We start from the raw sequence: 54,215 nt of genomic DNA, 5'->3' as shown, positions 1-54,215 counted from the left end.
GACCATCGCGCCGGCGTGCTGCGCTACTTCGCGCTCGCGGGCGAATTCGCGGAGGTGGTGGAGGCCGTGCCGCTGGACCCGCACGCAGAACCGGCCGTCCACTTCTCGCCGGTCGTACCCCCGGAGCCCGGCGCATGACACCCGCCGCCCTGCTGCTGCAGGATGCCGCCGTGATGGCGCAGGCGGTGCGCTCGGGCGCGGTGAGCGCGGTCGCGCTGGCGCAGGCCAGCCTGGACCGCATCGCCGCGACCGATGGCCGCGTCAACGCCTTCACCGAGGTGGTCCGCGAGCGCGCGCTGCGCCGCGCCGGCCAGGTCGATGCCTCGCTGGCCTCCGCGCACGGCGTGCGCACGCGCGAGCTGCCGCTGCTCGGCGTGCCGTTCGCGGTCAAGAACCTGTTCGACGTCGCCGGCCTGCCGACACTGGCCGGCTCGAAGATCGAGCGCGACCGCATGCCCGCTCGCAGCGACGCGACGCTGGTGCGCCGCCTCGAAAGCGCCGGCGCGGTGCTGGTCGGCGCGCTCAACATGGACGAGTACGCCTACGGCTTCACGACCGAGAACAGCCATGTCGGCGCGACCCACAACCCGCATGACCTCGACCGCATCGCCGGCGGCTCCTCTGGCGGCTCCGGCGCCGCGGTGGCCGCCGGCCAGGTGGCGCTCGCGCTCGGCTCCGACACCAACGGCTCGATCCGCGTGCCCGCTTCGCTCAACGGCGTGTTCGGGCTCAAGCCCACATTCGGCCGGCTGCCGCGCACCGGCAGCTATCCCTTCGTCTCGAGCCTGGACCACCTCGGGCCCTTTGCACGTTCGGTGCGCGACCTGGCACTGGCCTACGACGCCATGCAGGGACCGGAACGACTGGCGCCGCGCGACCCCGGCTGCGCCCAGCGCGCCGTGGAGCCGGTCGCCAACCTGCTGTCGCGCGGCGTGCAGGGCCTGCGCGTCGGTGTGCTCGGCGGCTGGTTCCGGCAGCGCGCACAGCCCGAGGCGCTCGCCGCGGTCGACGCCGTGGCCCAGGCACTGGGCGCGAGCCGCACCGTCGAGCTGCCGATGGTCGAGGCCGGGCGCGCCGCCGCTTTCCTGATCACCAACTCGGAAGGCGCAGCGCTGCACCTGAGCGATCTGCGCACGCGCGCGCAGGACTTCGAGCCGCTCTCGCGCGACCGTTTCCTGGCCGGCGCGCTGCTGCCGGCCGCCTGGGTGGCGCGCGCGCAGCGCGTGCGGCGCCTCTATGCCGAGCAGGCAGCGCGGGTCTTCGAGCGCTTCGACATCCTGCTCGCCGCGGCCACGCCCTGCGCCGCCACGCCCATCGGCGCCGAATGGTTCGAGCTCAACGGCCAGCGCGCGCAGGTGCGGCCCAACATGGGCGTGCTGACCCAGCCCATCTCGTGCATCGGCCTGCCGGTGTGCGCCGTGCCGGTGTGGGGCGCACATGCGAGCCTGCCGATCGGCGTACAGGTGATCGCCGCGCCCTGGCGCGAAGACCTGGTGCTGCGCGTGGCCGCCGCGCTCGAATCGGCCGGCGTGGTGCAGTCGCCCGTCGCCACCCTCTCGTGAAGAACGACACGATGACGCCCGAGATCAACCTCCCCGACGTGCTGGCCGAAGTGACGACCGCCTTCGCGCGCTACGAAGACGCGCTGGTCCACAACAAGGTCGAGGTGCTCGACGAACTGTTCTGGAACAGCCCGCACACGCTGCGCTACGGCGCGACCGAGAACCTCTACGGCTACGAAGAAATCCAGGCCTTCCGCGCCGCGCGGCCCTCGCAGGGCCTGGCACGCGACGTGCTGCGCACCGCGATCACCACCTATGGCCGCGACTTCGCCACCGCCAACATCGAGTTCCGCCGCGAAGGCAGCGCGAAGACGGGACGCCAGAGCCAGACCTGGATGCGCACCGACCAGGGCTGGCGCGTGGTGGCCGCGCACGTGAGCCTGCTTGCCTGATCAATCCCTCCCAGTCCCCACCTACTTCCAGGAGCAACCATGAGCCAGTTCAACCGCCGCGATTCCCTCAAGTCCCTCGCCGCACTTGCCTCCGCCACCACGCTCGGCGGCTGGAGCGCGCTGGCGAGCGCGCAGAAGCCGCTGACCGTGGGCGTGATCTACGTCGGCCCGCGCGACGACTACGGCTACAACCAGGCGCATGCGCAGGCCGCGGCCGAGCTCAAGAAGATGCCCGGCATCAAGCTGGTGGAAGAAGAGAACGTGCCCGAGACCGCGGCCGTGCAGAAGACCATGACCGGCATGATCGCGCAGGACGGCGCCAAGCTGCTGTTCCCCACCTCCTTCGGCTACTTCGATCCGCACATCCTGGCCGTGGCACCGAAGAACCCCGACGTGCGCTTCTCGCACTGCGGCGGCCTCTGGTCCGAAGGCAAGCATCCGAAGAACGCCGGCAGCTTCTTCGGCTACATCGACGAGTGCCAGTACTTGAACGGCGTGATCGCCGGCCACATGACCAAGAGCAACAAGATCGCCTTCGTCGCGGCCAAGCCCATTCCGCAGGTGCTGCGCAACATCAATGCCTTCACCATGGGCGCGCGCTCGGTCAAGCCCGGCATCACCTGCAGCGTGATCTTCACCGGCGACTGGTCGATGGCCGTCAAGGAAGCCGAGGCCACCAACAGCCTGGCCGACCAGGGCTGCGATGTCTTCACGATGCACGTCGACGGCCCCAAGGTGGTGGTCGAGACCGCGGCCAAGCGCGGCAAGATGGTCTGCGGCTACCACGCGAGCCAGGCCAAGCTGGCGCCCAACGCCTACCTCACCGGCGCCGAGTGGAACTGGCTCACGGCCTACAAGACCATCATCGAAGCGGCGCAGGCCGGCAAGCCGCATCCCAACTTCCTGCGCGGCGGCTTGAAGGAGGGCTACGTGAAAACCTCGACCTACGGACCGATGGTGAGCGACGCGGCCAAGAAGAACGCCGACGAGATCAAGGCCAAGATGATCGCCGGGACTTTCGACATCTTCCAGGGCGGGTTGAAGGACAACAAGGGCGTGGTCGTCATCCCCGCCGGCAAGGCGCTCAAGCAGACCGACCTCGAGCTCGAGAAGATGAACTACCTCGTGGAAGGCGTCGTCGGCTCGATCGGCTGAAATGTTTGCCCCCCGGCTTTCCACTCGCTGCGCTCGTGTAACTCCACCCCCCGAGGGGGAGGCCCGGCCGCCCTGGGGCGGCCCGGCGGCGGCCGGCAACCTGCATCAATGATCATGCCCAACGCCTTGAAAGAAGCCGCCCTCCCGGTGTTCGCCATCGCGGCGGCGCTGCTGCTGTTCGGCGTTTTCGTCTGGTTCGCCGGCGTGAGTCCGCTGGAGGTCTGGGTCATCCTCTTCAAGGGCGCCTTCGGCGACTGGTTCTCGTGGCAGAACACCTTGCAGCGCGCCGCGCCGCTGATGCTCACCGCGCTGTGCGTCGCGATCCCCGCGCGCGCCGGCCTGGTCGTGATCGGCGGCGAGGGCGCGCTGGTGCTGGGCGGCCTGGCCTGCGCGGCCTTGCCTTATGCGCTGCCGCTGCCGGGCAATGCGATCGGCACCGTAGCCCTGTGCCTCGCCGGCGCGCTGGCCGGTGCGCTGTGGATCGCGCTGGCCGGCTGGTTGCGCCAGTACCGCGGCATCAACGAAACCATCAGCAGCCTGCTCTTGGCCTATGTCGCCATCGGGCTTTTCAAGCATTGGGTCGAGGGCGCGCTGCGCGATCCTGCCAGCCTCAACAAGCCGGCCACGCGCTCGCTCGCGGAGGGGCTGGCCATCGGCGGCATCGGCGGCTCGGACGTGCATTGGGGGCTCGCGATCGGCATCGTGGCCTGCGTGGCCTCGGGGCTGTGGCTGCGCGCCACGGCCTCGGGCTTTGCGGTGCGGGTGGTGGGCGGCAATCCGCGCACCGCGCAGCTGGTCGGGCTGCCCGCGAACCGGCTGATCCTCGCCGCTTGCGGCCTCGGCGGCGCCTGTGCCGGCGTGGCCGGCGCGGTCGAAGTCGCGGCGGTTCACACCAACGCCAACGCCTCGCTGATCGCGGGCTACGGCTATGCCGGCATCCTGGTGTCCTTCATTGCGCGCCACAACCCGGTGGCCGTGATTCCGGTGGCGATCTTGTTCGGCGGCTTCGGCGCCGCGGGCAGCCTGCTGCAGCGGCGGCTCGGCCTGCCCGATGCGTCGGTGCTGGTGCTGCAGGGCATCGCCTTCGTGCTGATTCTTGCGAGCGAGGGGCTGCGCATGGTCGACTGGAAGACGCTGCTCAAGAACCGCATGCCGCGTCCCGCCGAGCCGCAGATGCGCAAGGAGCCGGTATGACCGCCGACCAATGGATCGCACTTGTGGCCGGCATCGTCGGCGGCGCCTTGCGCGTCGGCGCACCTTTTCTCTTCGTGAGCCTCGGCGAATGCCTGACCGAGAAATCGGGCCGCATCAACCTCGGCCTCGAAGGCGTGCTCGTGCTGTCGGCCATGGCCTCCTTCGGCGGCGCCTGGCTCACCGGCTCGGCCTGGCTCGGCGTGCTGATCGGCGCCGCGGCCGGTGCGCTGCTGGCGCTGCTGCATGGCCTCTTGTGCTCGCTCGACCGCGTCAACGACGTTGCGACCGGCATTGCGCTGATGCTGCTCGGCACCGGGCTCGCGTTCTACCTCGGCAAGCCGCTGATCCAGCCGCAGGCGCCGCAGCTGCCGGCGATTCCGCTCGGCGACTGGAGCGACAACCCGGTGGTGCGCTCGGCGCTGCAGGTCAACGCTCTGGTGCCGATCGGCATCGCGCTCGCGCTGCTGCTGTGGTGGGCTTTTGCGCGCACGCGCATCGGCTTGCTGGTGCGCATGGCGGGCGACTCGGCCAATGCAACGCGTGCGCTCGGCTATTCGGTCGCGGGGCTGCGCATCGCGGCCACCACGGCGGGCGGCTTTATCGCCGGGCTCGGTGGAGCCTCGCTCACGCTCTTCTATCCGGGCAGCTGGAACGAGGGCATCTCGAGCGGGCAGGGGCTGATCGCAGTGGCGCTGGTCATCTTCGCTCGCTGGAGTCCGCTGCGCTGCATCGGCGCGGCGCTGCTCTTCGGCGGTGCCGGCGCCATCGGGCCGGCGCTGCAATCGATCGGCGTGGGCTGGGGCTACCACCTCTTCAACACGGTGCCCTATGTGCTGACGCTGGTGATCCTGGTGCTGACCTGCAAGCCGGGCAGCGTGGCGGCAGGCAGTCCCGGCGAGCTGTCGTCGACCCGCTGAGAAAGGAACCAAGCGATGAGCGGTCTGGGTGGTCTCAACAAATCGGAGAACGGCGTCGTGCTCGGGCTGGTGCAGCTGCAGCTGCCGGTCGTCAAGACCAAGGCCGATCTCGCGGCGCAGACGCAGCGCATCTGCGAGCTGGTGGCCAAGGCGCGGCGCAACCAGGGGACCATGGACCTGGTGGTGTTCCCGGAATACGCGCTGCACGGCCTTTCGATGGACACCGCGCCCGAGATCATGTGTTCGCTCGACGGGCCCGAGGTGGCGGCCTTCAAGAAGGCCTGCATCGACAACAGGATCTGGGGCTGCTTCTCGATCATGGAAGCCAACCCCGGCGGCAATCCCTACAACAGCGGCCTGATCATCGACGACCAGGGCGCCCTGCGCCTCTACTACCGCAAGATGCATCCGTGGGTGCCGGTCGAACCCTGGGAGCCCGGCAACATCGGCGTGCCAGTGTGCGACGGGCCCAAGGGCAGCAAGCTGGCCCTGATCATCTGCCACGACGGCATGCTGCCTGAGATGGCGCGCGAGGCCGCGTACAAGGGCGCCGAGATCATCGTCCGCACAGCGGGCTACACGGCGCCGATCCGCCACGCCTGGCGCATCACCAACCAGGCCAACGCCTTTTGCAATCTCGCGTACACCGCGAGCGTCTGCATGTGCGGCAGCGACGGCACCTTCGACTCGATGGGCGAGGGCATGTTCTGCAACTTCGACGGCACCGTGCTGGTGGAGGGCGGCGGCCGGCCCGACGAGATCATCACCGCCGAGCTCCGGCCCGACCTGGCGCGCGAGGCCCGCACCGGCTGGGGCGTGGAGAACAACATCTACCAGCTCTACCACCGCGGCTACGTCGCGGTGAAAGGCGGCGCACAGGACTGCCCCTACACCTACATGCAGGACATGGCGGCCGGCCGCTACAAGCTGCCGTGGAGCGATGAGGTGAAAGTGAAGGACGGCAGCGGCTTCGGCTTCGAGCCGCCGGAGCGCAGCTACAAGGGACCGGAGGCCTTATGAACGAACGCTACGTCGCGGCCGAGCCCTATCGCTGGCCCTACAACGGCGCACTGCGGCCCGACAACACCGCGCTGATCGTGATCGACATGCAGACCGATTTCTGCGGCAAGGGCGGATACGTCGACGTGATGGGCTACGACCTGTCGCTCGTGCAGGTGCCGATCGCGCCGATCGCGCGCACGCTGGCGCGCCTGCGGCCACTCGGCTTCCACATCATCCACACGCGCGAGGGCCATCGCCGCGACCTGGCCGACCTGCCGGCCAACAAGCGCTGGCGCTCGCGCCAGATCGGCGCCGGCGGCGTGGGCATCGGCGACGACGGCCCCTGCGGCCGCATCCTGGTGCGCGGCGAGCCGGGCTGGGAGATCATTCCCGCGCTTGCGCCGATCGAGGGCGAGGTGGTGATCGACAAGCCCGGCAAGGGCTCCTTCTACGCCACCGATCTCGAGCTGGTGCTGCGCACGCGCGACATCGAGAACCTGATCCTGGCCGGCATCACGACCGACGTGTGCGTGCACACGACGATGCGCGACGCCAACGACCGCGGCTTCGAATGCCTGCTGCTGTCGGACTGCACGGCCGCGACTGACCACGGCAACCATCTCGCAGCCTTGAAAATGATCACGATGCAGGGCGGCGTGTTCGGCGCGCATGCGCATTCGGGCGCGCTGCTCGATGCGTTGGCTTCGATGTGAGGCAGAGCATGGCCGATGCCTCACTTCAACCCATCGGCGCGCTGCCGGCCGCCACCGGCGCGCTCGCGCTCGACACCTACCAGCTGACCAAGCGCTTCGGCAGCTTCACCGCGATGGACAGCGTCACGATGCGGGTCGAGCCCGGCACGGTGCATGCGCTGCTGGGCGAGAACGGCGCCGGCAAGAGCACGCTGGTCAAGTGCGTGGCGGGCTACCAGCGCGCAGAGGAGGGCAGCATCCTGATCGATGGGCGCGAGCAGGAGATCGCCAACCCGGTGGTGGCGCGCGCGCTCGGCATCGGCATGGTCTACCAGCACTTCACGCTGGCGCCCGGCATGACGGTGGCCGAGAACCTGTTGCTGGCCGGCGGCAAGACGCCGGCCTTGATCGACTGGAAACGCAAGCGCGCAGAGCTCGAGGCCTTTCTGGCCACCACGCCCTTTAGCCTCGACCTCGACCGGCGGCCCTCCGAGCTCGCGGCCGGCGAGAAGCAGAAGCTGGAGCTCCTGAAGCAGCTCTACCTGAAGCCGCGCCTCCTGATCCTCGACGAGCCGACCTCGGTACTGACCCCGCAGGAGGCCGACGAGGTGCTGGGCCATGTGCGCGATTTCGCGCAGAGCGGCCTGTGCACCGTGCTCATCATCACGCACAAGTTCCGCGAGGTGATGGCCTATGCCGACAGCGTGACGGTGCTGCGGCGCGGGAAAGCCGTGCATCACTGCCGCGTGGCCGACACCGACCCCCGCCGGCTGGCCGCCGCGATGATGGGCGAAGGCGAGGCTCCGCCGCCCGAGAGCGACACCGCAGCGCCGGTCGGCCGGGCGCTGCATGCGATGAAGGAGACGGCGGCGGACGCGCCCATCGCCTTGCAGGTCGAGGGCCTGCAGGCGCAGGGCGACCGCGGCACGCTGGCCGTGCACGACCTGAGCCTCGCCGTGCGCGCGGGCGAGATCCTCGGCGTGGCCGGCGTCTCGGGCAACGGCCAGCGCGAGCTGGTCGAGGCGCTGGTCGGCCAGCGCCCGCGGCTCGCAGGCCGCGTGACCGTGATGGGCGAGCCATACGCTGCACGGCGCGAGGAGAACCGGCGCCTGAAGCTGCGCAGCCTGCCCGAGGAGCCCTTGCGCAACGCCTGCGTCGGCGATCTCAGCGTGGCGGAGAACATGGCGCTGCGCGACTTCGACCAGCCGCCGCTGGCGCGCGGCGGCGTGTTGAATTTTCCGGCCTGGCGCAGCCGGGCGCGCGAGTGGATTGCCGAGTACGGTGTGAAGACCCAGGGCGAGGGCGCGCCGATCCGCAGTCTCTCGGGCGGCAATGTGCAGCGCGCCGTACTGGCCCGCGAGCTGGCCGGCGACATCAACGTGCTGATTGCCGCCAATCCCGTGTTCGGGCTGGACTTCGCCGCCGTGCGGGAGATCCACGGCCGCATCGTGCAGGTGCGGCAGAAGGGCGGCGGCGTGCTGCTCATCAGCGAAGACCTCGACGAGCTGCTGGAACTGGCAGACCGGATCGTCGTGATGAGCGAAGGACGGATCGTGTTCGAAACCTCCGCGGCTTCTGCGGAGCGGCATGTGTTGGGAGCGCATATGGGTGGGGGGCATCACGCATGAGTGCGGTCTTGCTCTTGCTCCCTCCCCCTTTGGGGGAGGGTTGGGGTCGGGGCCCTTGGGCCTTTGAACCGTCGCTGTTCCTTGCTGGGGCCTGGAGCCGGGTCTCGCCCCGGCGGGCGACTTACTTTCTTTTGCTTCGCCAAAAGAAAGTAAGCAAAGAAAAGGCGACCCCACTGTGCGTGTCCCCTGCGCTTCGCTCCGGGGCAACCTGCGGTGCTCGCTTCAGGCGGCCGAGCGAAGCGAATGCCTCAGGCTCTGGTGCCCAACCAAGCGCAACGCTCAAACAAGGGCCCAGCGCCCCCACCCCAACCCTCCCCCGGAGGGGGAGGGAGTAAAGCCAAGTCCATGCAGATACACGCCAACCCCTTCGCCTATGAGTTCGAGCTGGACAGGACAGCCCTCGTCATCATCGACATGCAACGCGACTTCGTCGAACCCGGCGGCTTCGGCGAGACCCTGGGCAACGATGTCTCGCTGCTCCAGGCCATCGTCCCTGCGACACAGTCGGTCCTCCATGCATGGCGAAAAAAGGGCGGCCTCGTCATTCACACGCGCGAAGCCCACCGCCGCGACCTCGCCGACTGCCCGCCGGCCAAGCGCAACCGCGGCAACCCGGTGCTCCGCATCGGCGACACGGGCCCCATGGGCCGCATCCTGGTCGCCGGCGAACCCGGTAACCAGATCATCGATGCGCTCGCACCCGTCGATGGCGAGATCGTGATCGACAAGCCCGGCAAGGGCGCCTTCTATGCCACCGGCCTGCAGTCCATGCTGCAGCAGCGCAGCATCCGCAAACTGATCTTCATGGGCGTCACCACCGAAGTCTGCGTGCAGACCAGCATGCGCGAGGCCAACGACCGCGGCTACGACTGCCTGCTGCTGGAAGACTGCACCGAGAGCTACTTCCCCGCCTTCAAGACGGCGGCCATCGAGATGATCCGCGCCCAGGGTGCGATCGTCGGCTGGACCGCGCCGAGCACCGCGTTGCTCGGTGCGCTCGGCAACCACTAACATCCCTGCGTGTCCACCGTTCGATCCCGCTCCCTTCCTTCCCAGCCTGCAGCCGAGGGCACGGCCGCGTTCCGCACCCGCGCCGACGAGGTCTACGCGCAGCTCAAGCGCGACGTGGCCGAGTTCAGCCTGGTGCCGGGCGACCGCTTCACCGAGAACGAGATCAGCGAGCGCCTCGGCGTCTCGCGCACGCCGGTGCGCCAGGCGCTCTTCAGGCTGCAGCAGGAGGGCTTCGTCGAGGTGCTGTTCAGGAGCGGCTGGCGCGTGCTGCCCTTCGACTTCGACCAGTTCGAACAGCTCTACGACCTGCGCATGGTGCTGGAGACCACCGCGGCGCACCGGCTCTGCGAAACCGACCGGCGCGTGGATCGCAGCCTGCTCGATGCGCTGGCCGACATCTGGCTGGTGCCGGTGGCGCAGCGCAGCGCGGACGGCGTGCAGGTCGCGCAATGGGACGAGGCCTTTCACTGTGCGCTGGTCGCGGCCGCGGGCAATGCGGAGATGGCGCGCGTGCATCGCGACGTGACCGACCGCATCCGCATCATTCGCCGGCTCGACTTCACCAAGCAGCCGCGCATCGACGCCACTTACGAGGAACACGGCAAGATTCTCAAGGCGATCCGCGCCAACCGCGGCGACCAGGCCGCGATGCTGCTGCGCGCCCACATCGAGACCAGCCAGGCCGAGGCGCGCAAGATTACGCTGCACCAGGTCTATATGGCAAAGAACGCCGGACGCCGATAGGCATGCCTCATTCCAGGGATACCGCGGAACCGGCTTCGCCGGGCTGCTGGTATCGCCCCCGGCGAGGGGGGTGGCCTGGGGGAGAGCCTTTACAGAGTGAACTCGTAGTCCACGGTGATCGGCGCGTGGTCGCTGAACTTGATGGTCTTGAAAATCTGCTCGCTGCGCGCGAGCTGGGCGGTCTTCGGCGTCGCCAGGTGGTAGTCCAACCGCCAGCCCACGTTCTTGGCATAGGCCTGGCCGCGGTTGCTCCACCAGGTGTAGGCCTCGTCGGTGGTGTCGGGCTTGAGCATCCGGTAGACGTCGACCAGGCCGGCGCCCTCCGCGCCGGCGTCGAGCAGCTTCGTCATCCAGGCGCGCTCCTCGGGCAGGAAGCCGCTGTTCTTCTGGTTGCCGCGCCAGTTCTTGAGGTCGATCTCCTTGTGCGCGATGTTGATGTCGCCGCAGAGGACGAACTCGCGCTCGGCCTTGAGCGCGATCAGGTGCGGGAAGAAGCCCTTGAGAAAACGGTACTTCGCCGCCTGCCGCTCCTCCCCCGAGGAGCCGCTCGGAAAGTAGCAGCTGATGACCGAGAACTTGCGCTTGGGCGTATCGAAGCGCAGTTCGAGGTAGCGGCCTTCGGCATCGAACTCCTTGTCGCCCCAGCCCACCACGACCTCGCTGGGCTCGTGCTTGGTGTAAACCGCAGTGCCGGCGTAGCCCTTCCTCTCCGCAAAATGGAAGTGGCCCTTGAGACCGGCCATGGCCTCGAACCGGCCTTCGATATCGCTGGCCTGGACGCGGATTTCCTGCATGCAAATACAATCCGGCGCCAGTTCGGCAACCCAGTCGGCGACGCCTTTGGTCGCGGCCGAGCGCAGGCCATTGAGGTTGAGGCTGGTCAGTTTGAACACAAGGACGTTCCCGATGGCTGAAGAGGTGACAGAGGTGGGAGAGGGCGGTGCGCTGGCGCAGGCCTTCGTGCAGTTCGCGCTCGAATCGGGGGTGCTGCGCTTCGGCCAGTTCAAGACCAAGGCCGGCCGCATGAGCCCCTACTTCTTCAACGCGGGCCTGTTCGACGACGGCGCCAAGCTCGCGCGGCTCGCTGGATTCTATGCAGACCGGCTGATCGCGAGCGGCCTGGACTTCGACATGATCTTCGGCCCGGCCTACAAGGGCATCCCGCTCGGCGCCACGGTGGCCGCCGAACTCGCCCGGCGCGGCCGCAACGTGCCCTTTGCCTACAACCGCAAGGAAGCCAAGGACCACGGCGAGGGCGGCACGCTGGTCGGCGCGCCGCTCAAGGGCCGCGTGCTGATCGTCGACGACGTGATGTCGGCCGGCACTGCGGTGCGCGAGTCCATCGCCGCCATCCAGAGCGCCGGCGCCACCCCGCACGCGGTGGCCATCGCGCTGGACCGGCAGGAGAAGGCGACCGAGAACGGCATCGATGTGGCGCACAGCGCCGTGCAATATGTCCGCAACCAGCTCGGGCTGCAGGTGGTGGCGATCGCGACGCTTGACGACTTGTTACATTACCTCTCGGGCCGCGCGGACGACGAGCTGCGCGCCCACCGGGAGGGAGTGCTGGCATACAGGGCGCGCTACGGCGCGGGTTGATTCCACTGTTTGAAGGACCGACGTTGGCGCGCATCCTCACTCGCATCGCTTCTCTGGCCCTCTTGCTGGCGGGGGCCGGTGTGGTCCCTGCGCAACCGGCGCCGGCCGCGAGCTCCGGCATCTACAGCTGCGTCGACGCCCGGGGGCGCACCCTCACCTCCGACCGCCCGATCGCCGACTGCAGCGATCGCGAACAACGCGAACTGAGCCCGAGCGGCTCCGTGCGGCGCAAGATCGAGCCCACCTACACGGCACGCGAGCTGGCCGAGCGCGAGGACCGCGAGCGCCAGGCGCAGCTGCAGGCGGCGCGTCTGATCGAAGAGCGCCGCCGCGAACGCGCGCTCCTGATCCGCTATCCCAATGCCACCGCGCACGACCGCGAACGCGCCGAGGCGCTGGTCCAGATCGATGCAGTGATCAACGCCGCCAAGAAGCGCCTGGGCGAGCTGGCCGAGGAGCGCAAGAAGATCGACGACGAGCTGGAGTTCTACAAGAAGGATGTCAGCAAGGCGCCGGATTCCCTGCGCCGCAAGCTCGACGACAACGGCAAGAGCGTCGCGGTACAGAACCGCTTCATCGGCGACCAGGAAGACGAGAAGAGGCGCGTCAACGCGCGCTTCGACGAGGAGCGCGGGCGCCTCAAGCCGCTGTGGGCGGGCAATGCGCCTGCGACCACGGCGCGCTGAGCCGGTGCGCAACCGAACGGGCACGATGACTGCGCATTGACCTTCGTCACCGCGCACAAGCAGTGATACCTGTTGTTCACCTCGTTGGCCCCGGGGGCGCCGGGAAGACGTCCGTTGGGATCTCCCTGGCAGGGCGGCTGGGCTGGCACTTTGTCGACCTCGACCAGCGCTTCATGGCATGTGAAGGCGACATCACTGCCTGCATCGAGGCACACGGCTACGCGGGCTATGCCAGGCGGAACGTATCTACCTACCTCCAGACGAAGAGCGCCCTCGCAGCACCCGCTGTGTGTGCGCTTTCATCTGGTTTCATGACGTATCCAGCGGATGTCGATACGCGATACCCGGCGCTTCGCAGTTCCATCGAATCCGACGCGCTGACCGCGCTTCCGCTACCAGCGTTCGACTTGGAGACGTGTGTCGACATCATCGTGAAGAAACAGCTGTCGAGGCCGTATTTGTCCGGCAGCAGGGCGAATGAAGAGTCGCGCATCCGCGCGCGGTTTCCAAGATTCATGGCATTGCAATGCACGCGTTTTCGCAGTGATGCGGAGCCGGACCATACTGCGTCGTAAATCGAACGGTTCGTGCGGGCGCGCAGGCCGATCGTGTCGCACGCCACCCATCACTCAAGTCACTTCGAGCGCAATTCACAATCATGGAACCCACCAGACTCAAAGTAGGCCAGCCCATCACGCCAGAACAATTCGAAGAACTGTCCGACGAGCAACTGGAGCGCCTGGTCCCGCGCGCATACCGGGAGTTCTTCCCGGGCAAAGACTTCTGCACGGACGGCCACTTCTACCTGCACGACGGTACTGCATGGAGCTTCTACCGAGCAGGCTTCCTCGATGAGTAGCGGGGCCGCAGGCGACCGTCGAGCCCGCCCGGCAACGGCTTCCTGGTTCAGCCCAGCTTCGCCTTCAACAGCGCATTGACCTGCGCCGGATTGGCCTTGCCCTGGCTGGCCTTCATGACCTGGCCGACCAGCGCGTTGAAAGCCTTGTCCTTGCCGGCGCGGTATTCGTCGATGTTCTTCTGGTTGGTGGCCAGCACGCCGTCGATGATCTTCTCGAGTTCGCCGGTGTCGCTCATCTGCTTCAGGCCCTTGGCCTCGATGATCCGGTCTGCGTCATCGCCTTCGCCGGTCCAGAGCGCATCGAAGACCTGGCGCGCGGCGTTGTTCGACACCGTGCCGTCGCTGATGCGCTCGATCAGCTTCGCGAGTTGCGCGGCCGTCACCGGTGCTTCGCCGATCGCGATGTCCTGCAGGTTGAGGCGGCGCGCGATCTCGCCGGTGATCCAGTTGCTCGCCAGCTTGGCGTTGGCGCCGGCGGCCACCGCGCTCTGGAAGTAGCGGGCCAGCGCGGGGCTCTGGGTGAGCTGCGTGGCGTCGTAGTCCGACAGGCCGTGCTCGCGCACGTAGCGCTCGGCCATCGCGCGCGGCAGCTCCGGCATGTCGGCGCGCACGCGCTCGATCCATTCGGCCGCGATCGCCAGCGGCGGCAGGTCCGGGTCGGGGAAGTAGCGGTAATCGGCCGCGTCTTCCTTGGTGCGCATGGCGCGTGTCTCGCCGGTGTCGGGATCGAACAGCACCGTGGCCTGCTGGATCGCGCGGCCGTCATCGATCTCGCCGATCTGCCAGCGGATCTCGTAGTCGATCGCCTGCTGCATGAACTTGAAGCTGTTCAGGTTCTTGATCTCGCGCCGCGTGCCCAGCGGCTGGCCGGGCCGGCGCACCGAGACATTGGCATCGCAGCGGAAGCTGCCTTCCTGCATGTTGCCGTCGCAGATGCCGATCCAGGTCACGATCTTGTGCAGCTCGCGCGCATAGGCCACGGCCTCGGCGGTGGAGCGCATGTCGGGCTCGGTCACGATCTCCAGCAGAGGTGTACCGGCGCGGTTCAGGTCGATGCCCGACTGGCCGACGAAGTCCTCGTGCAGCGACTTGCCGGCGTCCTCTTCGAGATGGGCGCGCACCAGGCGCACGGTTTTCTTCTCGTCGCCGAGAAAAAACGACACCGATCCGCCCTGCACGACCGGAATCTCGTACTGGCTGATCTGGTAGCCCTTGGGCAGGTCGGGATAGAAGTAGTTCTTGCGCGCGAACACGCTGCGCGGTGCGATGTGCGAGCCGAGCGCGAGCCCGAGCTTGATGGCGCGCTCGACCGCGCCCTTGTTCATCACCGGCAGCGTGCCGGGCAGCGCGAGGTCCACCGCCGAGGCCTGGGTGTTGGGCTCGGCGCCGAAGGCGGTGGAGGCGCGGCTGAAGATCTTGCTCGCGGTCGAGAGCTGGGCATGGGTCTCGAAGCCAATGATGACTTCGTAGCCTTGCACCAGCGGGCCGGTCGGGCGGCCTTCCTGCATCTGTTCGAAGGAGTTCATGTCAAAAGCCCTCCGGCGTGCGGCGGTGCCAGTCGGTCGCCTGCTGGAAACGGTGCGCCGCGTTCAGCAGCTTCGCCTCGCCGAAATAGTTGCCGATCAATTGCAGGCCGACCGGCATGCCGCCGTCGAAGCCCACCGGCAGGCTCATGCCGGGCAGGCCGGCGAGCGAGCCCGGCAGCGTGAAGATGTCGGCCAGGTAGTCGGCCACCGGGTCGCCGCCGTGTTCGCCCAGCTTCCAGGCGACCGTGGGCGCGGCCGGGCCGGCGATCACATCGCACTGCGCGAAAGCCTGCTGGAAATCGTCGGCGATCATGCGGCGCACCTTCTGCGCCTGCAGGTAGTAGGCGTCGTAGTAGCCGTGCGAGAGCACGTAGGTGCCGATCATGATGCGGCGCTTGACCTCGTCGCCGAAGCCTTCCTCGCGCGTCTTGGCGTACATGTCGGCCAGATCGCGGTAGTTCTTGGCCCGATGGCCGAACTTGACGCCGTCGAAGCGGCTCAGGTTGCTCGACGCTTCGGCCGCCGCAATGATGTAGTAGACCGGGATCGACAGCTCGGTGCGCGGCAGCGTGACCTCGACGCGGCGGGCGCCGAGCTTTTCGTATTCCGCCAGCGCGGCGTCGATGGCCGCGCGCACGCCGGGGGCGACGCCTTCGCCCAGGAACTCCTTCGGCACGCCGATGCGCAGGCCGTCGAGCGAATCGGTGAGGGTGCGCGAAAAATCCTCGGCTGGCTTGTCCAGTGAGGTCGAATCGCGCTCGGGGTCGGGTCCGCACAGGGCCGACAGCAGCAGCGCGCAGTCTTCGGCCGAGCGCGCCAGCGGCCCGGCCTGGTCGAGGCTGGAGGCGAAGGCGACCATGCCGTAGCGCGAGGCGCGGCCGTAGGTCGGCTTGATGCCGGTCACGCCGCAGAAGGAGGCCGGCTGGCGGATTGAGCCGCCGGTGTCGGTGCCGGTCGCGGCCGGCGCCAGGCGCGCGGCCACCGCTGCAGCGCTGCCGCCCGAGGAGCCGCCGGGAATGCGCGTCGTGTCCCACGGGTTGCGCACAGGCACCGCGCGGTCGAAGCCGACGGCCGGCACCGCGACGTTCTCGTTGGCCGAACCCATCGCGAATTCGTCGCAGCTCAGCTTGCCGAGCGTGACGGCGCCGGCTTCGGCCAGCTTGCGCACCACGGTGGCATCGAAGGGCGAGCGGTAGCCGGCCAGGATGCGCGAGCCCGCGGTGGTCGGGAAATCGGCGGTGACGAAGATGTCCTTGTGCGCGATCGGCACGCCGGCCAGGGCCGGGGCCTTGCCGGCGGCGAGCAGGGCGTCGGCGGCGCGGGCCTGGGCCAGCGTCACGTCCTCGTCGAGGGCGACGAAGCTGCCAAGATCCTGGTGCTGCTTGATGCGCGCCAAGTGGTGTTCGGCGGCCTCGACCGCCGACACCTTGCGCTCGCGCAGGGCCGCGGCCAATTCGGCCACCCCCATCTGGTGCAGGTCGGCGGCGCTCATTCGATCACCTTCGGCACCAGGAACAGGCCGTTCTCGACCGCCGGCGCGCTGCGCTGGTTGGCCTCGCGCCGGTTCGGTTCGCTCGCCACGTCCTCGGCCAGCCGGAGCGTCACATCCTCGAAGGCGGCCACGGGGTGGGCCAGCGGCTCCAGGCCGGCGGTGTCGACCGCGCGCATCCGCTCCACCAGTTCGAAGAAGCCGTTGATCTGGCCCAGCATGCGCTCGCTCTCGTCGGGGGCAAGCTCCAGCCTGGCGAGCGATGCGATGCGCGCAATATCGGAGGAAGTGAGTGACATCGAAAAAAGAAGGCCGCCACACGTCGGAAGGGTGCGCCAGCGCTGGGATACAGAGGGGATTCGGGTATTATCCCGCCTTTGCCGCAACCCCCGCGAACGCGACGGCATTTGCTGCAAAAACGATCCAACCACCCCGTCAAAAAACGACCCAGCAAGAGGGCGACGACATGCCGACGCGCATGCCGTGCTCCAGAGGATTCCACAATGTTTGGAGCTTTTCGTCGGTACTTTTCTACCGACCTCGCGATCGACCTCGGCACCGCGAACACCCTGATCTTTGCGCGCAACAAGGGCATCGTGCTCGATGAGCCCTCGGTCGTGGCCATCCGTCACGAAGGCGGCCCGCACGGCAAGAAGGTGATCCAGGCCGTGGGCCGCGAAGCCAAGGCCATGCTCGGCAAGGTGCCCGGCAACATCGAGGCCATCCGCCCGATGAAGGACGGCGTGATCGCCGATTTCGTGATCACCGAGCAGATGATCAAGCAGTTCATCAAGATGGTGCACCCGCGCTCGCTGCTCACGCCCAGCCCGCGCATCATCATCTGCGTGCCCTGCGGCTCGACCCAGGTCGAGCGCCGCGCCATCAAGGACGCCGCCGAAGCCGCCGGCGCCACCTCGGTCTACCTGATCGAGGAACCCATGGCCGCCGCGATCGGCGCCGGTCTGCCGGTGTCCGAAGCCAGCGGCTCGATGGTGGTCGACATCGGCGGCGGCACCACCGAGGTCGGCGTGATCTCGCTCGGCGGCATGGTCTACAAGGGCAGCGTGCGCGTCGGCGGCGACCGCTTCGACGAGGCCATCATCAACTACATCCGCCGCAACTACGGCATGCTGATCGGCGAGCCGACGGCCGAAGTCATCAAGAAGAGCATCGGCTCGGCCTTCCCCGGTTCCGAAGTCAAGGAAATGGAAGTCAAGGGCCGCAACCTCAGCGAAGGCGTGCCGCGCAGCTTCACCATCAGCAGCAACGAAGTGCTGGAGGCGCTGACCGATCCGCTCAACAACATCGTTTCGGCGGTCAAGAACGCGCTGGAGCAGACCCCGCCCGAGCTGGGCGCCGACATCGCCGAGCGCGGCATGATGCTGACCGGCGGCGGCGCGCTGCTGCGCGACCTCGACCGCCTGCTGGCCGAGGAAACCGGCCTGCCGGTGCTGGTGGCCGAAGACCCTCTGACCTGCGTGGTGCGCGGCTGCGGCATCGCCCTGGAGCGCATGGACAGGTTGGGAAGCATCTTCACCAGCGAGTGATGCACACTTTGCACATTTGGCCGGCCCGTGTCAGCATCGGCCGGCTTTTTTCCATCTAACGCGCAGCTCACACCATGCCCCTGGGCACGCTGGATCGCACCGCGCCACCCCTGTTCAACCAGGGGCCTTCGGCGCTCAGCAAGCTGATCTTCTTCAGCGCGCTCGCGCTGTTCCTGATGGTGGCCGACGCGCGCTTCAACATCGTGCAGCCGCTGCGCGCGGGCATCGGCGCGGTGCTCTATCCCATCCAGTGGCTGGCGCTCAAGCCGGTGCAGCTCGCGATGGGCGGCGGCCGCTACCTGGAAGACCTGCAGACTGCGCAAAGCAAGGAGGCGGAGGCCCGCAAGGCGCTCGCGCTGCAGTCCGAACGCGCGAGCCAGGCCGACACCCTGGCGCAGGAGAACGCGCGGCTGCGCTCTCTGCTCGAACTGCGCCAGGCCACGCAGACGCCGGGCCGCGCGGCCGAGGTGCTCTACGACGCCGCCGATCCCTACACCCGCAAGCTGGTCATCGACCAGGGGCTCACCAACGGCATCGCGGCCGGCTCGCCGGTGATCGACGAGCACGGCGTGGTCGGGCAGGTCACGCAGGTCCAGCCTTTCAGCAGCGAGATCACGCTGGTGATCGACCGCGACCTGTCGATTCCCGTGCAGAACGTGCGCACCGGCGCGCGCAGCGTGGCCTTCGGCGATGCCAGCGCCCACGGCGGCGGGCTCGAGCTGCGCTTCATGGCGGCCAATGCCGACTTGCAGGAAGGCGACCTGCTCACCACCAGCGGCGTCGACGGCGTCTACCCGCCGGGCCTGCCGGTCGCCAAGATCGACCGCATCGAGCGCCGCGCCGACACCGCTTTCGCGCGCATCCACTGCGTGCCGCTGGCCCATGTGACGGCCGCGCGCTACGTGCTGGTGCTGGCGCCCACGGGCGTGCAGGCGCCGAAGCCGGTGCCGGCCGCACCGGCGGATGCCGCGGCGGGCAAGAAGAAGGGCGACAAGTCCGCCGCCAAGCCTGACAAGAAGGAGGGCCGAACCCGATGATCATGCGTCCCGGCCAGCAGCAGCTCCTGCTGCCCGTCAGTCCCCTCTTCATGTGGGCGAGCCTCATTGCGGCCCTGCTCGTCAACATGATTCCGATCGGTCGCGCCGCCTGGACGCCCGACCTGCTGGCGCTGGTGATCGTGTTCTGGAGCGTGCACCAGCCCGCGCGCATCGGCATCGGCGCGGCCTTCATGTTCGGTCTCCTGATGGACGTGCATCAGACGGCCATGCTGGGCCAGCATGCGCTGTCCTACACCACGCTCGGTTTCTTCGCGATCATGATCCACCGGCGCCTGCTCTGGTACCCGGTGGTCTCGCAGGCCTTGCAGGTGCTGCCGCTGTTCGCGCTCTCGCACCTGATCGAAGTCGCGATCCGGATGATCGGCGGCGGCATCTTCCCGGGCTGGACGATCCTGATCTCGCCGGCCATCGAGACCGCCCTGTGGCCGCTGGTGAGCCTGGCGCTCCTTGCGCCGCAGCGCCGCACCCCCGAGCCCGATGCCAACCGCCCCCTGTGAAGACATGCTGATCCGGCTTGTCCTGCAGCTCCGGCGAGCGTAGGCTCGCGCGCGCCATGACCGAACTCCGCAACGTCGCCGCCGACCTCGCGCGCTTCAAGCGCCGGGTGATCGTGATCGGCCTCGTGGTGCTCACCGCCTTCAGCCTCCTGTGCACGCGCCTGTTCTTCCTGCAGGTGGTGCGCCACGACGATCTCGCGGAGCAGGCCGAGAGCAACCGCACGGCCGTCGTGCCGGTGGTGCCGAACCGCGGCCTGATCCTCGACCGCAACGGCATCGTGCTGGCCTCCAACTACTCGGCCTACACCCTCGAGATCACGCCCTCGAAGGTCGGCAGCCTGGAAGACACCATGGACAGCCTCGGCGAGGTGGTGGAAGTCTCGCAGCGCGACCGCCGGCGCTTCAAGCGCCTGCGCGAGGACTCGCGCAGCTTCGATTCGATCCCGATCCGCACCCGCCTGAGCGACGAGGAGGTCGCGCGCTTCGCGGCGCAGCGCTACCGCTTCCCGGGTGTCGAGATCAAGGCCCGGCTGTTCCGCAACTACCCCAACGGCGAACTCGCCTCCCATGTGCTGGGCTACATCGGCCGCATCAACCAGCGCGAGAAGACCGCGATGGAGGACTGGAGCGAGGAAGACCAGGCCAACTACAAGGGCACCGACTACATCGGCAAGCTGGGCATCGAGCAGAGCTACGAGAAGACGCTGCACGGCCACACCGGCGTCGAGCAGATGGAAACCTCGGCCGGCGGCCGCGCGGTGCGCCGGCTCTCGAGCCACCCGGCGACGCCCGGCAACACGGTGAAGCTCTCGCTGGACATCAAGCTGCAGAAGCTGGTGGAAGACATGTTCGGCGAGCGCCGCGGCGCGCTGGTGGCGATCGATCCCAACAGCGGCGAGGTGCTGGCCTTCGTGAGCAAGCCCACCTTCGATCCGAACCTGTTCGTCGAGGGCATCGACAACGAAAGCTGGCAGGCGCTCAACGAGTCGCTGGACAAGCCGCTTCTGAACCGCGCGCTGCGCGGCACCTACCCGCCGGGCTCGACCTACAAGCCCTTCATGGCGATGGCCGCGCTGCAGCTCGGCAAGCGCGCGCCGAGCGTGGTGATCAACGACCCGGGCTTCTACACCTTCGGCGGCCACACGTTCAAGAGCCACGAGGGCGGCCTGGGCGGGATGGACATGCACCGCGCCATCCAGTTCTCGAGCAACACCTACTTCTATTCGCTCGCGGTCGACATGGGAGTGGACGCCATCCACGACTTCATGAAGCCGCTGGGCTTCGGCCAGATCACCGGCATCGACGTCCAGGGCGAAGTGCGCGGCCTCTTGCCCAGCACGACCTGGAAGCGCGACGCCTACAAGCGTCCCGAGATGAAGAAGTGGTACCCCGGCGAAACCGTCTCGCTCGGCATCGGCCAGGGCTACAACAACTTCACGATGCTGCAGCTCGCGGCGGCCGAAGCCACGCTGGCCAACGGCGGCATCAAGCACCAGCCGCACCTGGTGCTCGGCATCAAGAACACGGTGAGCGGCGAGACCGTCCCGATGCCGCAGCCGCCGGGCGTGGACCTGGGCTACGCGCCGAAGAACGTGGAGATCGTGCGCAACGCGCTGGTCGCGGTGAACAAGGGCGGCACCGGTACGCGCGTGTTCGCCGGGGCGCCCTACAGCTCGGCCGGCAAGACCGGCACGGCGCAGGCCGTGAGCATGGGCCAGAACGTGAAGTACAACGCCAAGGCGCTCGAGGAGCACCAGCGTGACCACTCGCTGTTCGCGGCCTACGCGCCGGCGGAGGCGCCCAGGATCGCGGTCGCGATCATCGTCGAGAACGCCGGCTTTGGTGCGGCGGCAGCGGCCCCGATCGTGCGCCGCGTGTTCGACTACTGGCTGGCCGACCAGTATCCCAACGAGCAGGACCTGGTCGCGGTGCAGGCCGGCAAGGCCGGCCCACCGATGGGCAAGCCGCGCGTGGCGAGCGAGATGGCCTGGCCCATCGTCTCTGGTCCGGCCGCGGCAACGGCCCCCTGACGGCTCCGATCGATTTGAGGGTTAACCCTGGGTTTTCGGGGGTGATTCGCCCCTCCTGTACGCTCTAGGCCTTTGTAAATAATCGTTACTAAACGGTATCGGCGGCTACGCCGGAAAGGTCTCATGAGCATCGGGAATCAGGGCGGGCGCCGTTTCGCGCGTTGGCGCAATGCCTGCACGGCCGTACTTTTGTTGGCGAGCGCTCACTGGAGTGCTGCTGCCCCTGGTGAGCCTATCGTCGTCGGCCAGGTTGCGCCGTTCACCGGTCCGCAGGCGGTCACCGGCCGAGCCATCCATGCCGGCGCCAAGCTGTATTTCGACGCCGTCAACGCCAAGGGCGGGGTGCGTGGCCGGCCGATCAAGCTCGTGACGCGCGACGACGCACAAAAAGCGGAGGAAAGCGTGCGCCTGACCCGGGAGATCATCGCGGCCGAATCGCCGGTGGCCTTGATGGGAACGGTGGGCACGACCAATCTCGAGGCCATCGCCAAGGACGGCGTGCTGGCGCAAAAGGGGGTCGCGATGATCGGCGCCGTCTCGGGCGCGAGCAGCGTGGCGCAGGCGCCGGGCATTTATGTGGTCAAGGCCAGCTACCACGACGAGGTCGCGCGGCTGTTCAGCCAGCTGGCCACCGTCGGCGTGCAACGCGTGGGTCTGCTCTACCAGGACGACGGCTTGGGTCAGGATGTGCTGGCCGGCGCCGAGGCGGCTGCCAAGGCCCACGGCATCCAGCTCGTGGTGCGCGCCGGCTACCCGCGCAACACGGTGGCCGTGGAGAAGGCCGTGGCAGAGATCGCCAAGGCCAAGGTGCAGGTCGTCTTTCTAGGCGCGACCACGGCCGCAGGGATCGAGTTCGTCAAGCAGTATGCGGCCGCCGGCGGCGCCGGCAGCATGCTCTACGGCATGTCGATCATCGACACCGACGCGCTGCTCAAGGCGCTCGGGCCGCAGCGTGCGCGCGGCTACGCCTTCTCGGTCGTTCTGCCGCAGCAGGGCGACCGAGCCGTGGTGCGCGAGTACCTGCAGCTGCGCCAGGCATCGAAGGATCCGGATATTTCGGCGCGCTCGATGGAAGGCTTCATCGCCGCCAAGGCGCTGGTCAAGGTGATGGAGAGCGCCAGCATCCTCAACGCGGCCGGTGTGGGCGCCGCGCTGGCCTCAGCGAAGGCGATCGACGTCGGCGGCTATACGCTCGACTTCAGTGCAAGAGGCCAGACCGCATCGCGCTACGTGGATTTCGCGATGTTCGGCGCCGGCGGCAAGTTGGTCCAGTAACGAGCGCCCAAAGAAAAGGCGCCGACCAGCGGCGCCTTGTTCAAAAAAACGGCATCTCGTACGGATGCCTTGTGTAGCAAGCATGTTTTGATTCTTCGAAATGTCTCCTCGGTCCCCCGCGCTGCGGGCAGGCCCGTTTGCGAGTGGCGAGACTTTAGGGTGCGCACCGTGCCAGTGCATCGGGGATTACCCGTCACCCTGAAACAAAAGGAAACATTCGCGGAATTCGATCACGCCCGGGCCCAGGCTCTCAGCCTTCGATGTCGAAGGTCACGCCCTGGGCCAGCGGCAGGGTGGTGGAGTAGTTGATGGTGTTGGTCGCTCGGCGCATGTAGGCCTTCCAGCTGTCGGAGCCGGCCTCGCGCCCGCCGCCGGTCTCCTTCTCGCCGCCGAAGGCGCCGCCGATCTCGGCGCCGCTCGGGCCGATGTTGACGTTGGCGATGCCGCAGTCCGAGCCCGCGCTCGAGATGAAGCGCTCGGCCTCGCGCACGTTCAGGGTGAAGATGGAGGACGACAGGCCGGCGCCGACTTCGTTGTGCCAGCGGATCGCTTGGTCGAGCGCCTCGTAACGCAGCACGTACAGGATGGGCGCGAAGGTCTCGCGCAGCACCGGGCCGGCGTGCGCGGCCAGTTCCACCAGGGCCGGACGCACGTAGAAGGCGCCGTCGCCGGCGATCCCGTCGACGCGACCGCCGCCGTGCACCGTGGCGCCCGCGGCGCGGCTTTCATGCAGCGCCTTCTGCATGCCCTCGAAGGCGGCGCCGTCGATCAGCGGTCCCACCAGCGTGCCCGGCGTGCGCGGGTCGCCTACCTGCACGCCGGCGTAGACCTTGGCCAGCCGCGGCACCAGCGCGTCGTACACGCTGGCGTGCACGAAAAGGCGGCGCAGCGTGGTGCAGCGCTGTCCGGCCGTGCCCATCGCGGCGAAGGCGATGGCGCGCAGCGTCAGGTCGAGGTCGGCCGAGGGGGCGACGATGGCGGCGTTGTTGCCGCCCAGCTCCAGGATCGCGCGCGCGAAACGCGCCGCCAGCCGCGGCGCCACCTGGCGCCCCATGGCGGTGGATCCGGTGGCCGACAGCACCGCCACGCGGTGGTCGTCCACCAGCACCTCGCCGACGGCGCGCTGACCGATCAGCAGTTCCAGCAGGCCCTCGGGCGCGTCGCCGAAGCGCGCCAGCGCGCGCTGGGCGATCGCATGCGTGGCCAGCGCGGTGAGCGGGGTCTTCTCGGACGGCTTCCACACCACCGCATCGCCGCAGACCAGGGCCAGCGCGGCGTTCCAGGACCACACGGCCACCGGAAAGTTGAAGGCCGAGATCACGCCGCAGACGCCCAGCGGATGCCAGCTTTCCATCATGCGGTGCTCGGCGCGCTCGGTGGCCAGCGTCAGGCCGTAGAGCTGGCGCGACAGGCCGACCGCGAAGTCGCAGATGTCGATCATCTCCTGCACCTCGCCCGCGCCTTCGGACGGGATCTTGCCGGCCTCCAGCGTGACCAGCCGGCCCAGGTCGGCCTTGGCCGCGCGCAGCTCCTCGCCCAGGAGGCGCACCAGCTCACCGCGGCGCGGCGCCGGCACGCTGCGCCAGGCCAGATAGGCCTCATGCGCGCGACCGATGGCCTGCGTGGCTTCGGCCGGCGCGGTCTGCGGCACGGTGCCGATCGATTCGCCGGTGATCGGGGAGCGCACCGGCAGATCGCCGCCGGTGTAGGCGCTGCGCGGCACACCCAGGCGCTGCAGCAGCTGATCGACTTCGGTGGCGACGGGGGAGGGGGCGGGGGCTTGCGGCATGGGTTGCAGGTTCGAAGACAGGAGGGGCATCAATATCCGCCACGCAGGGCCGGTTGCATAGCAAAAAAACGGAAAGACTTGATGCGCAACTGGAATGGCATGCGGTCCAGGGTATGGCGTTCAGGGGGCGTCAGGTCATCCCTCCGGTGCATGACCGATCCGCTGCGCCGCGGGCGAGCTCGCCAGGCTTTGCAAAGGCCGGCGCAGTGTCGCGTCGAAGGGATTGATCTTCGGGCCGATGGCCGCGGCTTCGCGCTTGAGCAGCTCCACCACCGTGGGCATGCGGTCGGCGTTGAGCCGGTCGGCGATGGTGCCCACGCTCAGCGCGGCCACGGCGCGGCCCTCGCGGTCGCAGATGGGCACGGCCACGCCGGCCATGCCTTCGAGCAGGCCGGTGCTGCGGCCCGCATAGCCGGCCTGGCGCACGCGTTCGATCTCGGTTCGCAGATAGACCTCGTCGTAGACGCCGTACTCGCGCACGCGCGACAGGTTGAAGCGGATCACCTCTTCGCGCTCGGCCTCTGGCAGGAAGGCCAGGATCGCGAGCGCGCCCTGGCCCACGCCCAGCGCGATGCGCCCGCCGACGTCGCCGGTGAAAGAGCGGATCGGAAAAGGCCCCTCGCTGCGGTCGAGGCACACCGCATCGAAGCCGCTGCGCGCCAGCAGAAAAATGCTGTCGCCCAGGCTGGCACACAGGCGCAGCAGCACCGGGCGGCACAGGGAGCGCAGGTCTCCCGGGTTGCCGGCGTGCGCCGCCAGCGCAAAGAAGTCGATGCCGAGGCGGTACAGCTTGCTGCGCGCGTCCTGTTCGACCATGCCTTCGGCCAGCAGCGACTGCAGCAAACGGTGCGTGGTGGCCTGGGTCAGGCCCACGGCGCGGGCAATCTCTGTCACGCGGCCGCCTTCGGCCTGCACCGCGGCGAGGGCCCGGATCACGGCGAAGACGCGCGGCACGCCGCTGGTGGATGGGGAAGGGGTGCTCATGCCGCGTGCCGGGTGGAATGCTGTCCGGCCAGTCTACGCCATAAATTCCATTGAACGGAATAAATAAGAAAAAGATTCTGATTAGTGAAATACCCTGTGTGGTCTGGCGCGTTCGTTGCAATAGAGTGAATCGACTCCGACGAAAGACTTCAGTTGCTGCCCCATCGGGGTGCGCCCCACGAAAGGCCTGTTCATGTCATTTCTCAAGCTCACCGAACTGACCAAGTTCTACGGCGGCACCTGCGCGGTGTCGGCCATGAGCCTCTCGGTGGAGAAAGGCGAATTCGTTTCGCTGCTGGGGCCTTCGGGCTGCGGCAAGACCACCACCCTGCAGATGGTGGCGGGCTTCGAGGCGGTGAGCAGCGGCCGCATCGAGCTGGCCGGGCGCGACATCACGCACGTCAAGGCCAACACGCGCGGCCTGGGCATCGTGTTCCAGACCTATGCGCTGTTTCCGCACATGACGGTGGCCGACAACGTGAGCTTCGGCCTCGAAATGCGCAAGATGCCGAAGGCCGAGCGGCGCGAGCGCGTGGCGCAGGCGCTGGCCCTGGTGCACCTGGAGGCACATGCCAACCGCTACCCGCGCGAGCTTTCGGGCGGCCAGCGCCAGCGCGTGGCATTGGCGCGCGCCCTGGTGATCGAGCCGCCGGTGCTGCTCTTGGACGAGCCGCTGTCCAACCTCGACGCCAAGCTGCGCGAGGAGATGCAGTTCGAGCTGCGCCAGATCCAGCGCAAGGTGGGCACCACCACGGTGATGGTCACGCACGACCAGAGCGAGGCCATGTCGATCAGCGACCGCGTGGTCGTGATGGAAGGCGGCTGCGCGACGCAGATCGACCATCCGCACCGGGTCTACGAACATCCGCGCACCCGCTTCATCTCCACCTTCGTGGGCAAGGCCAACCTGCTCGCCGGGCGCGTGGTGGCGAACGGGACCCGCAGCCGCGTTGACCTGGGGCCGCTCGCGGTCGACGTGGACGACGTCGGCTTCCAGGCCGGCGCACAGGTGCTGCTCAGCGTGCGACCGGAAAAGCTGCAACTGGTGGACGCGGGCCGCGGCCGCTTCGACGGCACGGTGCGCGAGCGCTTCTTCCTCGGCAGCCAGTGGCTCTACGCGATGACGACGCCGGTCGGCGAACTGATGGTGCTGTCGCCCAACGACGGCCGGCCCGCGCTGGACGAAGGCCACGCGGCCGGCATCGCCTGGCCCGACCACTGCACGCGCCTGCTGCCCGCCGAAGAGGGCGCAGCTGCCGAACGGGTGGCCGCATGAAGAAGGCATCGCCCTGGTGGCTGTCCGGGCCGGCGCTGCTGCTGTTCGCCGCGCTGCTGCTGGTGCCGCTGGTGCTGACCGCGGTGCTGTCCTTCAACGTCTACGACCCGGCCACCGGGCCCCGGGCCGGCGAGTTCACGCTGGAGCACTACACCCACGTGTTCACCGACGCCTACTACCACGGCATCTTCTGGCGCACCTTCTGGATCTCCGGCCTGGTGGCACTGATCTGCGTGCTCGTCGGCACCCCCGAGGCCTATGTGCTGAGCCGCATGCGCAACCCATGGCGCTCGGTGCTGCTGCTGGTGGTGCTGGCGCCGCTCTTGGTATCGGTGGTGGTACGGGCCTTCGGCTGGAGCATGCTGCTCGGGCCGGAAGGGCTGGTCAACGGCACGCTGCGAATGATCGGCCTCGGCCCGGTGAAGATGCTCTACACCGAGACCGCGGTGGTGATCGCGCTGGTGCACGTGATGCTGCCCTTCATGGTGATCCCGGTCTGGACCTCGCTGCAGAAGCTGGACCCGGGCGTCGAGAACGCTGCGCTCTCGCTCAAGGCCTCGCACTTCACCACGCTGCGCCGCGTCGTGCTGCCGCAGGTGATGCCGGGCGTGTTGTCGGGCAGCCTGATCGTGTTCGGCCTCTCGGCCAGTTCCTTCGCCATTCCGGGCCTGCTCGGCGGGCGGCGCCTCAAGATGGTGGCGACGGTGGTCTACGACGAGTACCTGCACGAGCTCAACTGGCCGCTCGGCGCGGCGATCGCGCTGACGCTGCTGGCGGCCAACCTGGTGGTGATGCTGAGCTACAACCGGCTGGTCGAAGGCCGCTACAAGAAGGCGCTGGGGTAGGGCCATGAGCAAGAACGGCCCCCTCGCCCTCGCGTTCAACGCGCTCGTCATCGCCTTCATGCTGGCGCCGCTGCTGGTGGTGTGCATCGTCGCCTTCACGCCCGAGAACACGCTCACCATCCCGACCACGCGCTTCTCGCTGCGCTGGTTCGAGGCGGTGTTCGCGCATCCCGACTTCATGCAGTCGTTCTGGAACAGCCTGTGGTTGGCGCTCGCCTCGGCGACGCTGGCCACGCTGCTGGCGGTGCCGGCCGGCATGGCGATCACGCGCTACGACTTCGCGGGGCGCGACTTCCTGAACGGCCTGTTCCTCTCGCCGCTGATCATTCCGCACCTGGTGCTCGGCGTGGCGCTGCTGCGGCTGTTCGCGCTGGTCGGCGGCACCGGCAGCTTCGGCTGGCTGGTGCTGGCGCATGCGCTGATCGTCACGCCCTACACGCTGCGCCTGGTGATCGCCGCGCTGGTCGGCTTTGACCGCAGCGCCGAGCAGGCCGCGTTGTCGCTCGGCGCGAGCCAGGCCACCATGTTCCGGCGCATCACCTTGCCGATGATCCTGCCGGGCGTGACCGGCGGCTGGATGCTGGCCTTCATCAACAGCTTCGACGAGGTGACGATGTCGATCTTCGTGACCGCGCCCAGCACCGTGACGCTGCCGGTGCGCATGTACATGTACGCCACCGAATCCATCGATCCGCTGATGGCCGCGGTGTCGGCGCTGATGGTGGCGGTGACGGCCTGCGCCATGGTGCTGCTCGACCGCGTCTACGGGCTGGACCGTGTGCTGGTGGGGCGCCGATGAGCAGCACCAGCAAAGCACTTCTGCACCGCGTGGCCGAGGCTGGCCGCGCTGCCGTGGCCTTCACGCTCGACGGCCAGCCGGCCCGGGCCCTGGCCGGCGACACCGTGCTCACCGCGGTGCTGACCCAGTGCGGCCAGCTGCGCCGCAACGAGTTCAGCGGCACGCCGCGCGCCGGCTTCTGCATGATGGGCGCCTGCCAGGACTGCTGGATCCTGACGGCGGATGGCGGTCGGCTGCGCGCCTGCTCTACCTTCATCGAGGCCGGCATGGCATTGCTCACCGGCGGGGAGCCTGCATGACGGCAGAGGCCTTGCTGCAACCCGTGATCGCCGGCGCCGGCCCGGCCGGCGTGCGCGCGGCCCAGGCCCTGGTCGCGCACGGCCTGCGGCCGGTGCTGATCGACGAAGCCGGCCGTGCCGGCGGCCAGATCTACCGCCGGCCCCCGGCGAACTTTCAGCGTTCCCCCGAGACCCTGTACGGTTTCGAAGCAGCGCGCGCCACCGCCGTGCACGCTGCGCTGGACGGGCTGCAGGACCGCATCGACTACCGGCCCGACAGCCTGGTGTGGAACGCCCAGGGCGGCCTGCTCGACGTGCTGCACGGCCCGAGCCGCACGACGCGCAGCGTGCCCTACCGCCAGCTCATCGTGGCGACCGGCGCGACCGACCGCGTGCTGCCCGTGCCCGGCTGGACGCTGCCCGGCGTGTACACCTTGGGCGGCGCGCAGGTGGCGCTCAAGTTCCAGGGCTGCGCGATCGGCCGGCGCGTGGTCTTCATGGGCACCGGCCCGCTGCTCTACCTGGTGGCCTACCAATACGCGAAGGCCGGCGTCGAGGTCGCGGCCGTGCTCGACACCGCCCGCTTCGCCGACCAGTTCGCGGCCGTGCCCGCGATGCTTTCGCAGCCGGCCGTGTTTCTCAAGGGCCTCTATTACGTCGCCTGGTTGCGCGCCCGCGGCGTGGCGCTGCATGGGGGCGTCCGGCCGCTGCGGGTGCTGGGCGATGCGCGCGTGAGCACCGTCTCCTGGCACGACGGCAGGCGCGAACAAACGCTCGAATGCGACGCCGTCGGCTTCGGCTATGCCTTGCGCTCCGAAACGCAGCTGGCCGACCTGCTGGGCTGCCGCTTCGCCTTTGCGCCGATGCAGCGCGCGCATCTGCCCGAGCGCGATACGGCCGGCCGTTCCAGCGTGGCCGGCGTCTACCTGGCCGGCGATGGCGCCGGCATCATGGGCGCCGATGCGGCCGAATGGGCCGGCGAGCGCGCTGCGCTGGCCCTCCTGGCCGACCGCGGTGTGAAGGTGGATGCCGCGCGTGCGCAAGTGTTGGAGCGCAAGCTCGACAAGCTCAAGAGTTTCCGCGCCGGTTTGGAACGCGCCTTTCCCTTTCCGCAGGACTGGGCCTCCCATGCGCCCGACGCGCTGGTGGTGTGCCGCTGCGAGAACATCACGGCCGGCGAGCTGCGCGATACCGTGCGGACCTGCGGCGCCGACGAGATGAACCGCCTCAAGGCCTTGTCCCGCGTCGGCATGGGCCGCTGCCAGGGCCGCATGTGCGGCGCGGCGGCGGCCGAAATCCTCGCGCACGCGAGCGGCCGGCCGCTCGCGCAGGTGGGCCGGCTGCGCGGACAGGCGCCGATCAAGCCGATCCCGATCCAGCTGGCGAGCGCGCCGGCCGAAGGAGCGGCCGCATGAAGCAAACGCTGAAGACCGACGTGGCCATCGTCGGCGGCGGCATCGTCGGCGCTTCCGCCGCATTGGCGCTGCGGCGCATGGGGCTGCAGGTGGCGCTGCTGGAGCGCGACTTCTGCGGCTCGCGTTCCAGCGGCGTGAACTATGGCGGCGTGCGGCGCCAGGGCCGGCCGCTCTCCCAGTTGCCGCTGGCGCAGCGGGCCCATCGCATCTGGGGCCGGCTGCCGGAACTGATCGGCACCGATGGCGATTACCTGCGCTCCGGCCATTTCAAGATCGCCCGCAGCGAGGCCGACCTGGCCGCGCTCGAGCATTACCGCGACGCGAGCCGCGATTTCGACCTCGGCATCGAGCTGCTGTCGGGTGCGCGCATGCGCGAGCGCTGCCCGTGGCTGGGCGACAGGGCGCTCGGCGGCTCGCTGTGTGTGGAAGACGGGCAGGCCAATCCCCGCCTGGTGTCACCGGCCTTCGCACGTGCGGCGCAGCGCGCGGGCGCGCAGATCTTCGAGCGCACCCCGCTCGACGAAGCGGTGCACGACGGCGAACTCTTCACGCTGCGTTCGGGCAACGCGCTGGAAGTGCGCGCGCCCGTGATGCTCAACTGCGCCGGCGCCTGGGCGGGTGCCGTCGCCAGCCGCTTCGGCGAGACGATGCCGCTGCGTTCCGGCCATCCGACGATGGTGGTGACCGAGCCGCTGCCTTACTTCATGGACTGGAGCCTTGGCGTGGAAGGTGGCGGCGTCTATTGCCGCCAGGTGAAGCGCGGCAACCTGGTGCTGGGCGGCGGCGCCGGCTTGGCCCTGGATGCGGACCGCGCGCGCGCCGGCCGCGATGCCATCGCCGCGCTGGCGGTGCAGGCGATCGAGCTGCTGCCCGTGCTGCGCCACGCCAGCTTCATCCGCACCTGGAGCGGCACCGAAGGGTATCTACCCGACCGCCAGCCGGTGCTGGGCTTGAGCGCGACGACGCCGGGTCTGATCCACGGCTTCGGCTTTTCCGGCGCCGGCTTCCAGATCGGCCCGGCCGTGGGCGAGGTGCTGGCCGAACTGGCGCGCGACGGGCACAGCAGCACGCCCATCGAAGCCTTTGCCATCGAACGTTTTCTTTCCGTCGAAGCCGCCGTGCCCGCAACGGCTCATTGAAGTCTCCCTGACCCCACTCTCAAAGGAACCCACCATGTCCCGTTCTCGCCAACCCCAATCGATCCGCCGTGCACTCCTCGCCGTGGCTGCCGCCGCGGCGCTGGCCGGCGGCGGCGCGGCCAGCGCCCAGACCAAGACGCTGTACATCGGCATGAACGGCGGCACCATGGAGAAGGCGTACACGCAGTACGTGTTCCCGGCCTTCGAGAAGGCGAACAACGTGAAGGTGGTGGTGGTGCCCGGCACCTCGTCGGACATCCTGGCCAAGGCGCAGGCCAACAAGGACCGGCCGCAGATGCACGTGATGTTCCTCGACGACGGCATCATGGTGCGCGCCATCGGCATGGGCTTGTGCCAGAAGCAGCGCCCGAGCGCGGCGCTCAACGACATCTATCCGGCGGCCCGTTTCAAGGACGACATGGCGAGCGGCGTCAGCCTGGGCATGACCGGGCTGGCCTACAACAAGAAGATGTTCGCGGAGAAGGGCTGGGCCGCGCCCACCTCGTGGATGGACCTGGCCGACCCGAAGTTCAAGGGCAAGGTGGTGTTCCAGTCGATGTCCTCCTCGTCCTTCGGCCTGCACGGCTTTTTGATGTTCAACCGCATCCAGGGCGGCAACGACAAGAACGTCGAGCCCGGCTTCAAGGCCTGGCCCACCACCATCGGCCCCAACGTGCTCGAGTACATCCCCAGCTCGGCCAAGATTTCCGAGATGGTGCAGACCGGCGAGGCCGCGCTGTTCCCGCTCACGCCCACCGCGGTGGCCGCGTTGAAGACCAAGGGCATCCCGGTGGAGTACGCGCAGCCCAAGGAGGGCTCGGTGGTACTGATGGTGGGGCAGTGCGTGATCGCCAACAACAGCGAACCCGAGCTGGCGCAAAAGCTGGCCGAGTTCCTGCTGAGCCCGCTGGCGCAGGCCAACGTGCTTCAGTTTGGCAGCCAGATCCCGACCAACCCCAAGGCGCCGGCGGTGGGCGAGGGCGCGGCGCAGGTGGCCGAGATCAACAAGTGGATGAAGAACGCCGTGACCATCGACTGGGACAGCATCAACGCCAACCGGCCCGCCTGGAACGCGCGCTGGAACAAGACCATCGAGAAATAGGCGCTCCCCCAGGCTTCGCGCACTTCGTGTCGCTTCGCCAACCCCCTTCACCGGGGGCAACACCAGCGGCCCGGCAAAGCCGGTTCCGCGGTGTTTCCCGAACAGGCCGCGCTGCGCGTATCTCCAGTGTTCAGGGCTGATCCCGAATCCAGCCGGCCGCCTTCTCCGCCATCATCAAGGTCGGGCTGTTGGTGTTACCGCTCGTGATGGTGGGCATCGCGCCGGCATCGACCACGCGCAGGCCGTCGATGCCGCGCACGCGGAGCTTCGAATCGAGCACCGCCATCGGGTCGCCGTCGGCGCCCATCTTCGTGGTGCCGACCGGATGGAAGATGGTGGTCGCGATGTCGCCGGCCAGGCGCGCGAGCTCCTCGTCGCTCTGGTACTGAAGGCCCGGCTTCCATTCTTCAGGCGCGTACTTGGCGAGTGCCGGCTGGGCCGCGATGCGGCGCGTGACGCGCAGCGAATCGGCCGCCACCTTGCGGTCTTCGTCGGTGCTCAGGTAGTGCGGCGCGATCGCGGGCGCGTCCTGGAAGCGGTGGCTCTTGATGTGCACCGTGCCGCGGCTGGTCGGGTTCAGGTTGCACACGCTGGCGGTGAAGGCCGGAAAGGCGTGCAGCGGCTCGCCGAAGGCGTCGAGCGAGAGCGGCTGCACGTGGTATTCGAGGTTCGGCCATTCGTGCTCGGGCGAGCTGCGCGTGAAGGCGCCGAGCTGCGAGGGCGCCATGCTCATCGGGCCGCTGCGCTTCCACAGGTATTCGAGGCCGATCTTCGCCTTGCCGTAATAGGAGGAGGCGAGCACGTTGAGCGTGGGCGCATCCTTGATCTTGTAGACCGCGCGGATCTGCAGATGGTCCTGCAGGTTGGCGCCGACGCCCGGCGCATCGAGCACGACGTCGATGCCATGCTGGCGCAGCAGCTCGGCCGGCCCGACGCCCGAGAGCTGCAGGATCTGCGGCGAGCCGATGCTGCCCGCGCAGAGGATCACTTCGCGTGTCGCATGCGCCAGCACCATCTCGTGGCCGTCCCACACCTGGGCGCCGGTGCAGCGCCGGCTGCCGTCGGGCCGGGTTTCGACGACGAGGCGCGAGACCTGGGCGCCGGTCCACAGCTCGAAGTTGGGGCGGCCGTAGCAGGTCGGGCGCAGGAAGGCCTTGGCCGTGTTCCAGCGCCAGCCGTTCTTCTGGTTGACCTGGAAATAGCCCACGCCCTCGTTGCTGCCGCGGTTGAAGTCGGTGCTGTGCGGCACGCCGGCCTGCACCGCGGCCTCGGCGAAGGCATCGAGGATGTCCCAGCGCAGGCGCTGCTTCTCGACCCGCCATTCGCCGCCGGCGCCGTGCATCTCGTCGGCGCCGAGGTAGTGGTCCTCGTGCTTCTTGAAGGCGGGCAGCACGTTGTCCCAGCGCCAGGTGTCGTCGCCGGTGAGCGCGGCCCACTGCTCGTAGTCGCGCGACTGGCCGCGCATGTAGATCATCCCGTTGATGGAAGACGATCCGCCCAGCGTCTTGCCGCGCGGATAGCGCAGCGTGCGGCCGTTGAGGCCGGCGTCGGGCTCGGTGCTGTAGAGCCAGTCGGTGCGCGGATTGCCGATGCAGTAGAGGTAGCCGACCGGAATGTGGATCCAGTGGTAGTCGTCCTTGCGGCCGGCCTCGATCAGGAGCACGCGGCATTGCTTGTCGGCTGAGAGGCGATTGGCCATCAGCGCGCCGGCGGTGCCGGCGCCGATGACGATGTAGTCGAAGGTGGTGTCGCTCATTCGCGCCTTGTTTGTCTGTCTCTGGTCGTTCTTGTGAAGGGGTGCTGCAATGCGGCACCGAACGGTCGATTGTGGCAAACGCCCGTGCCTTGCGCCGATGGCCTACGCGAACGGGCGCCGATCGGGCGGTTTGCTGCAGACGCACACGGTTACGATGTTGCGTCCTCCATCTCGCAGACCGCCCGCCCGCTCCATCCATGTCGATCGCATCGTTGCCGACCGCCGACGCGCAAAACGCAGACCGCTTGCGTCCGCGCGTCGAGCAACGCGACGGGGAGGGCGGCAAATGGGCCGTCGCCAGCGGCTGCTGGACCGCGCTCTCGATGTCGTCGCGGCGCACCTGGGAGGCCCTGGCGAAGAATCTCGATGCCGTGCCGCCGCAGGACGACCGGGCCTGGGACCTGCGCCCCGTCGAGCAGCTCGACCACATCGGCGCCCAGCTGCTCTGGAACCACTGGCGCCAGGCCTGGCCGGCGCGGCTCGAAATGGACTCGCAGCACAAGGCCGTGCTGGACCAGGTGGCGCAGTACACCTGCAGCGCCCCGGCGGAGCCCGGCAAGACGCTGGCCGAGCATTTCCACGATTTCGCCCACAACGGCGCGCGCATCATGATGGTGGCGCGCGATTTCCTGGCGCTCGTCGGCCAGCTCACGCTCGACGTCGGCACGCTGCTGCGCGCGCCGCACCGTGCGCCCTGGCGCGACTTCTCGGGCCATCTCTACCATTTCGGCGCCACCGCGCTGCCCATCACCGCGCTGGTGGGCCTCTTGATCGGCGTGGTGCTGGCCTACCTGACCTCGCAGCAATTGCGCCAGTACGGCGGCGAAGCCTTCATCGTCAACATCCTCGGCCTGTCGCTGATCCGCGAACTCGGCCCGGTGCTCGCGGCGGTGCTGATTGCGGGCCGTTCGGGCTCGGCCATCACCGCGCAGATCGGCGTCATGCGCGTGACCGAGGAACTCGATGCCATGCGCGTGATGGGCATTCCGCATGGCTTCCGGCTCGTGATGCCGCGCGTGCTGGCGCTGGCGATCGCGATGCCGCTGATCAGCATGTGGACTTCGGCGGCGGCCCTGTTAGGCGGCATGGTCGCGGCCGATCTCACGCTGGACATCTCGCCGGCCTATTTCCTGTCGGCGCTGCCGCGCGCGGTGCCGATGACCAACATCTGGCTCGCGATGTCCAAGTCGGCCGTGTTCGGCGTCCTGATCGCGCTGATCGGCTGCTACTACGGCATGAAGGTGAAGCCCAACACCGAAAGCCTCGGCCGCGGCACCACCTCCTCGGTGGTGGCTTCGATCACGGTCGTGATCCTGGTCGACGCGCTCTTCGCTGTGCTCTTCAAGGGCGTGGGGTTCAGGGCATGAGCCGCCGGGCCGCTCCCAAGGCGAATACCGCAGCGCGCAGCGCGGAGGTTGTCCAATGAGCGAAGATCAGAAGACCAACATGGTCGAAATCCGCAAGCTGTGGACCGTCTTCGAGTCGCCCGAGGGCGACCAGGTGGTGCACCGCGACCTCGACCTCACGATCCGCAAAGGCGAGGTGCTGTCGCTGGTGGGCGGCTCGGGCACCGGCAAGACCGTGCTGCTGCGCCAGATCCTGGGACTCGAGCGGCCTTCGAAGGGCGAGGTCTCCGTGCTCGGTCATCCGCCGGGCCGGCTCAGCGCCACCGGCGCCGCCAACGTCGGCATGCTGTTCCAGCACGGCGCGCTGTTCTCGGCCTTCAGCGTGCTCGACAACGTCGCGTTCCCGCTGCGCGAACTCAAGCTCCTGCCCGACGACCTGATCCGCGATGCCGCACTGGTCAAGCTGCAGATGGTCGGGCTCGAGCCGCAGCAGGCGACCAAGAGTCCGGCCGATTTGTCGGGCGGCATGATCAAGCGGGTGGCACTGGCGCGCGCGCTGATCATGGATCCGCCGCTGCTCCTGCTCGACGAGCCCACCGCCGGCCTGGACCCCGAAAGCGCCGACGGCTTCTGCGACCTGTTGCGCGGGCTGCATCGCGAACTGGGGCTCACGGTGGTGATGGTCACGCACGACCTGGACACGCTGTTCGACCTCAGCACCCGCATCGCGGTGCTGGCCGACCAGCGCGTGATCGTCGCCGGCACGGCACGCGACGTCATCGCCTACCCGCATCCCTTCATCCACGAATACTTTCTCGGCGGCCGCGGCCAGCGCGCCATGGAGGCGCTCCACGAAGGCGTGCCGCCCTCGACCGTCTCGGGGCTTGCCGGCACCGGCCGGACCCCACTCACTGAAAGGTAGCTGCCATGGAAAACAAGGCCCATGCCATCGCCGCCGGCGCCTTCGTGCTCGGCCTGATCGCCGCGATCATCGCGCTGGTGGTCTGGTTCACGCGCGACAACACGGTGCGCAACATCTACGAACTCTCGACCCGCGACCCGGTGAGCGGGCTGCAGCCGCAGGCGACGGTGCGCTACCGCGGCATCGCCGTCGGCAAGGTCGCCTCGATCGACTTCGATCCCAAGGTGAAGGGCAATGTGCGCGTGCGCATCACGGTCGACGAGCGCGTGCCGCTCACGACCTCGAGCTATGCCACGCTGAGTTACCAGGGCGTGACCGGCCTGGCCTTCATTGCGATCGACGACAAGGGCGAATCGCAGGTGGCGCTCACGCCGAACAACGACGATCCACCGCGCATCCCGCTCAAGCCCTCGGTGCTGGCGCAGCTGCAGGACCGCGGCGAGGCCATCATCAACCAGATCGACGAGGTGACGAAGAAGGCCAACACGCTGCTGGGCGACGACAACCAGAAACGCATCGCCGACGCGCTGGAAAACATCGCGCAGGCTTCGGCCAGCGCCAACCAGCTCACGCGCTCGCTCGACAACACGGTGAAGAACGGGCTCAACCCGACGCTGGCCACCTTGCCGCCGCTGGTGGACCGCACGAGGGATACCATGGCTTCGCTCAAGACGGCCGCCGGCGACGTCTCGCGCGTGGCCAACAACTTCAACGGCACCGTGAACCGGCTGAATGCGAAGGACGGCCCGATCGACCGGTTGGGCGACGGCACCAAGTCCCTGGCGCAGGCGGTCGACTCCTTCAACAGCGCCACGCTGCCGCGCGTGAACCGCGTCGCCGAGGACACCTCGCGCGCGGTACGCCGCCTCGGCCGCGCGGCCGACGGCATCAACGACAACCCGCAATCGCTGCTGTTCGGCAGCGGCGGCGTGGTCGCCGGGCCGGGCGAGCCCGGATTTTCCGCGCCGGCCGTCGCGCCGGCGCGGCCTTGAAAGTGACGACCATGAACGACGTACTCCAGAACATGGCCGCTCGCGCAGCGCGGGCGCGCCTCTCGGCCGTCGCAGGCATCGCCGCCGTGCTGCTGGCGGCGGGCTGCGGCGCCTTGCCCGACAAGCCCGCTCGCGCCACGCTGTACGACTTCGGCCCCAACCTCGCCGCATCCACGGCGCCGGCACCTGTCAATCCGCACGCGCTGCCGCTCATCGCGCTGGCCGAGATCGAGGCCGGCACGCGGCTCGAGGGCACGCAGCTGCTCTACCGCCTGGGCTATGCCGATGCCAACCAGCTGCGGCCCTATGGCCAATCGCGCTGGAGCCTGGCGCCGGCGCAGCTGTTGCACCAGCGCCTGCGCGACGCGCTGGCCGCGCGCCGCACCGTGCTCGGTCCGGAAGAAAGCGCCACCATCGCGCGCAGCGAGGGCAAGGTGCCCGACACGCTCAGGGTGTCGCTCGAGGAATTCAGCCACTACTTCGAATCGCCGACCCGGAGCGTGGGCCTGGTGCGCCTGCGCGCGACCCTGATCCGCAGCAATGCCGGCGGCGACCGCGTGCTCGCGCAGCAGAGCTTCATGGTGCAGCGGCCCGCGCCGAGCGCCGACGCGCCCGGCGGCGTGAAGGGGCTGGCAGCGGCGAGCGATGCGGCGGTGGCGGAACTGGTGACATGGGTGGACCAGCCCCGCTGAGCAGAGGCCGGCCGCATGCACCGCATCGGTCTCATCTCCGACACGCATGGCCTGCTGCGGCCCGAGGCGCTCGCGTTCCTGCGCGGTTGCGAGCACATCGTGCATGGCGGCGATATCGGCGATGCGAACATTCTCGAAGCGCTGGCCGCCATCGCGCCGCTGACAGCGGTGCGCGGCAACAACGACCGGGGGGCGTGGGCCGAGGCGGTGCCCGACACGGCGCTGGTCGAGTTCGGCGGCCTGCGTCTCTATGCGATCCACGATCTCGCGCTGCTCGACATCGACCCGGTCGCCGCGGGCGTCCGGGTGGTGGTGTCCGGGCACTCGCATCGGCCGCGGACCGAAGAGCGCGATGGGGTTCTCTACGTCAATCCCGGCAGCGCCGGCCCGCGCCGCTTCAGGCTGCCGATTTCGGCGGCGGAGCTGAAGATCGATGACGGCGTGGTCACGCCGCGCATCGTCGAACTGGTGAAGGGCTAGGGCGCGCGCGCGAGCGCCGGAAACAGCGTGCCGAGCCCGTCGGCCATCACCTCGACCGCCAGCGCCGCGAGGATCAGGCCCATCAAGCGCGTCATCACGTTGATGCCGGTCTTGCCGAGCACGCGTGCGATCGGCTCGGCCAGCGAGAAGGTGAGGCCGGTCGCCAGCCCGATCACCATGCCGTAGCCGACCAGCACCGCGAGCTCCCAGAGGTGCTGCGTCTTCTCGGCATAGATGACCACGGTCGACATGGTGGCCGGCCCGGTCAGGAGCGGAATGGCGAGCGGCACCACCGCGATCGAGGCGCCCAGCGAGGCCTTCACTTCCGTGGCCCGAATCTCCTCCTTGTTGGTCTTGGATTCGGCCGGCTGCGCGTTGAGCATGCTGAGCGAGCTGATCAGGAGCAGCATGCCGCCGCCGACCTGGAAGCTCGCGATCGAGATGCCGAAGAAGGACAGCAACTGAAGCCCGAGCAGCGCGCAGACCGCGATGACCACGAAGGCGCTGAAGGCCGACACCCACGCGGTGCGTTTGCGCTGGGCCTCGGTATAGCCCTGCGTGTAGTGGATGAAGAAAGGCACGATCGCCAGCGGATTCACGATGGCCAGCAGCGTGATCATGGGCTTGACAAGGTCCATCGTCGGTGTTGCCATCACCTTCCGCCTGTCACGTCGAGAAAGGTGGCCGTCACGTAGCTCGCTTCTTCCGACAGCAGCCACACGATGCCGTTGGCGACCTCCTGGGCGCTGCCGGTGCGCTTCATCGGCACGGTGGGGGCGAGCTGGGCGGCGCGGTCGGGCAGGCCGCCCGAGGCATGGATCTCGGTGTCGATCAGGCCCGGTCGTACCGCGTTGACGCGGATGCCTTCGTCGGCGACCTCCTTGGCCAGCCCGATCGTGAAGCTGTCGATGGCACCCTTGCTGGCCGCGTAGTCGACGTACTGGCCCGGCGAGCCCAGGCGCGCGGCGGCGCTGGAGAGATTGACGATGGCGCCGCCGCTGCCGCCGTGCTTCGTGCTCATGCGCCGCACCGCCTCGCGTGCGCAGAGGAAGCTGCCGATCACGTTGATGCGCAGCATGCGGTCGAGCCGCGCCACGCTCATCTGGTCGACGCGCGCCTGCACGTCGACCACGCCGGCGTTATTGACCAGCGCCGTGAGGCGGCCGAACTTCGCATCGACTTTCTCGAACATCGCGAGCACCTGCGCCTCGTCGCCGACGTCGGCCTGCACGCTGATCGCGCGGCCGCCGCCGTCGCGGATCGTGCGCACCACCTCGTCGGCGGCCAGCGAGTTGCTGGCATAGTTGACGGCCACCGCGAAACCGCGCTGCGCGGCCAGCAGTGCCGTCGCGGCACCGATGCCGCGGCTGCCGCCGGTGATCAAGAGCACCTGGTCCAAATCCCACCTCCTGCACGAAAGCCGTGCCTCAGTTAAAACCGTGCGCACGATTACATCATCGGGAGCGGCTTGTGACCCACACCATCGACTACTACTTCACGCCCCAGAGCCCCTGGGCCTACCTGGGGCATGCGCGCTTCGCTGCGCTCGCCAAGTCCAACGGCGCCACGGTGCGGGTGCGGCCGGTCGATCTCGGCGCCGTGTATCCGGTCTCGGGCGGCCTGCCGCTCGGCAAGCGCGCACCGCAGCGCCAGGCCTACCGGCTGCTGGAGCTGGCGCGCTTCTCGCGCCACCTCGACATTCCGTTGAACCCCAAGCCCAAGTTCTTTCCGGTCGCTGCCGACGACGCGGCGAAGCTCATCATCGCGGTCGACCTGCACGACGGCACCGAGGCCGCGATGAAGCTCTGCGGCGCGGTGTTCGCCGCGGTCTGGGTGCAGGAGCGCAACATCGCCGACCCCAAGGTGCTCGAAGTGCTGGTCGGCGAATGCGCCTTGCCGGCCAAACGATGCGAGCAGTCGCAAAGCCAGACGGTCCAGGAGCGCTACGAGGACTACACGCAGCAGGCCATCGACGCCAAGGTGTTCGGTGCGCCGAGCTACGTGATCGACGGCGAGATCTTCTGGGGCCAGGACCGGCTGGATTTCGTCGAACGCGCATTGATTCAACAACCATCCACCTCAGGAGCATGACCATGGGCCAGTTCATCGATCTCACCGCCAAGGACGGCTTTGGCTTTCCGGCCTACGTGGCGGAACCCGCGGGCAAGCCGAAGGGCGCGATCGTCGTGGTGCCGGAAATCTTCGGCGTCAACTCGCACATCCGATCGGTGGCCGACGGCTATGCGGCCGACGGCTATCTCGCGGTCTCGCCCTCGACCTTCCATCGCGTCAAGCCGGGCGTCGAACTGGGCTACAGCGACGAGGACATGAAGGCCGGCTTCGAGCTCAAGACCGCCGTCGAGGCGCTGCCGGCACCGGGCGTGCTGCAGGACATCCAGGCGGCGGTGGAATACGCGGCCCGTGCCGGCAAGGTCGGCATCGTCGGCTACTGCTGGGGCGGCCTGCTCACGTGGCGCGCATCGGCGAAGGTCTCCGGCCTCGCGGCGGCGGCGCCTTACTACGGCGGCGGGATGACGGCGCCGGAGGAGAGCGCGATCGAACCCAAGGTGCCGGTGCTCGCCCATTTCGGCAACAACGACCACTGGATTCCGCTCGACACCATCGAGGCCTTCAAGAAGGCCCACCCGGAGGTCGAGGTGCATGTCTACGAATCCGGCCACGGCTTCAATTGCGACCAGCGGGGCTCGTACAACGCCGAGGCCGCCAAGCTGGCGCGCGAGCGCACGCTGGCCTTTTTTGCGAAGCACGTCGGCTGAGCGGGGGTATGGCGTGACGCGGCATCTGATGCGTTGGGTGCCGGCCCTGCTGGCGGCTGCCGCGTTCGGCGCACAGGCGGCCGATTACGGCGGCCCGCTGTTCGACACCCACCTGCACTACAACCAGGAAGCCTGGGACGGCGACTCCGGCCCGTACCCGCCCGCCGAGGCACTGGCGCGCATGCAGCGCAACGGCGTGAAAGCCATCATCGCCAACTCGCGGCCCAACGCCGGCACGCAGACGCTGGCCGCGGCGCGCGAGACGCGCGAGGCCGGCGTGACCGTGGTGCCCTTCGTGCGGCTCTACCGGAATCGCGACGACTACGGCAACTGGTTCCGCGACGAGAGCATCTACGAGATGGTGCAGGCCGAACTGGCGCGCGGCACGGCGAGCGGGCCCTACCGGGGGCTGGGGGAGTTCCATCTCTACGACAGCGCCAACGCCAACGGGCCGGTCGCCAGGAAGCTGATCGTTCTGGCGGAAGAAAAGAAGCTCGCGGTGCTGGCGCATGTCGACGACGTCGCGATCGATCTGCTGATGGCGCACGCGCCATCCAAGGGAAAGGCGCTGCGGCTCATCTGGGCCCACACCGGCATCGGCGGCGCGCCGGTGGCGCGCGTGCAGGCGCTGCTGGAGCGCTATCCGCTGCTGATGGGCGAGCTCTCCTACCGGCCGGGCCTCACCTGCGAGGGCGGCACGCTGTGCCCCGAGTGGCGCGCGTTGATCCTCAAGTATCCGGAGCGTTTCCTGGTCGGCTCCGACACCTGGGTCAACCAGCGCTGGAGCGCCTACGACGAGATCATGGGCGGCTATCGCCGATGGCTGGGCGACGTGCCGCCCGAGGTGGCGCAGCGCATCGCGTGGGGCAACGCGGCGGCGCTGTTCGGTCTGCGCTGAACCCTGTCGTCAGGCGCTCACCGGCTGACGCACCCGCCTGGCAGGCTTGATGGCGGCGGCCTCGGGAGGAGCCAGCGCCGCTGCCGAGTTCCGCACGCGGTCCTCGAGGAAATCCAGCAGGGCGCGCAGCGCCGCGCTGTTGTGGCGGCGCTGCGAATAGGCCGCGTAGAGCCACAGGTCGCGCGGCATGTATTCCTTCAGCACCGGCACCAGCGCGCCGCGCTCGACATGCGACTGCGCCATCATCGCCGGCACGCAGACGGCGCCGAGTCCGGCGAGCGCGGCGCCGATCAGCGGCGCGGCATCGTTGGCATCCATGCGGCTTTGCACCGGCACGATGTAGGGCTTGCCGTCGACCTCGAAGGGCAGGTGCGGCGCGCCCTCGGCGAGCGAGTAGGTCAGCACGTCGTGACTGCGCATGTCGTCGGGTTTCTTGGGCAGGCCGCGCCGGGCCCAGTAGGAAGGCGCGGCGCACAGCACCAGGTCCATCTGGCGCAGGCGCCGCACGATCAGGTTCTCGTCGCGGATACGCCCGAGGCGCAGCGCGATGTCCACGCCTTCCTCCACCAGATCGATCACGCGGTTGCTCAGGTGCAGGCTCACATGAACGTCGGGATAGTTCCTGATGAACTCGCTCAGGATGTCCGGAAAGGCGCTCTGGGCGAACCCGTGCGGCGCCGTGATGCGAAGCCGCCCGCGCGGATGGCCCGCATGTTCCTGCAGCTCGCTCTGCGTGAGCTCGACCATCTCCATCAGCGGCTTGCTGCGCTCGAGCAGCAGTTGACCGGCATCGGTCAGGCTGACCGAGCGCGTGGAGCGGTTGAGCAGGCGCACCCCGAAGCGCTCTTCGAGCTGCGCGACGTATTTGCTGACGGTGGCCTTCGAGGTGCCCAACACCTTGGCAGCGCGGGAGAAGCTGCCGCGTTCGGCAACTTCACGAAAGGCTTTCAGCAGGTCCAGGCCGTCCATCGGGCTTCCATTGTTTCAATTTCGTGAATGCGGTGGTTCAGAAAGCCGAGGGTTTTTACCTAGATTCAGGCGCAAACTTCATCCCACACCAACCAAAGGAGATTGAAATGAAGACCTCGAAGATCATCGCCGCCGCCGCTCTCTCGATTCTCGCCGCTGCCGGCGCACAGGCCGAAACCTATGACGGCGTGCACTCGCTGGTGTCGGCCAACAGCCGCGCCGAAGTGAATGCCCAGGCGGTCGTCGCTGCCCGCAGCGCAAACCCGTATGCCGAAGGCTACGTCGCGGGCCCCGCGACGGTTCTGGTGAACGCTCGTGACCGTGCCGAGGTTCGCGCCGAAGCCGTGGCCCATGCCCATAGGCCGAACCAGAACGTGCGCCGCGAATCCTTCGCCGGCAGCGTGATTCCGTCGCAGTTCTCGAACCCGCGTTTCGTGACGACGCGCCAAGCCGGGCTGTAATTCGTCAGCTCGCGCGACGAGCGACAAAGCCGGGCCATGCGAAAGCATGGGTCCGGTTTTTTATTGTTTCGATCCCGGAAACGCGGTGTCTCTTTTCTAGGTAATTTCCCGAGGTCATTCCACCGGAAACTTCGTCGCACAGGCCAGCCATCCCGCGAGCCTGGTCAGCAACCACTCCGACGAATTCCAAAGGACCTGAAATGAAGACCTCGCAAATCATCGCCGCCGCCGCTCTCTCCCTTCTGGCCGCTGCCGGCGCCCAGGCCGAAAGCTACGAAGGCGTTCAAAAGTCGGTGTCGGGCATGAACCGCGCCGACGTCGAAGCCGAAGCCGTCCGTGCGGCTGCCGCCCCCAACCAGAACGTGACGCGCGGTTCGCGTGGCGCCGATCCCTTCACCTCGGTGGCTGATTCGGCGGCTGTGCGTGCCCAAGCCGTCGCCACGGCGAATGCGCCCGACCAGAACGTGACCAGCGGCTCGCGCGTCAACAGCCGCGTGATCTCGACCATGCCCAACCGCGCCGCCACGCTCCAGCAAGCGCAGAAGGAAGGCACCCCCGCGGCCAAGTAAATTCGCCGACCCCACAGAAGGACCGGGCAGCGCTAGTGCGCTGCCCGGTTTTTTGTTTATCTGCTTCGGGCCAGGTAGCGCTTGCGCCAGAACACGACCACCAGCAGCAGCGCGATCACGGCCATCGAGGCCATGGCGATCCAGAAGCCGTCGGCCTTGTGCACGAGCGGGATGAACTCGAAGTTCATGCCGAAGATGCCGGCAATCAGGTTGAGCGGAAGAAAGATCGCCGTGAGCGCCGTGAGCACCCGCATGATGTCGTTGGCGCGGTGGCTCTGCACGCTGAAGTGCATCTGCACGGCGGTCTCGGCGTTCTGTTCGAGCCGCCGCACGTGGTGCACCACGCGCTGGATGTGCTCGAGCACGTCGCGGCTGCGCACCATGATCAGTTCGCGTTCGCGCAACGCGGCCGCTCCTTCGGGCGGCGGCAGGGTTTCGAGCGCATCGATCCAGTCCTGGATGGCTGCGCGCTGGTCTTCGCAAATCTCGTCCAGGTGGTGCAGCGATTGGCGCGCATCCATCAGCGCGCCCCAGTTCGTGAAGCGGCTGCGGGGGTCGATCAGCTCGGCCTGCCAGTGGTCCAGCTGCCGCGTCAGCTCGCGCCGCAGGTCGAGGTAGGCGTCGACGATCAGGTTCACCACGCGCAGCATCAGGTCGGCAGGATTCGGCGGCACGCGCGTGGAAACGGCGCGGACGTCGAGCGCCGGGGCAGCCGCACCGCCGCGCCCCTCCGAGACCGCAGCGGCCAGCAGGCGGGCGGCAAAGGCATCGCGCACCGCGCCGTCTTCCGGATGGACGGACAGCAGCACGCGGTCGAAGACCGCAAAGCCGACCGGCCGCGTATCGACGCGCCGCAGCACCGGCGGGCCGCCGCGCGCCAGCGTCGGCTCCGCGCTCTTCGGCGCCGTGCCGTTGGCAGCCGCGAGCCGGCGAAAGACCAGCACGTCGTACTGCGAGGTGTAGTCGTAGTGCGAGGGCAACTGGTCGTTGACCAGGTCGGCCACATGGAGGTCGACCAGCTGGGTGCCGCAGAGCGACTGCAGGATGCCCTGCACCTCGGCGAGCGAGCTGCGGAATTCGTCCCGCGTGAGCGAGATCCACAGATAGCCGCCGGCGCAGGCGCCGGGCACGGCCATCGGCGCGAGCGCCTCGTGTTCGGTAATTCGCGAGCCGCTGATTTCGAAGACGCGCATGGTGCCCGACCGGTCCGCTACTGTTGCTGCAGCAGCCGGGCGGTATCGAGCGCGAAGTAGGTGAGCACGCCGTCGGCGCCGGCGCGCTTGAAGGCCAGCAGGCTTTCGAGCATCACGGCATCGTGGTCGAGCCAGCCGTTCTGCGCCGCGGCCTTGAGCATCGCGTACTCGCCGCTGACCTGGTAGGCGAAGGTCGGGACCTGGAACGCGTCCTTCACCCTGCGCACGATGTCGAGGTAGGGCATGCCGGGCTTCACCATCACCATGTCGGCGCCCTCGGCGATGTCGATCGCCACCTCGCGCAGCGCCTCGTCGCTGTTGCCGGGGTCCATCTGGTAGACCTTCTTGTTGCTCTTGCCGAGGTTGGCTGCCGAGCCGACGGCGTCGCGGAAGGGGCCGTAGAAGGCGCTCGCGTACTTGGCGCTGTAGGCCATGATCCGCGTGTGGATCTGGCCGGCCGACTCGAGGGCGCTGCGGATCGCGCCGATGCGGCCGTCCATCATGTCGCTAGGCGCCACGATGTCCACGCCGGCTTGCGACTGCACGAGCGCCTGCTTGACCAGCACCTCGACGGTCGGGTCGTTCAGGATGTAGCCGGTGTCGTCGAGCAGGCCGTCCTGGCCATGGCTGGTGTAGGGGTCCAGCGCCACGTCGGTCATCACGCCCAGTTCCGGGAAGCGCGACTTGAGGGCGGCCACCACGCGCGGGATCAGGCCCTCGGGGTTGAAAGCCTCGTCCCCGGCCGGCGTCTTGAGGCCGGCATCGATCACCGGAAACAGCGCCATCACCGGGATGCCTGCCGCCACGCACTGTTCGGCGACCGGCAGCAACAGATCCAGGCTGAGCCGGTCGACGCCGGGCATCGAGGGCACGGCGTCGCGCCGCTTCTGGCCTTCCTGCACGAACACCGGGTAAATCAGGTCGTGAACGCTGAGCGTGTGCTCACGTACGAGATTGCGTGTGAAGGCGTCGCGGCGCAGCCGGCGCGGTCGGCCCGCAGGAAAAGGAGCGTGGAGGGTCATGCGGAAAATTGTGCCTGAAGTGCCGGGATTGCCCTCTGATACAGCCCCTCGAGCGGTCTTTCCGCGGCTTTGGTGCAGTAATACGTTGGAACTATGTGCTCTACCAATTCGGGGAAAAAGATTAGAACTCGCTTGATAGGTTGTAATGCCTTTGCTAAATTCCGCGTTGGGCGGCTTGCCGCCCCCCGCTTTTCCTCCCTGAGCGGGTGCCTTGATGTGTGACAGCAAAAGGGCTTCCCAGCCCGGCGTTTTGACGCCGGGCTTTTTTTTGCCCCTTCCAATCGCCCTGCGCCAATGGGGCGCGCCACTAAACTGCCGCCATGCTCTGGGTCAAATCACTGCACATCGTGTTCATTGCGAGCTGGTTCGCGGGACTGTTCTATCTGCCGCGCATCTTCGTGAACCTGGCGATGGTGGCGCCCGAATCCGTGGCCGAACGCGCGCGGCTGGTTCTCATGGCGCGCAAGCTGTTCCGGTTCACCACTTTCTTGGCCGTGCCGGCGCTCGGCTTCGGGCTCTGGCTCTGGCTCGGCTATGGCATCGGACGCGGTCCGGGCAACGGCTGGATGCATGCCAAGCTGGCCCTGGTGCTGCTCGCGATCGGCTATCACCATGCCTGCGGGGTGCTGCTGCGCAAGTTCGTCTCGGGCGCAGACCGGCGCGGCGAGCGCTGGTACCGCTGGTTCAACGAAGTGCCGGTGCTGCTGCTGCTCGGGATCGTGGTGCTGGTCGTGGTCAAGCCGTTCTGAGCGCGGTGGGAACCCAGCACAAGTCCGCCGCACTGCCCCTCGCGCTCGCCTATGCGGCGCTGATCGTCTACGCGAGTCTCTATCCCTTCGCCGACTGGCGCGACCAGGGCATCGCGCCCTGGGCCTATCTGGCGGCGCCGTGGCCCAAGTACTGGACCGGCTTCGACTTCGGGGTCAACGTCGCGGGCTACATGCCCTTCGGTTTCCTGGCGGCGATCGCAGTACTGCGAACTCGGCCGGGCGTCGGCGTGGCGGGCGCGGTGCTGCGCGCCACGGCGGCCGGCGCCGCGATCGCTTTCGCGATGGAGACCCTGCAAAGCTACCTGCCCTCGCGCATTCCCTCCAATGTCGACCTCGGACTGAACAGCGCGGGCGCGCTGGCGGGCGCCGTGCTCGCGGCGGCGCTCGAGCGCTTCGGCGCCGTGGCGCATTGGCACCGGACCCGCTCCAACTGGTTCGTCGAGGAGTCGCGCGGCGCGCTGGTGCTGCTGGCGCTGTGGCCGCTCGCACTGCTGTTTCCGGCAGCGGTCACTTTCGGGCTGGGCCAGGTGTTCGAACGGCTCGAGGCGGCGATTTCGGAATGGCTCCTCGACACCCCTTTCATCGACTGGATGCCGGTGCGCCAGTTCGAGCTCGAGCCGCTGGTGCCCGGCGTCGAACTGCTGTGCGTCATGCTGGGAGCGCTGGTGCCCTGCCTGCTGGCCTTCCTGGTCACGCGCTCGATCTCTCGCCGGGCCGTCCTGCTGCCGCTGGTGCTTGTGGCCGGGATGGCGGCCACTGCCTTGTCGGCCGCGCTGAGCTACGGCCCCGAGCACGCCTGGGCCTGGCTGAGCCTGCCGGTGCAGGTCGGCATCGTGGCGGCGCTGGTTCTGGGCGTGCTGCTGCTGCCCGCGCCGCGCCGGTTCTGTGCAGGCTTGCTGCTGATCGCGCTCGTGGTTCACCTGAGCCTGCTCAACCAGGCGCCCGAGAGCGCTTATTTCGCACAAACCTTGGCGACCTGGGAGCAGGGGCGCTTCATCCGTTTCCACGGGCTCGCGCAGTGGCTGGGCTGGCTTTGGCCCTTCGCCACGCTGGCCTACGTGCTGGCCGCGCTGTCGCGCCGGACGCGGCCGGCGTAGTCCATACCCCGGCGCCCAGTGTTCGCGTCGCACGCTCAATAGAATGGTTCGATGTCCAATTCCAGCATCCCGCCGCCGCGCGGCTACTACGCTCGGCACATCTTCTTCTGCCTGAACGAACGCAAGAACGAAGAGGACTCCTGCTCGAAGCACAACGCCCAGGCGGGCTTCGATCGCTGCAAGGCCCGCATCAGGGAGGCCGGACTGGCCGGGCCCGGCAAGGTGCGCGTCAACAAGGCGGGCTGTCTCGACCGCTGCGCGGGCGGGCCGGTGGCGGTGGTCTATCCGGAAGCCGTCTGGTACACCTTCGTCGACGAGGACGACATCGATGAGATCGTCGAATCGCATCTGAAGAACGGCAAGGTGGTCGAGCGGCTGCTGTTGCCGCCCGAGGTGGGGCGCTGATGAATTCCAGAACCGAAAAAATCCAGCTGAAGGGCGCCGCGGGCGCCATCGAAGTGCTGCGCGACGCGGCGGCCGCGGGCTCGCCGGCGCTCGGCGTGGCGGTGATCGCCCATCCCCATCCGCTCTTCGGCGGCACCATGGACAACAAGGTGGTGCAGACGCTGGCGCGCGCCTTCGTTTCGTGCGGGTGGACCGCCGTGCGCTTCAACTTCCGCGGTGTCGGCGCCAGCGAAGGGGCGCACGACGAAGGACGCGGCGAGCGCGACGACATGCTGGCCGTCGTCGAGCAGTTGGCGCCCGAGGGGCCGCTGGCCATCGCCGGCTTCTCGTTCGGCGCCTTCGTGGCGAGCTGCACGGCCGAGAAGCTCTGGGCGACGAGGGACATCCGGCACCTGGTGCTGGTCGGCACGGCCGCCTCGCGCTTTTCCGTTGCTACGTTGCCGGCGGAGGCGCACGAACGCACGCTGGTCGTGCACGGCGAGCACGACGACACCGTGCCGCTCGCTGCCGTGATGGACTGGGCGCGGCCGCAGTCACTTCCTGTCACAGTCGTTCCCGGAGGCGGTCATTTCTTTCACGGACAATTGCCGCTGCTCAAAAGTCTGGTCGTCCGCCACCTGCGCGCGGGCTAGTTTTTCGTCTCTTCGCATCCCCATGAATCGTTTTCTCGACGCGCTGCGCGCGCTCGCGGTGGCCGCTGCCGCATCCTTCTGCATGGTCGTCCACGCCCAGGTGCCGGCGCCGCCCGAAGTCGCGGCGCGCAGCTACCTGCTGCTCGACATCACGGCCAACCAGCTGCTCGCGCAAAAGGACATCGACAGCCCGGTCGAACCGGCCTCGCTCACCAAGCTGATGTCGGCTTATCTGGTGTTCGACGCGCTCAAGGCCAAGAAGATCAGCCTGCAGCAGACCTTGCCGGTCAGCCCGCGCGCCTGGAAGATGCCCGGCTCGCGCATGTTCATCGACCCCAAGATGCAGGTGCCGGTCGAAGACCTGGTCAAGGGCTTGATCGTCCAGTCGGGCAACGACGCCACCGTCGCGCTGGCCGAAGGCGTGGGCGGCACGGTCGAGCATTTCGTCGAACTCATGAACGAGCAGGCCAAGGCGCTCGGCATGAAGAACACCAGCTACAAGAATCCCGAAGGCCTCACGGCGCCGGGCCATAGCACCACGGCGCGCGACCTCAGCATCCTGGCGACGCGCCTGATGCGCGACTTTCCGGAGTATGTGCACTACTACGCCATCAAGAAGTACCGCTATCCCGGCACCCCCTCGACCAACGACACCAACCGCAATCTGCTGCTGTTCCGCGACCCGACCGTCGACGGCCTCAAGACCGGCCACACCGATGCGGCCGGCTACTGCATGATCGTGACCTCGAAGCGCGATTTCCCGAACCTCGGCGGCGGCCGGCGCCTGCTGTCGATCGTTCTGGGCGCGGCGAGCGAGAACGCACGCGCCAACGAGTCGCAGAAGTTGCTGAACTGGGGCTACACCGCTTACGACGCGGTTCGCCTGTTCGACGCCAACCAGGCGGTGGCGACGCCGGCGGTCTGGAAGGGCAAGGAAAACACCGTCAAGCTGGGCCGTCCCGAGGCGATCGTGGTAGCGGTCCCGGCTGGCTCGGCGAGCAAGATCAAGACGCAAGTGGCACGGCCAGACCCGTTGGTCGCGCCGTTCTCCCGCTTCCAGCCGATCGGCTCGCTCAAGATCACGCTGGCCGACCAACCGGTCGCCGAAGTGCCGCTCGTGGCGCTGGAGCCGGTCGAGCAAGCTGGCGTCCTCGGCCGCGCCTGGGACGCCGTCCGTCTCTGGATCAAGTGAGGCCGGCGCCCGCCCGGCGGGCGCCCCGGTGCAGCTGAAATTGCGGCGTCACGGCCGCACTGCTATACTCGTGGGCTTTTCGGAAAAATCCGAAGGGATTCACGTTTTCGTCATCTCCCGGCCCCTTGTGTCACGACAAGGATTCTTGCCGGGGTGTTTTGGGACTTATTCATTCATGCCAACCATCAATCAACTGGTGCGTCAGGGTCGCGAGGTCGAAAAGATCAAGTCGAAGAGCCCTGCCATGCAGAACTCGCCGCAGCGTCGCGGCGTCTGCACCCGGGTCTACACCACGACCCCGAAAAAGCCGAACTCGGCGCTGCGGAAAGTCGCCAAGGTGCGTCTGACCAACGGCTTCGAAGTCATTTCCTACATCGGCGGCGAAGGTCACAATCTGCAGGAACACAGCGTCGTGCTGGTTCGCGGCGGTCGTGTCAAGGACTTGCCCGGTGTGCGCTACCACATCGTGCGCGGTTCGCTGGACCTGCAAGGCGTGAAGGATCGCAAGCAGTCGCGTTCCAAGTACGGCGCGAAGCGCCCCAAGAAGGCTTAAGGCTTTCTGTCGTTCAACGGTGTTCGGCGTGCCCTGGCAGGCGCATCGAACGAAGTGACCCGCTGTTGGGTCGAGTAAGTGAGAGTTCTTGTTGGCTCTCGCGGTGCCGGAAACGGTGCCAACTGAAGCAAAGAGGTTAGAAAAATGCCACGTCGTCGCGAAGTCCCCAAACGTGAAATCCTGCCGGATCCCAAGTACGGCAATGTCGAGCTGTCCAAATTCATGAACGTGATCATGGAAGGCGGCAAGAAGGCGATCGCCGAGCGCATCATCTATGGCGCGCTCGACCAGATCGAGAAGAAGAACCCGGGCAAGGACCCGGTCGAAGCCTTCACCATGGCCATCAACAACGTCAAGCCGATGGTCGAAGTGAAGTCGCGCCGCGTCGGCGGTGCGAACTATCAGGTGCCCGTCGAGGTGCGCCCGGTGCGTCGCCTGGCGCTGTCGATGCGCTGGATCAAGGAAGCCGCCCGCAAGCGCGGCGAAAAGTCGATGGCCCTGCGTCTGGCCAACGAACTCATGGAAGCCACGGAAGGCCGTGGCGGTGCCATGAAGAAGCGCGATGAAGTGCACCGCATGGCCGAAGCCAACAAGGCCTTCAGTCACTTCCGCTTCTAACAACAGCCCACTAGTCAGACAGGCTGGAAGCCCGACCCACCGAATGCGGTGGGCGGGCTTTCATCCGTTAACGGAGTAATTTTCATGTCCCGCAAGACCCCCATCGAGCGCTACCGCAACATCGGTATTTCTGCGCACATCGACGCCGGCAAGACCACCACCACCGAGCGCATCCTGTTCTACACCGGTGTGAATCACAAGATCGGCGAAGTGCACGATGGCGCCGCCACGATGGACTGGATGGAGCAGGAGCAGGAGCGCGGCATCACGATCACGTCCGCTGCCACCACCTGCTTCTGGAAGGGCATGGGCGCCAACTTCGACGAACACCGCATCAACATCATCGACACCCCGGGCCACGTGGACTTCACGATCGAAGTCGAGCGCTCGATGCGCGTGCTCGACGGCGCCGTGATGGTGTACGACGCCGTCGGCGGCGTGCAGCCCCAGTCCGAAACCGTCTGGCGCCAGGCCAACAAGTACAAGGTGCCGCGTCTCGCGTTCGTCAACAAGATGGACCGCACCGGCGCCGACTTCCTGCGCGTGCGCCAGATGATGGTGGACCGCCTGAAGGCCAACCCCGTCGTGATCCAGATCCCGATCGGCGCCGAAGACCGCTTCCAGGGCGTCGTCGACCTCGTCAAGATGAAGTCGATCATCTGGGACGAAGAGAAGGGCGTGACCTTCAAGTATGGCGAGATCCCCGCCGACCTGGCCGCCGTCTGCGCCGAGTACCACGAGAAGCTGGTCGAGGCCGCCGCCGAATCGAGCGAAGAGCTCATGAACAAGTACCTCGAAGGCACCGCGCTGACCGAGGCCGAAATCAAGGCCGGCATCCGCCAGCGCACCATCGCCGGCGAGATCCAGCCGATGCTGTGCGGCTCCGCGTTCAAGAACAAGGGCGTGCAGGCGATGCTCGACGCCGTCGTCGAATACATGCCAGCGCCGACCGACATTCCGCCGGTCAAAGGCATGGACGAAGACGAAGCGCCGACGACCCGCAAAGCCGACGACAGCGAAAAGTTCTCGGCGTTGGCCTTCAAGCTCATGACCGACCCGTTCGTGGGCCAATTGACCTTCGTGCGCGTCTACTCGGGCGTGCTGACCAAGGGCGACAGCGTCTACAACCCGGTGCGCGGCAAGAAGGAGCGCATCGGCCGGATCGTGCAGATGCACGCCAACAACCGCGTGGAAGTCAGCGAAATCCGCGCCGGCGACATTGCCGCGTGCATTGGCCTGAAGGAAGTGACCACGGGCGAAACCCTGTGCGACCCCGCTGCCATCCTGACGCTCGAGCGCATGGTGTTCCCGGAGTCGGTGATTTCGCAGGCCGTCGAGCCGAAGACCAAGGTCGACCAGGAAAAGATGGGCATCGCGCTGCAGCGTCTTGCGCAGGAAGATCCGTCTTTCCGCGTCAAGACCGACGAGGAGTCGGGTCAGACCATCATCGCCGGCATGGGCGAGTTGCACCTCGAAATCATCGTGGACCGCATGAAGCGCGAGTTCGGCGTGGAAGCCAACGTCGGCAAGCCGCAGGTGGCTTATCGCGAAACCATCCGCAAGACGGTCGAAGAGGCCGAAGGCAAGTTCGTGCGCCAGTCGGGCGGCAAGGGCCAGTACGGCCACGTCGTGCTCAAGATCGAGCCGCAGGAAGCCGGCAAGGGCTTCGAGTTCGTCGACGCGATCAAGGGCGGCGTGGTTCCTCGCGAATACATCCCGGCGGTCGAAAAGGGCGTGATCGAAGCGCTGGGCCAAGGCGTGCTCGCCGGTTATCCGGTGGTCGATGTCAAGGTCACGCTGCACTTCGGTTCGTACCACGACGTGGACTCGAACGAAATGGCCTTCAAGATGGCCGCGATCTTCGGCTTCAAGGAAGGCTGCCGCAAGGCCAGCCCGGTCATTCTCGAGCCGATGATGGCCGTGGAAGTCGAGACGCCTGAAGACTACGCCGGCAACGTGATGGGCGACCTGTCTTCACGCCGCGGCATGGTGCAGGGCATGGAAGACATGATGGGCGGCGGCAAGGCCATCAAGGCCGAGGTCCCGTTGTCGGAGATGTTCGGCTACTCGACCACGCTGCGTTCGATGTCGCAAGGCCGCGCCACCTACACGATGGAGTTCAAGCACTACGCCGAAGCTCCGCGCAACGTGGCCGAAGCCATCGTCGCTTCCCGCACCAAGTAAGAAGTTCTGTCTGCGACCGTGTGCCTCTCGTTGCCCGTGGCGAGAGAACCAGCAACATGGTGCAGACGTTAAACCATACACGGGCACTGCTCTTTCAAGGATAGAAAATGGCAAAAGGAAAATTCACCCGCACGAAGCCGCACGTGAACGTGGGCACGATCGGTCACGTGGACCATGGCAAGACCACGCTGACGGCG

58 protein-coding genes (1 of these 58 running past the window's edge) are annotated in these 54,215 nt (G+C 67.9%); 46 read left to right on the top strand and 12 right to left on the bottom strand.

Annotated features, from left to right (window positions below; genetic code table 11):
• The 11 genes from BLS74_RS07750 to BLS74_RS07700 all read left to right on the top strand — a co-directional run.
• Positions 1 to 138 carry the 3' portion of an AtzG-like protein gene (locus BLS74_RS07750; RefSeq protein WP_093104264.1) on the top strand. It extends 69 nt beyond the left edge of the window, so the window shows 138 of its 207 coding nt (coding positions 70-207); its start codon lies off the left edge, out of view; the stop codon is at positions 136 to 138.
• A complete protein-coding gene (locus BLS74_RS07745; RefSeq protein WP_093104262.1) occupies positions 135 to 1,562 on the top strand; it encodes an AtzE family amidohydrolase in 1,428 nt (475 codons plus the stop codon). Before BLS74_RS07750 ends, BLS74_RS07745 begins: the two co-directional genes overlap by 4 nt.
• An 11-nt stretch (positions 1,563 to 1,573) precedes the next feature.
• On the top strand, positions 1,574 to 1,954 hold the full coding sequence (gene hpxZ, locus BLS74_RS07740) for an oxalurate catabolism protein HpxZ (RefSeq protein ID WP_093104659.1): 381 nt from the start codon (positions 1,574 to 1,576) through the stop codon (positions 1,952 to 1,954).
• Positions 1,955 to 1,993: 39 nt separating this feature from the next.
• Positions 1,994 to 3,109, top strand: a complete 1,116-nt coding sequence (locus tag BLS74_RS07735; RefSeq protein ID WP_093104261.1) for a BMP family ABC transporter substrate-binding protein — start codon at positions 1,994 to 1,996, stop codon at positions 3,107 to 3,109.
• Between the two features lie 114 nt (positions 3,110 to 3,223).
• Entirely contained in the window at positions 3,224 to 4,303 is a 1,080-nt protein-coding gene (locus BLS74_RS07730) for an ABC transporter permease (protein WP_093104658.1), read from the top strand.
• A complete protein-coding gene (locus BLS74_RS07725) occupies positions 4,300 to 5,220 on the top strand; it encodes an ABC transporter permease (protein ID WP_093104259.1) in 921 nt (306 codons plus the stop codon). The genes BLS74_RS07730 and BLS74_RS07725 overlap by 4 nt, the downstream gene beginning before the upstream one ends.
• 15 nt (positions 5,221 to 5,235) lie before the next feature.
• Entirely contained in the window at positions 5,236 to 6,240 is a 1,005-nt protein-coding gene (locus BLS74_RS07720; protein WP_093104257.1) for a formamidase, read from the top strand.
• The gene (locus tag BLS74_RS07715) at positions 6,237 to 6,935 is read left to right on the top strand and encodes a biuret amidohydrolase (protein ID WP_093104255.1); all 699 of its coding nucleotides are present in this window, start codon (positions 6,237 to 6,239) and stop codon (positions 6,933 to 6,935) included. Before BLS74_RS07720 ends, BLS74_RS07715 begins: the two co-directional genes overlap by 4 nt.
• Before the next feature lie 8 nt (positions 6,936 to 6,943).
• On the top strand, positions 6,944 to 8,542 hold the full coding sequence (locus BLS74_RS07710; protein WP_093104254.1) for an ABC transporter ATP-binding protein: 1,599 nt from the start codon (positions 6,944 to 6,946) through the stop codon (positions 8,540 to 8,542).
• Positions 8,543 to 8,887: 345 nt separating this feature from the next.
• The gene (locus BLS74_RS07705) at positions 8,888 to 9,553 is read left to right on the top strand and encodes a cysteine hydrolase family protein (RefSeq protein WP_093104252.1); all 666 of its coding nucleotides are present in this window, start codon (positions 8,888 to 8,890) and stop codon (positions 9,551 to 9,553) included.
• A 9-nt stretch (positions 9,554 to 9,562) separates the two neighbouring features.
• A complete protein-coding gene (locus BLS74_RS07700) occupies positions 9,563 to 10,297 on the top strand; it encodes a GntR family transcriptional regulator (RefSeq protein ID WP_093104251.1) in 735 nt (244 codons plus the stop codon).
• 89 nt (positions 10,298 to 10,386) lie between these two features.
• Here BLS74_RS07700 and BLS74_RS07695 read toward each other — a convergent pair whose 3' ends face one another.
• A complete protein-coding gene (locus BLS74_RS07695) occupies positions 10,387 to 11,190 on the bottom strand; it encodes an exodeoxyribonuclease III (protein ID WP_093104249.1) in 804 nt (267 codons plus the stop codon).
• A 13-nt stretch (positions 11,191 to 11,203) separates the two neighbouring features.
• On the opposite strand from BLS74_RS07695, the gene pyrE reads away from it, so the two are divergent.
• The 4 genes from pyrE (at position 11,204) to BLS74_RS07675 (ending at position 13,441) form a co-directional block, all read left to right on the top strand.
• A complete protein-coding gene (pyrE, locus tag BLS74_RS07690; RefSeq protein ID WP_093104248.1) occupies positions 11,204 to 11,896 on the top strand; it encodes an orotate phosphoribosyltransferase in 693 nt (230 codons plus the stop codon).
• Positions 11,897 to 11,958: 62 nt separating this feature from the next.
• Entirely contained in the window at positions 11,959 to 12,582 is a 624-nt protein-coding gene (locus BLS74_RS07685) for a DUF4124 domain-containing protein (protein WP_244503810.1), read from the top strand.
• Positions 12,583 to 12,644: 62 nt separating this feature from the next.
• Positions 12,645 to 13,157: a shikimate kinase gene (locus tag BLS74_RS07680; protein WP_093104244.1), complete on the top strand. Its 513-nt coding sequence runs from the start codon at positions 12,645 to 12,647 to the stop codon at positions 13,155 to 13,157.
• 83 nt (positions 13,158 to 13,240) lie between these two features.
• Positions 13,241 to 13,441 (top strand): hypothetical protein, encoded by a 201-nt coding sequence (locus tag BLS74_RS07675; RefSeq protein ID WP_093104243.1) that lies wholly within the window; start codon positions 13,241 to 13,243, stop codon positions 13,439 to 13,441.
• 47 nt (positions 13,442 to 13,488) lie between these two features.
• On the opposite strand, the gene gatB is transcribed toward BLS74_RS07675, so the two are convergent.
• The 3 genes from gatB to gatC are packed head-to-tail and all read right to left on the bottom strand — an operon-like array spanning position 13,489 to position 16,755.
• Positions 13,489 to 14,967: an Asp-tRNA(Asn)/Glu-tRNA(Gln) amidotransferase subunit GatB gene (gatB, locus tag BLS74_RS07670; protein ID WP_093104241.1), complete on the bottom strand. Its 1,479-nt coding sequence runs from the start codon at positions 14,965 to 14,967 to the stop codon at positions 13,489 to 13,491.
• Between the two features lies 1 nt (position 14,968).
• A complete protein-coding gene (gene gatA / locus BLS74_RS07665) occupies positions 14,969 to 16,459 on the bottom strand; it encodes an Asp-tRNA(Asn)/Glu-tRNA(Gln) amidotransferase subunit GatA (RefSeq protein ID WP_093104239.1) in 1,491 nt (496 codons plus the stop codon).
• On the bottom strand, positions 16,456 to 16,755 hold the full coding sequence (gene gatC / locus BLS74_RS07660) for an Asp-tRNA(Asn)/Glu-tRNA(Gln) amidotransferase subunit GatC (RefSeq protein WP_093104238.1): 300 nt from the start codon (positions 16,753 to 16,755) through the stop codon (positions 16,456 to 16,458). The genes gatA and gatC overlap by 4 nt, the downstream gene beginning before the upstream one ends.
• A gap of 204 nt (positions 16,756 to 16,959) precedes the next feature.
• On the opposite strand from gatC, the gene BLS74_RS07655 reads away from it, so the two are divergent.
• From BLS74_RS07655 to BLS74_RS07635, 5 genes are all read left to right on the top strand, one after another.
• Positions 16,960 to 18,003 (top strand): rod shape-determining protein, encoded by a 1,044-nt coding sequence (locus BLS74_RS07655; protein ID WP_028249609.1) that lies wholly within the window; start codon positions 16,960 to 16,962, stop codon positions 18,001 to 18,003.
• Positions 18,004 to 18,077: 74 nt separating this feature from the next.
• Positions 18,078 to 19,040 (top strand): rod shape-determining protein MreC, encoded by a 963-nt coding sequence (gene mreC, locus BLS74_RS07650; RefSeq protein ID WP_093104236.1) that lies wholly within the window; start codon positions 18,078 to 18,080, stop codon positions 19,038 to 19,040.
• Positions 19,037 to 19,558: a rod shape-determining protein MreD gene (gene mreD / locus BLS74_RS07645; protein WP_093104235.1), complete on the top strand. Its 522-nt coding sequence runs from the start codon at positions 19,037 to 19,039 to the stop codon at positions 19,556 to 19,558. The genes mreC and mreD overlap by 4 nt, the downstream gene beginning before the upstream one ends.
• 56 nt (positions 19,559 to 19,614) lie before the next feature.
• Positions 19,615 to 21,588: a penicillin-binding protein 2 gene (mrdA, locus tag BLS74_RS07640; RefSeq protein WP_093104233.1), complete on the top strand. Its 1,974-nt coding sequence runs from the start codon at positions 19,615 to 19,617 to the stop codon at positions 21,586 to 21,588.
• A gap of 123 nt (positions 21,589 to 21,711) precedes the next feature.
• A complete protein-coding gene (locus BLS74_RS07635; RefSeq protein ID WP_093104232.1) occupies positions 21,712 to 22,863 on the top strand; it encodes an ABC transporter substrate-binding protein in 1,152 nt (383 codons plus the stop codon).
• A 250-nt stretch (positions 22,864 to 23,113) separates the two neighbouring features.
• Here BLS74_RS07635 and BLS74_RS07630 read toward each other — a convergent pair whose 3' ends face one another.
• Both BLS74_RS07630 and BLS74_RS07625 read right to left on the bottom strand, forming a co-directional pair.
• Positions 23,114 to 24,652, bottom strand: a complete 1,539-nt coding sequence (locus BLS74_RS07630; RefSeq protein ID WP_093104230.1) for an L-piperidine-6-carboxylate dehydrogenase — start codon at positions 24,650 to 24,652, stop codon at positions 23,114 to 23,116.
• A gap of 135 nt (positions 24,653 to 24,787) precedes the next feature.
• Complete coding sequence (locus tag BLS74_RS07625; protein WP_093104229.1) at positions 24,788 to 25,636, bottom strand: IclR family transcriptional regulator; 849 nt, start codon at positions 25,634 to 25,636, stop codon at positions 24,788 to 24,790.
• Between the two features lie 193 nt (positions 25,637 to 25,829).
• On the opposite strand from BLS74_RS07625, the gene BLS74_RS07620 reads away from it, so the two are divergent.
• The 7 genes from BLS74_RS07620 to BLS74_RS07590 are packed head-to-tail and all read left to right on the top strand — an operon-like array spanning position 25,830 to position 32,490.
• Positions 25,830 to 26,912, top strand: coding sequence for an ABC transporter ATP-binding protein (locus tag BLS74_RS07620; RefSeq protein ID WP_093104228.1), 1,083 nt, complete (start codon positions 25,830 to 25,832; stop codon positions 26,910 to 26,912).
• Positions 26,909 to 27,757: an ABC transporter permease gene (locus BLS74_RS07615; RefSeq protein ID WP_093104227.1), complete on the top strand. Its 849-nt coding sequence runs from the start codon at positions 26,909 to 26,911 to the stop codon at positions 27,755 to 27,757. The genes BLS74_RS07620 and BLS74_RS07615 overlap by 4 nt, the downstream gene beginning before the upstream one ends.
• Before the next feature lie 4 nt (positions 27,758 to 27,761).
• Positions 27,762 to 28,556, top strand: a complete 795-nt coding sequence (locus BLS74_RS07610) for an ABC transporter permease (protein ID WP_093104226.1) — start codon at positions 27,762 to 27,764, stop codon at positions 28,554 to 28,556.
• The gene (locus BLS74_RS07605) at positions 28,553 to 28,855 is read left to right on the top strand and encodes a (2Fe-2S)-binding protein (RefSeq protein WP_093104224.1); all 303 of its coding nucleotides are present in this window, start codon (positions 28,553 to 28,555) and stop codon (positions 28,853 to 28,855) included. The genes BLS74_RS07610 and BLS74_RS07605 overlap by 4 nt, the downstream gene beginning before the upstream one ends.
• Positions 28,852 to 30,249, top strand: coding sequence for an FAD/NAD(P)-dependent oxidoreductase (locus tag BLS74_RS07600; RefSeq protein ID WP_093104223.1), 1,398 nt, complete (start codon positions 28,852 to 28,854; stop codon positions 30,247 to 30,249). The genes BLS74_RS07605 and BLS74_RS07600 overlap by 4 nt, the downstream gene beginning before the upstream one ends.
• A complete protein-coding gene (locus BLS74_RS07595; protein ID WP_093104221.1) occupies positions 30,246 to 31,388 on the top strand; it encodes an NAD(P)/FAD-dependent oxidoreductase in 1,143 nt (380 codons plus the stop codon). Before BLS74_RS07600 ends, BLS74_RS07595 begins: the two co-directional genes overlap by 4 nt.
• Before the next feature lie 34 nt (positions 31,389 to 31,422).
• Entirely contained in the window at positions 31,423 to 32,490 is a 1,068-nt protein-coding gene (locus BLS74_RS07590) for an ABC transporter substrate-binding protein (protein ID WP_093104220.1), read from the top strand.
• 130 nt (positions 32,491 to 32,620) lie between these two features.
• On the opposite strand, the gene BLS74_RS07585 is transcribed toward BLS74_RS07590, so the two are convergent.
• A complete protein-coding gene (locus BLS74_RS07585) occupies positions 32,621 to 34,246 on the bottom strand; it encodes a GMC family oxidoreductase (RefSeq protein ID WP_093104218.1) in 1,626 nt (541 codons plus the stop codon).
• A 197-nt stretch (positions 34,247 to 34,443) separates the two neighbouring features.
• On the opposite strand from BLS74_RS07585, the gene BLS74_RS07580 reads away from it, so the two are divergent.
• Genes BLS74_RS07580 through BLS74_RS07560 form a run of 5 tightly spaced genes read left to right on the top strand, consistent with a single transcriptional unit; the run spans position 34,444 to position 38,678 of the window.
• The gene (locus BLS74_RS07580; protein ID WP_093104217.1) at positions 34,444 to 35,613 is read left to right on the top strand and encodes an MlaE family ABC transporter permease; all 1,170 of its coding nucleotides are present in this window, start codon (positions 34,444 to 34,446) and stop codon (positions 35,611 to 35,613) included.
• 55 nt (positions 35,614 to 35,668) lie between these two features.
• Positions 35,669 to 36,514, top strand: coding sequence for an ABC transporter ATP-binding protein (locus tag BLS74_RS07575; RefSeq protein ID WP_170855533.1), 846 nt, complete (start codon positions 35,669 to 35,671; stop codon positions 36,512 to 36,514).
• 5 nt (positions 36,515 to 36,519) lie between these two features.
• The gene (locus BLS74_RS07570) at positions 36,520 to 37,506 is read left to right on the top strand and encodes an MlaD family protein (protein WP_093104215.1); all 987 of its coding nucleotides are present in this window, start codon (positions 36,520 to 36,522) and stop codon (positions 37,504 to 37,506) included.
• 11 nt (positions 37,507 to 37,517) lie between these two features.
• Positions 37,518 to 38,198 carry an ABC-type transport auxiliary lipoprotein family protein gene (locus BLS74_RS07565; RefSeq protein WP_244503790.1) on the top strand — a complete coding sequence of 227 codons (681 nt, stop codon included), beginning with the start codon at positions 37,518 to 37,520 and terminating at the stop codon, positions 38,196 to 38,198.
• 15 nt (positions 38,199 to 38,213) lie between these two features.
• The gene (locus BLS74_RS07560; protein WP_093104214.1) at positions 38,214 to 38,678 is read left to right on the top strand and encodes a metallophosphoesterase family protein; all 465 of its coding nucleotides are present in this window, start codon (positions 38,214 to 38,216) and stop codon (positions 38,676 to 38,678) included.
• On the opposite strand, the gene BLS74_RS07555 is transcribed toward BLS74_RS07560, so the two are convergent.
• Together BLS74_RS07555 and BLS74_RS07550 are read right to left on the bottom strand one after the other, a co-directional pair.
• Positions 38,675 to 39,331 carry a MarC family protein gene (locus BLS74_RS07555; protein ID WP_093104212.1) on the bottom strand — a complete coding sequence of 219 codons (657 nt, stop codon included), beginning with the start codon at positions 39,329 to 39,331 and terminating at the stop codon, positions 38,675 to 38,677. The genes BLS74_RS07560 and BLS74_RS07555 overlap by 4 nt on opposite strands.
• Positions 39,331 to 40,077 (bottom strand): SDR family oxidoreductase, encoded by a 747-nt coding sequence (locus tag BLS74_RS07550; protein WP_093104211.1) that lies wholly within the window; start codon positions 40,075 to 40,077, stop codon positions 39,331 to 39,333. The genes BLS74_RS07555 and BLS74_RS07550 overlap by 1 nt, the downstream gene beginning before the upstream one ends.
• A gap of 71 nt (positions 40,078 to 40,148) precedes the next feature.
• Between BLS74_RS07550 and BLS74_RS07545 the strand changes: the two genes are divergently transcribed.
• Genes BLS74_RS07545 through BLS74_RS07535 form a run of 3 tightly spaced genes read left to right on the top strand, consistent with a single transcriptional unit; the run spans position 40,149 to position 42,353 of the window.
• The gene (locus BLS74_RS07545) at positions 40,149 to 40,769 is read left to right on the top strand and encodes a 2-hydroxychromene-2-carboxylate isomerase (protein WP_093104209.1); all 621 of its coding nucleotides are present in this window, start codon (positions 40,149 to 40,151) and stop codon (positions 40,767 to 40,769) included.
• A gap of 2 nt (positions 40,770 to 40,771) precedes the next feature.
• Positions 40,772 to 41,455: a dienelactone hydrolase family protein gene (locus BLS74_RS07540; protein WP_093104207.1), complete on the top strand. Its 684-nt coding sequence runs from the start codon at positions 40,772 to 40,774 to the stop codon at positions 41,453 to 41,455.
• A 28-nt stretch (positions 41,456 to 41,483) separates the two neighbouring features.
• The gene (locus BLS74_RS07535; RefSeq protein ID WP_093104206.1) at positions 41,484 to 42,353 is read left to right on the top strand and encodes an amidohydrolase family protein; all 870 of its coding nucleotides are present in this window, start codon (positions 41,484 to 41,486) and stop codon (positions 42,351 to 42,353) included.
• Between the two features lie 9 nt (positions 42,354 to 42,362).
• Here the strand turns inward: BLS74_RS07535 and BLS74_RS07530 are convergent, their stop codons facing one another.
• Positions 42,363 to 43,322 (bottom strand): LysR family transcriptional regulator, encoded by a 960-nt coding sequence (locus tag BLS74_RS07530; protein ID WP_093104204.1) that lies wholly within the window; start codon positions 43,320 to 43,322, stop codon positions 42,363 to 42,365.
• 107 nt (positions 43,323 to 43,429) lie between these two features.
• Between BLS74_RS07530 and BLS74_RS07525 the strand changes: the two genes are divergently transcribed.
• Both BLS74_RS07525 and BLS74_RS07520 read left to right on the top strand, forming a co-directional pair.
• Positions 43,430 to 43,783: an alpha/beta hydrolase gene (locus tag BLS74_RS07525; protein WP_093104202.1), complete on the top strand. Its 354-nt coding sequence runs from the start codon at positions 43,430 to 43,432 to the stop codon at positions 43,781 to 43,783.
• A 200-nt stretch (positions 43,784 to 43,983) separates the two neighbouring features.
• Positions 43,984 to 44,352 carry a DUF4148 domain-containing protein gene (locus tag BLS74_RS07520; RefSeq protein WP_093104201.1) on the top strand — a complete coding sequence of 123 codons (369 nt, stop codon included), beginning with the start codon at positions 43,984 to 43,986 and terminating at the stop codon, positions 44,350 to 44,352.
• Positions 44,353 to 44,408: 56 nt separating this feature from the next.
• On the opposite strand, the gene BLS74_RS07515 is transcribed toward BLS74_RS07520, so the two are convergent.
• Together BLS74_RS07515 and hemB are read right to left on the bottom strand one after the other, a co-directional pair.
• Positions 44,409 to 45,545: a magnesium transporter CorA family protein gene (locus BLS74_RS07515; protein ID WP_093104199.1), complete on the bottom strand. Its 1,137-nt coding sequence runs from the start codon at positions 45,543 to 45,545 to the stop codon at positions 44,409 to 44,411.
• 17 nt (positions 45,546 to 45,562) lie between these two features.
• Positions 45,563 to 46,567: a porphobilinogen synthase gene (gene hemB, locus BLS74_RS07510; protein WP_093104198.1), complete on the bottom strand. Its 1,005-nt coding sequence runs from the start codon at positions 46,565 to 46,567 to the stop codon at positions 45,563 to 45,565.
• Positions 46,568 to 46,887: 320 nt separating this feature from the next.
• On the opposite strand from hemB, the gene BLS74_RS07505 reads away from it, so the two are divergent.
• The 9 genes from BLS74_RS07505 to BLS74_RS07465 form a co-directional block, all read left to right on the top strand.
• The gene (locus BLS74_RS07505) at positions 46,888 to 47,316 is read left to right on the top strand and encodes a CopD family protein (RefSeq protein WP_093104196.1); all 429 of its coding nucleotides are present in this window, start codon (positions 46,888 to 46,890) and stop codon (positions 47,314 to 47,316) included.
• Between the two features lie 5 nt (positions 47,317 to 47,321).
• Positions 47,322 to 48,434 (top strand): VanZ family protein, encoded by a 1,113-nt coding sequence (locus BLS74_RS07500; protein WP_093104195.1) that lies wholly within the window; start codon positions 47,322 to 47,324, stop codon positions 48,432 to 48,434.
• A 51-nt stretch (positions 48,435 to 48,485) separates the two neighbouring features.
• The gene (locus BLS74_RS07495; RefSeq protein WP_093104193.1) at positions 48,486 to 48,839 is read left to right on the top strand and encodes a (2Fe-2S) ferredoxin domain-containing protein; all 354 of its coding nucleotides are present in this window, start codon (positions 48,486 to 48,488) and stop codon (positions 48,837 to 48,839) included.
• Positions 48,839 to 49,471 (top strand): alpha/beta hydrolase, encoded by a 633-nt coding sequence (locus BLS74_RS07490; protein ID WP_093104192.1) that lies wholly within the window; start codon positions 48,839 to 48,841, stop codon positions 49,469 to 49,471. The genes BLS74_RS07495 and BLS74_RS07490 overlap by 1 nt, the downstream gene beginning before the upstream one ends.
• 22 nt (positions 49,472 to 49,493) lie before the next feature.
• Positions 49,494 to 50,663, top strand: coding sequence for a D-alanyl-D-alanine carboxypeptidase family protein (locus tag BLS74_RS07485; RefSeq protein ID WP_093104190.1), 1,170 nt, complete (start codon positions 49,494 to 49,496; stop codon positions 50,661 to 50,663).
• Between the two features lie 175 nt (positions 50,664 to 50,838).
• Positions 50,839 to 51,216 (top strand): 30S ribosomal protein S12, encoded by a 378-nt coding sequence (rpsL, locus tag BLS74_RS07480; protein WP_028249584.1) that lies wholly within the window; start codon positions 50,839 to 50,841, stop codon positions 51,214 to 51,216.
• A gap of 144 nt (positions 51,217 to 51,360) precedes the next feature.
• Positions 51,361 to 51,834 (top strand): 30S ribosomal protein S7, encoded by a 474-nt coding sequence (gene rpsG / locus BLS74_RS07475; RefSeq protein ID WP_093104188.1) that lies wholly within the window; start codon positions 51,361 to 51,363, stop codon positions 51,832 to 51,834.
• An 84-nt stretch (positions 51,835 to 51,918) separates the two neighbouring features.
• Positions 51,919 to 54,018, top strand: a complete 2,100-nt coding sequence (gene fusA / locus BLS74_RS07470; protein WP_093104187.1) for an elongation factor G — start codon at positions 51,919 to 51,921, stop codon at positions 54,016 to 54,018.
• Positions 54,019 to 54,125: 107 nt separating this feature from the next.
• On the top strand, positions 54,126 to 54,215 hold a 90-nt coding region (locus tag BLS74_RS07465; protein WP_038111923.1), incomplete at its 3' end, for a GTP-binding protein.

Origin of the sequence: Variovorax sp. CF079 (genome assembly GCF_900101545.1) — a bacterium.
In the GTDB taxonomy this organism is placed as follows: domain Bacteria; phylum Pseudomonadota; class Gammaproteobacteria; order Burkholderiales; family Burkholderiaceae_C; genus Variovorax.
This window is presented reverse-complemented; position numbering and strand designations above follow the sequence as displayed.

Excerpts from the sequence above, each read along its gene's own strand:
- BLS74_RS07745 (WP_093104262.1), top strand. The coding sequence starts at position 135 with ATGACACCCGCCGCCCTGCTGCTGCAGGATGCCGCCGTGATGGCGCAG.
- hpxZ (WP_093104659.1), top strand. The coding sequence starts at position 1,574 with ATGACGCCCGAGATCAACCTCCCCGACGTGCTGGCCGAAGTGACGACC.
- BLS74_RS07735 (WP_093104261.1), top strand. The coding sequence starts at position 1,994 with ATGAGCCAGTTCAACCGCCGCGATTCCCTCAAGTCCCTCGCCGCACTT.
- BLS74_RS07730 (WP_093104658.1), top strand. The coding sequence starts at position 3,224 with ATGCCCAACGCCTTGAAAGAAGCCGCCCTCCCGGTGTTCGCCATCGCG.
- BLS74_RS07725 (WP_093104259.1), top strand. The coding sequence starts at position 4,300 with ATGACCGCCGACCAATGGATCGCACTTGTGGCCGGCATCGTCGGCGGC.
- BLS74_RS07720 (WP_093104257.1), top strand. The coding sequence starts at position 5,236 with ATGAGCGGTCTGGGTGGTCTCAACAAATCGGAGAACGGCGTCGTGCTC.
- BLS74_RS07715 (WP_093104255.1), top strand. The coding sequence starts at position 6,237 with ATGAACGAACGCTACGTCGCGGCCGAGCCCTATCGCTGGCCCTACAAC.
- BLS74_RS07710 (WP_093104254.1), top strand. The coding sequence starts at position 6,944 with ATGGCCGATGCCTCACTTCAACCCATCGGCGCGCTGCCGGCCGCCACC.
- BLS74_RS07705 (WP_093104252.1), top strand. The coding sequence starts at position 8,888 with ATGCAGATACACGCCAACCCCTTCGCCTATGAGTTCGAGCTGGACAGG.
- pyrE (WP_093104248.1), top strand. The coding sequence starts at position 11,204 with ATGGCTGAAGAGGTGACAGAGGTGGGAGAGGGCGGTGCGCTGGCGCAG.
- BLS74_RS07675 (WP_093104243.1), top strand. The coding sequence starts at position 13,241 with ATGGAACCCACCAGACTCAAAGTAGGCCAGCCCATCACGCCAGAACAA.
- gatB (WP_093104241.1), bottom strand. The coding sequence starts at position 14,967 with ATGAACTCCTTCGAACAGATGCAGGAAGGCCGCCCGACCGGCCCGCTG.
- gatA (WP_093104239.1), bottom strand. The coding sequence starts at position 16,459 with ATGAGCGCCGCCGACCTGCACCAGATGGGGGTGGCCGAATTGGCCGCG.
- gatC (WP_093104238.1), bottom strand. The coding sequence starts at position 16,755 with ATGTCACTCACTTCCTCCGATATTGCGCGCATCGCATCGCTCGCCAGG.
- BLS74_RS07655 (WP_028249609.1), top strand. The coding sequence starts at position 16,960 with ATGTTTGGAGCTTTTCGTCGGTACTTTTCTACCGACCTCGCGATCGAC.
- mreC (WP_093104236.1), top strand. The coding sequence starts at position 18,078 with ATGCCCCTGGGCACGCTGGATCGCACCGCGCCACCCCTGTTCAACCAG.
- mreD (WP_093104235.1), top strand. The coding sequence starts at position 19,037 with ATGATCATGCGTCCCGGCCAGCAGCAGCTCCTGCTGCCCGTCAGTCCC.
- mrdA (WP_093104233.1), top strand. The coding sequence starts at position 19,615 with ATGACCGAACTCCGCAACGTCGCCGCCGACCTCGCGCGCTTCAAGCGC.
- BLS74_RS07635 (WP_093104232.1), top strand. The coding sequence starts at position 21,712 with ATGAGCATCGGGAATCAGGGCGGGCGCCGTTTCGCGCGTTGGCGCAAT.
- BLS74_RS07630 (WP_093104230.1), bottom strand. The coding sequence starts at position 24,652 with ATGCCGCAAGCCCCCGCCCCCTCCCCCGTCGCCACCGAAGTCGATCAG.
- BLS74_RS07625 (WP_093104229.1), bottom strand. The coding sequence starts at position 25,636 with ATGAGCACCCCTTCCCCATCCACCAGCGGCGTGCCGCGCGTCTTCGCC.
- BLS74_RS07620 (WP_093104228.1), top strand. The coding sequence starts at position 25,830 with ATGTCATTTCTCAAGCTCACCGAACTGACCAAGTTCTACGGCGGCACC.
- BLS74_RS07615 (WP_093104227.1), top strand. The coding sequence starts at position 26,909 with ATGAAGAAGGCATCGCCCTGGTGGCTGTCCGGGCCGGCGCTGCTGCTG.
- BLS74_RS07610 (WP_093104226.1), top strand. The coding sequence starts at position 27,762 with ATGAGCAAGAACGGCCCCCTCGCCCTCGCGTTCAACGCGCTCGTCATC.
- BLS74_RS07605 (WP_093104224.1), top strand. The coding sequence starts at position 28,553 with ATGAGCAGCACCAGCAAAGCACTTCTGCACCGCGTGGCCGAGGCTGGC.
- BLS74_RS07600 (WP_093104223.1), top strand. The coding sequence starts at position 28,852 with ATGACGGCAGAGGCCTTGCTGCAACCCGTGATCGCCGGCGCCGGCCCG.
- BLS74_RS07595 (WP_093104221.1), top strand. The coding sequence starts at position 30,246 with ATGAAGCAAACGCTGAAGACCGACGTGGCCATCGTCGGCGGCGGCATC.
- BLS74_RS07590 (WP_093104220.1), top strand. The coding sequence starts at position 31,423 with ATGTCCCGTTCTCGCCAACCCCAATCGATCCGCCGTGCACTCCTCGCC.
- BLS74_RS07585 (WP_093104218.1), bottom strand. The coding sequence starts at position 34,246 with ATGAGCGACACCACCTTCGACTACATCGTCATCGGCGCCGGCACCGCC.
- BLS74_RS07580 (WP_093104217.1), top strand. The coding sequence starts at position 34,444 with ATGTCGATCGCATCGTTGCCGACCGCCGACGCGCAAAACGCAGACCGC.
- BLS74_RS07575 (WP_170855533.1), top strand. The coding sequence starts at position 35,669 with ATGAGCGAAGATCAGAAGACCAACATGGTCGAAATCCGCAAGCTGTGG.
- BLS74_RS07570 (WP_093104215.1), top strand. The coding sequence starts at position 36,520 with ATGGAAAACAAGGCCCATGCCATCGCCGCCGGCGCCTTCGTGCTCGGC.
- BLS74_RS07565 (WP_244503790.1), top strand. The coding sequence starts at position 37,518 with ATGAACGACGTACTCCAGAACATGGCCGCTCGCGCAGCGCGGGCGCGC.
- BLS74_RS07560 (WP_093104214.1), top strand. The coding sequence starts at position 38,214 with ATGCACCGCATCGGTCTCATCTCCGACACGCATGGCCTGCTGCGGCCC.
- BLS74_RS07555 (WP_093104212.1), bottom strand. The coding sequence starts at position 39,331 with ATGGCAACACCGACGATGGACCTTGTCAAGCCCATGATCACGCTGCTG.
- BLS74_RS07540 (WP_093104207.1), top strand. The coding sequence starts at position 40,772 with ATGGGCCAGTTCATCGATCTCACCGCCAAGGACGGCTTTGGCTTTCCG.
- BLS74_RS07535 (WP_093104206.1), top strand. The coding sequence starts at position 41,484 with ATGCGTTGGGTGCCGGCCCTGCTGGCGGCTGCCGCGTTCGGCGCACAG.
- BLS74_RS07530 (WP_093104204.1), bottom strand. The coding sequence starts at position 43,322 with ATGGACGGCCTGGACCTGCTGAAAGCCTTTCGTGAAGTTGCCGAACGC.
- BLS74_RS07525 (WP_093104202.1), top strand. The coding sequence starts at position 43,430 with ATGAAGACCTCGAAGATCATCGCCGCCGCCGCTCTCTCGATTCTCGCC.
- BLS74_RS07520 (WP_093104201.1), top strand. The coding sequence starts at position 43,984 with ATGAAGACCTCGCAAATCATCGCCGCCGCCGCTCTCTCCCTTCTGGCC.
- BLS74_RS07515 (WP_093104199.1), bottom strand. The coding sequence starts at position 45,545 with ATGCGCGTCTTCGAAATCAGCGGCTCGCGAATTACCGAACACGAGGCG.
- hemB (WP_093104198.1), bottom strand. The coding sequence starts at position 46,567 with ATGACCCTCCACGCTCCTTTTCCTGCGGGCCGACCGCGCCGGCTGCGC.
- BLS74_RS07505 (WP_093104196.1), top strand. The coding sequence starts at position 46,888 with ATGCTCTGGGTCAAATCACTGCACATCGTGTTCATTGCGAGCTGGTTC.
- BLS74_RS07495 (WP_093104193.1), top strand. The coding sequence starts at position 48,486 with ATGTCCAATTCCAGCATCCCGCCGCCGCGCGGCTACTACGCTCGGCAC.
- BLS74_RS07490 (WP_093104192.1), top strand. The coding sequence starts at position 48,839 with ATGAATTCCAGAACCGAAAAAATCCAGCTGAAGGGCGCCGCGGGCGCC.
- BLS74_RS07485 (WP_093104190.1), top strand. The coding sequence starts at position 49,494 with ATGAATCGTTTTCTCGACGCGCTGCGCGCGCTCGCGGTGGCCGCTGCC.
- rpsL (WP_028249584.1), top strand. The coding sequence starts at position 50,839 with ATGCCAACCATCAATCAACTGGTGCGTCAGGGTCGCGAGGTCGAAAAG.
- rpsG (WP_093104188.1), top strand. The coding sequence starts at position 51,361 with ATGCCACGTCGTCGCGAAGTCCCCAAACGTGAAATCCTGCCGGATCCC.
- fusA (WP_093104187.1), top strand. The coding sequence starts at position 51,919 with ATGTCCCGCAAGACCCCCATCGAGCGCTACCGCAACATCGGTATTTCT.